Origin of the sequence: Agrobacterium sp. LY4, from assembly GCF_001526585.1 — a bacterium.
In the GTDB taxonomy this organism is placed as follows: domain Bacteria; phylum Pseudomonadota; class Alphaproteobacteria; order Rhizobiales; family Rhizobiaceae; genus Agrobacterium; species Agrobacterium leguminum.
Genome location: NZ_ASYA01000014.1, coordinates 1 through 57671 on the forward strand (window position 1 = coordinate 1; position 57671 = coordinate 57671).

The window sequence follows — 57671 nt, forward strand, 5'->3', positions numbered from 1 at the left end:
GATCGATCGTCACTCGAATCTGATCTCTGCTTCAATCAATTCCATCTCACTCATATAGTTTCCGCGCACAACCATTCTCCAGCAAGATCGACAATTTCAACATAAAAATCATATATTTACACGTTATCGTCCCGCAATCCGCAAATTGCAGGCCGTAAAAGCAAGATTCTGGTCACAGATTTTCATCCGCCCTCAAATATTCCTATAGAATTCAACGCAGCGTATATTTTATATGTATCTGCATATGTATCTATATAAATATATGTTTATGGAATCCTCCCAGGTCGAAGGGGTACTTCCCTCTTCATCTCGGTTTTCAAATCCAAATTCTTCTTCTGGTTGTGTAAATATTGCTTTTTGCGTCGACGATTCATAATCTTCGCCACCCTTCGCCTCATCAGGGCTGTATCTGCACGAGCTGCAAGAACGTACATTTCATAGAGACCCATTTGAACACGCCTTTCCTATCACGCGACGCAGTTGCGACCGTGTCTTGAGCTTCATCTCTTTTCCCATCAGCCTTTCAGCTCGATGGGCATTGCAACAGGGCACTGAAAATTGCCACCTGGGGAAATAAAGACACTTATCAGTGCCCCGCATCCACAATCCATCGCGGAATAGGGAGAGTATAGGGCAGGCAAACAGGCCGGGGATGAAACAAAGAAAACGAGGGTGTTCAATAACCACACAGCGGAAAAGCCGACGCATCGAAAAAAGATTAACTAATTGAAATTATTAAATTAAAAAAGACCCTCGAAAAATAAAAATTGAAAATAAAACTTCCCGTTCACGAAATCGGTCCCACGCATCTTTTTGACCGCTCTGCGTCCAAGAACACATCCAATGTCAGAAACATGTTTCTGCAATAAACCATTAGTCGTAAAAATTTTATTTTACAATCAATTCGATTAGTATACCATAGGTATTATTCTATTATATAAATCAATCATAAATTGAATAATGCGAAAGAATTTTTGCCTAGGGCAAAGCACTTGAACATCATTTTAACAAGTCGACGAGTGCCCAAGGAGAATTGACTATGCGACACGTATGGGTCGGATTCTGGGTGTTTTCCGGCATCATCAATTTGCTCGGTTTAGCGGGCCCGTTGTTTATGCTGGAAATCTATGACCGTGTGATTCCAAGCCGTAGCGTCCCAACAATGGTGGCGCTACTGATTTTGCTTGCTGGTTTGTATGCTTTCTCGGGCTGCCTCGATATTCTTCGTGCGCGCATGTTAGCCAGAATAGCCGCAACAATCGACTTGCAGATTTCAAACCGGGTGTTCGCGGCGATTGCAGGTTCACCCTTACTGATCAAGACGAACAATGACGTGCTTAAACCCGCGCAGGAGGCCGACCAGATCAAGGCCTTCTTAGCTGGACCGGGGGTGGCAGCATTGTTCGATCTGCCATGGACGCCGGTGTTCCTGGCTATCTGCTTCTTCCTTCATCCATTGATTGGCTGGCTAGTCGCAGGAACGATGGCCGTGCTCATCACGTTAACGCTGCTATCAAGCATGCTGACGAAACATCGCTCCGCAGAGAATGCCACAGCACTCACCCAGCGGAACCGTGTGGGTGAAGCCGCGCATCGAAATGCTGAGGCCATCGCAGCCATGGGCATGCTGGATCAGGCGACTGACCGCTGGAACGCCGCTCATGACAACGCCAGTTCCATTCAGCGTAAAACCGCCGATCTCTCCGCTCTTTTTGCCGGCATATCAAAAGCACTTCGGCAGATGGTGCAGTCGACAACTCTCGCGCTCGGTGCATGGCTGGTCATTCAGGGCGAGCTATCGGCAGGTGCAATCATCGCAAGCTCCGTTATCGCAGCCAGAGCCTTACAGCCGATCGAACAGATTATTGGTGTCTGGCGTCATATGATCTCGGCTCAGCAGGCGTGGCAGCGACTCAAGGCATTGTGGACAAATTTCCCCACCACCCCAACAGAACGAACAACACTGCCAGCACCTACGAAAACGCTGCGAGTAGAAGCCGTGTTCGCTGCACCTCCAGGCGAGCGACAGCGTATGACGATACAAAATGTAAGTTTCAGAGCAGAGGCTGGAAGCGTAGTAGGTATTATAGGGCCAAGTGCATCCGGCAAGTCTACCCTAGTTCGGGCCATCACCGGCGCATGGCCTATAGCACGCGGTCGCGTCTGCATTGACGGGGCAGCGCTCGATCAATGGCCCGCTCACGACCGTGGTCGCCATATTGGATATATGCCACAAAGCTCAGACCTCTTCCCGGGCACGATAGCGGAGAACATAGCCCGACTTGATCGCTTTGCCGATCATGCTGATATCATCGCCGCCGCCCAGGCCGCCGGTGTGCACGACATGATCGTATCCTTGCTTAACGGCTACGAGACGCAGGTAGGTGATGGTGGGGCAAACCTCTCAGCCGGTCAGCGCCAACGGATCGCTCTTGCTCGCGCCCTATTTGGCAAGCCTTTTCTGGTCGTCCTCGACGAGCCAAACTCCAATCTTGATGTCGACGGCGACCGGGCACTGACCGAGGCCATTGCCGGCGTTAAAGCCCGTGGCGGTATCGTCCTTGTGGTGGCACACCGTAACAGCGTCATGTCGCAAATCGATTTTCTGCTTGTCGTGGAACAGGGTACTGTCCGCGCCTTCGGGCCACGAGATTCAGTCCTGAAATCACTACAGCAACAAGCGCCAAGACAGCGTCTCGCGACCGCGCCAGCTCTAGCAGTTGTCGCAGGAGAGGATACGTAGCCATGGCAAACGAGACAAAATCTGACCTCGCACGCTCTCTGCACCGGCATCTTCTCGCCGGCACAGCCGGCATCATTCTCCTGTTCGGCGGTGTTGGCGGATGGGCAATGAACACCGAACTGTCTAGTGCGGTCATTGCCCCGGGAATCTTGATGGTGGATGGCAATGCCAAGAAGGTACAGCACCTGTCTGGAGGCGTCGTCTCTCAGATTCTCGTCAGGGAGGGGCAGACAGTTGAAACAGGTGACGTCTTGATACGGCTCGATGCAACCGTAGCACAGGCGAACCTGATCACCACTTCCCACAAGCTCAACCAACTTTACGCCCGTCACGCGCGACTGGAGGCAGAACGTGATGCAAAACTGCTCGTTGCTGTTCCCCCAGAACTTCTATCACGGCTATCGCTTTCCGATGCAGATGCATTGATGGCCAGCGAACGACGGCTGTTCGAGGATCGCCGTACCTCACGAGAAGGCCAGAAGACCCGGCTGCGTGAGCAAATCAAACAGCTTCAGCAGCAGATCGTCGGCGTTGAAGAACAACGGAATGCGAAAACCGAAGAAACAGACCTCATAGAACAGGAGCTCTCTGGCCTTCGCCGGCTGTATGCATTGGGCGCTATTCCGTTGAGCCGTGTGAACAATCTCGATCGCAATGTGGCACGTCTACGCGGCGAGTACGGGCAGCTCGTGGCATCGATAGCATCGGCACGGACCCGCATTTCCGAAACAGAGGTGCAATTGCTACAGATCGATCAGCAAATGCATGCTGAAGTAGCGACGGAACTTCGCGACGTTGAGAACCAGCAGGTCGAGCTCCGCGAAAAGGAGGTCACGGCTCTTAATGAACTGAAGCATCTCGATATCAAAGCGCCAATTGCGGGGGTGGTCCATCAGCTTATGGTTCATACCGTCGGTGGCGTGATCACCGCTGCTGAACCTCTAATGCAAATTGTCCCGCAAGAAAGCACGCTCACTGTGGAGGCACGCATCGCACCGCAGGATATTGACCAGCTGGCTGTCGGCCAATCAACAACGCTCCAGCTGACGGCGTTCAACCGTAATACGACGCCGGAGATCGCAGGCTCAGTTATCCGCATCTCCGCCGACTTGGAAACGGACCAAGTTACCGCCACAAGTTTTTATAAGGCAGGAATTGCCATACGCGACAGCGATATCCGGCGAAACGAAGGCATCGAGTTGGTTCCCGGCATGCCTGTCGATGTCTTCATACGAACGGGAGACCGCAAGGTCATTTCATACTTCACCAAGCCCATGCGCGATCATATGCAGCGTGCGTTTCGGGAAGAATGACAACGACATTCGCGACGGGTTTGTCGCGAGGCAGATACGGACGCAGCAGACTATGGCCTGGAAAGCAGAGCTGCCGCGCCCGTCCGAAACCGGCGAAATGGTTCGCCGGCAACCCAAGGAGTGTAACATGCCTACACGCAACGGAACCAATGTAGCAGAACTTATCGATCTAAGAAATGAACCGTCAACTCCTCCCGCCGACTGGCCAGAACATCAGGCTTGGTGGAGTGTCTATGCGCTCGGCGGCAACGATACGGTCTACGGTACGGCACACAATGACTGGATCGACGGCGGCGCCGGCAACGACCTTCTCCGTGGCTATAACGGCAATGACAATCTGGAGGGCGGTGCTGGAACCGACTATCTCTACGGTGGCTATGGCAACGATCGCCTCTCTGGTGGAGCAGACAACGACAATCTCTACGGTGAGGCCGGCGATGATTGGTTGGACGGAGGAGACGGCAACGACCGGTTGGAGGGCGGAGCAGACAATGACGTCCTCGTAGGCGGAAACGGGAACGACGTCATGCTGGGCGGATCAGGAGACGATCAATTTTTTGGTGACGCAGGCAACGACATCATGCTCGGTGAAACTGGAAACGATCGGCTCTGGGGCAATGCCGGTAACGATGAATATCGGTTTAACGGCCAAGGATTTGATACCATTAACGATGGCGTTACAAACGGCGGCACAGCGCGGACTGACGCAACGTATGATACCCAAGATGTTCTCGTCGTCAGCTATGCTGCTAACGATCTGGCGTTTCAGCAAAACGGAGATGATCTATGGTTCTATTCTATTGCCGATTCTGCCGATTCTACGCTCAATAGTGCCGCTATTATCGAGGATTTCTTCCTCGGCGGCCATTTCGTCGTGGAGTATATCGTTACAGCAAACGGTGCCGGACCGTCGTACGATCTGACGGGCCTTTTGGCAGCTTAACCAAAGCTACGCCGCGACAATCGAGGGGACCTGCGGTCCCCTCACCAAACAGCTCTCGACCACTGTAGGTATCGTCGGATTACTGAGAGGCCAGATATTCTGCACGCCTATGCTTCATTTCCTGAATAAGACCATATTTAGGATCAGCGCGCATGGCATCGTAGTCAATCCAAGGCTTCGGCTGTTCAATCTTGGGCAATGCAGAAAATTCTGCCTGTGTCAGCGCCGTCTCGGATTTGACGACACGGCCTCCCAAAAGTTCTGCAATCTGATCAGCACGAGCGTGTGCCAAGTTGGGGCCATTCGTTCCATCCACCTCGCCAGCAAGGATGCCGTGCAGCCTGCGGCCAAGAGCATCATCACTGGAGACGCCTCCCTGATTGTCGATTGTCGCCACAATTTGACCGCCGACAACTACGGTCGCATAGGGCTTGATCCCACCATAATCCGAGAGATCAGGCGCTTCTGGAAAGCGTGTATAATCCGCTTCCAACAGCATCTCACGACTGCTGACGATTCTCTGAAAGAAGTCTTCGGACATTTCCCAAACAGGCGTCCCTTTCAAGACGGAGGAAACCGCAGTAGGGCTTAGGGCTGAGAGCTTTTTCTGAAAATTGAGTGTCGCGGCTGAAGGCCTGCTGTCAATGATGGTATCAGGGTTATCAGAGCCAATCTGGCTTTTTTTATCCTGCCATACCGCAGAGGAAGCGTGAGCCTCACGACCCTTGGCGGTTGCTTTTTCCGTTCCGTTGTAACGAAGACCGGAGGTATAATCTTCTGTTGATCCAATCGTAGACATCGAAATAACTCCAAATGTATTTTTATCTTCGCTCAATCGAAACTGTAAAATCTATTGTATTATCTGCCTTAAATACTTAACGCGACCGTCCTCATACCGCGCATAATCTTGCTTCCAGCCTTGGATTTCCGCATAACGCAGGTCAGCCTTCATAGCCACATGATCAATCGTCACCTTGGTTTCTGGTATTGGCGGCAGCGAATTAAACTCCCTTTGTGTCAGGGCTGTGCGGGCTTTCTGTACTCGCCCCCCAACGAGATTGGCGATCCGCTCCGCAATTTTTTGGGCAAAATCAGGCCCAGATACGCCATCCAGACCCGACAACAGGTTACGGAGCCGGTTACCTAAAGCGTCGTCGCTTGTCACGACGCCTTGATTATCGATGGTCGCAACTACACTCCCACCGATAACCACGTTCGCATAGGGTTTAAGGCCGGCATAGTTGGAAAGATCAGGAGCTTCATGGGTGCTATACTCGCTTTCCAAACTGCTCATACTAGTCTCGATAAGCTGTTCTTTTGCTTGCATAAATTCATTGTATTGATCCTGCGGCAGAGCAGCGATATCTATCGGCTTAGCATTCGATAAATCGAACATGTACAAGCTGACCAGTTTTCCCTGGAGCTTAAGAGTGACCGTCGAAACGCCAGAAGAATTGTCTCCCCCGGCCACCGACTTTCTTCCACTTTCTTGCTGTGACGCCGTATATGTGCTGGCGGTGCTGTTATCCGTCTTTTCAGTCCCACCGTAGCGACCAGTGGAGCTATAATATGCTGTCGATCCAATAGTGGTCATGGCAATTCTCCTACATCTACGACCCAAATCTGGCAGATGAGGCTTGCGCCAACCTATCCGTGTCATATTTAAAAAACACAACCATAAAATCTAAAAAACAACATACTCATTTAGCATCACCTCATTCCTTCGCCCAACGCCTCCAAAATCTCATATGCCGCAGAAACCCGCTCCTCATTGGGATAGTTTTTATTGGCCAGAATGACGATGCCCAATTTCTGCTTGGGTATGAACGCCGCATAAGCGCCGAAACCATTGGTGGAGCCGGTCTTGTTGATGAAGACATCCTGCCCCGGCTTCATGGGTGGTGAGATTTCAGATACCGGAACAGTCTTGAGCAGGGCGCCGGAGTTCAACTCTCTCAATGTCTTCAGCGGTGCGGGATGGGCATATTGCTCCCAGACCATGTCCTGCGTCATGGCGCCGACGCTGAAATATCCCGTATGGGTGTTGGTGAGCGCCTGCTGGATTTTTCCGTCCAGCTTTTCCAGTCCCATATTCGCATTGACGAAACGGATCATGTCCTCCGCTGTCGATCTGACGCCGTAGGCTTCCGAGGAGAGAACGGCCGGTGTCATGCGGGCGGGTTCGCCGGTTCGCTTATAGCCCTGCGCGTAATCGGCCATCTTTGCCTCAGGTACCACGGTGAAGGTGTTCTTCAAGCCCAGCGCAGGGAACAGAGTATCTTTCATGGCGTCATCGAAGCTTTGGCCCATGGCCTTTGCGGTGATGTATCCGAGCATGCCGATGCTGGGATTGGCATAAGTTCTGTGTGTTCCGGACTTGTATGAGGGTTTCCAGGCCTTGAGATAGGCCAGCAACTGCTGTTCCGTCTTGACGTTATCCGGCACCTGCAACGGAAAGCCGCCGGCGGTGTGGGTACCGAGTTGCATCAGTGTGACATCACCGAAGGGCTTGCCCTTCATGGAGGGAAGATAATCTTCAACTTTGCCGGAGAGCGAAAGCTGGCCATTCATTTCGGCATAGGTGCTGAGGGTGACCGTGAAAGTCTTGGAGATAGAGCCGAGTTCGAAAAGCGTCTGCGCCGTCACCGGCTGGCCCGAGCTTTTGGACATGACGCCATAGGTGAAGACGTGGCTTTCACCGTCGACACTGATACCAACGGCAAGACCCGGAATGCCGTTTTTCTCCATGACCGGTTTGATCGCGGCATCCGTTATCGCTTTCAGCTTCGCATCATCGGCGGCGAGCGCCTGCGAAAACAGGCCCGTCGAAAGCAAAGTGGCCAGTGCGATATGTCTGCGATTAAGTTTCATCTTTCGCGTTCTCCAAAACCTTGGGTGGATTTTCAGCCCGTGGGCCGTTCCCAGCGAAAGACGTTTAACCGGCCTACATTGCACGAACAAATCATGATATCTCGGAGGAGACACAAGAAAATCTAGGTCTTGAATGGTTCGGCAATTTCTTCCCCTGAACGGCTTACGGGCTTTTGAAGCATCGGCGCGGCACCTGAGCTTCACCCGCGCGGCCATCGAATTGTGTGTGACGCAGGCGGCTGTGAGCCAGCAGGTGAAAGGGCTGGAAAAGCGGCTTGGCGTTTCGCTTTTCCAGCGGCTTCCGCGCGGGCTGAAGATTACCGCCGAAGGCGAGGCCCTGCTGCCGACGGTAACCAGCTCCTTCGACCAGATGGCGACGACGCTCGACCGGATCGAGGCCGGGCAGGTGCGCGAATTGCTGTTTCTGGGTGTTGTGGGAACCTTTGCCGTGGGCTGGCTGCTGCCCCGGCTGAAGGCGTTTCAGAAGCAGCATCCCTTCATCGATGTCAGGGTTTCCACCAACAATAACCGGGTGGATATGGCGGCTGAAGGGCTGGATTTTGCCATTCGTTTCGGCCAGGGCTCCTGGCATGGCACAGATGCCTTTCGGTTATTCGAGGCGCCGCTCTCCCCGCTCTGCACGCCGAAGCTGGCGGAGACGCTGAAAACGCCCGCTGATCTGATGGAAGCGACGCTGCTGCGCAGCTACAGGGCCGATGAATGGAGCAACTGGTTTGCGGCGGCAGGGGTGACGCCTGCGGCGCAGGTGAATGCCGGCATTGTTTTCGATACGTCTCTGGGCATGATGGAGGCGGCCCTGCAGGGGCTGGGCGTGGCGCTGGCGCCGCCATCGATGTTTTCGCGGCATCTGGCCTCCGGCGCGATCATCCAGCCTTTTCCGGTTACCATTTCGCTCGGGAGCTATTGGCTGACCCGGCTGCAATCGAAACCGCCGACACCCGCCATGCAGGCCTTTTCCGGCTGGATGTTCGAGAGCATCGGCGCTGCGGGATAAGGCTTATGCCAGGGCGAGCAGAACGCCGCCGGCCGCGCAGAGGACCACAACGGCCCATGGCGGGGTTTTCCAGATCGTCAACAGGATGAAGCCGGTGAGCGCCAGCGTGAAATCCTTCGGGGTGAAGATGGCGCTTGTCCAGACCGGATCATAAAGTGCGGCGCCCAGAATGCCGACGACGGCGGCATTTGCACCGCGCATGGCGGCCTGCGCCACAAGGTGCTTGCGGAACCCTTCCCAGAAGGGCAGTGCGCCGACGAGCAGCAACATGCCGGGCAGGAAGATCGCGACAAGGGCGATCGCCGCGCCTGTAACGCCGTTGGGCTGTGGCCCCACCACCGCACCGAGATAGGCGGCGAAGGTAAAGAGCGGGCCGGGCACGGCCTGGGTTGCGCCATAACCGGCGATGAAGGCACCTTCCGTGACCCAGCCCGTGGCGACGACTTCCGATTGCAGCAGCGGCAACACCACATGGCCACCGCCGAAGACGAGCGCGCCGGCGCGATAAAAGGCATCGAACAAGGAAAGGCCCTGTGACGCCGCGACCGCCGCAAGCAGCGGCAGGAGGCCAAGAAGCAGGGCGAAGGTGGCGAGTGCAATGTATCCCGCACTTTTCGGCACCCGGAAAGCGAGATGGGTGGCCTGACGCGCAGCATCGGCGCGACAGAAGACAAGCCCGGCGAGCGCTCCAACGGCAAGCGCCAGGATCTGCCCGAAGGCGCCGGCGACAAACACGACGCAGACGATGCCGGCAAGCGCGATGCTGGCCCGCTCACGATCCGGCGCAAGGCTTTTTGCCATGCCCCAGACCGCCTGCGCCACGACGGCGACGGCGACGATTTTCAGCCCATGCAGGAGGCCGGTGCCGACTGGCCCTTCGATGGAGGCGGCGACCATGGCGAAGAAAAAGAGGAGAATGGCGGATGGCAGGGTAAAGGCCGTCCAGGCCGCCAGCGCACCGAGTGGGCCTGCCCGCAGCAACCCGAGCGCAAACCCGACCTGGCTGGAGGCCGGGCCGGGAAGAAACTGGCAGAGCGCCACGAGATCGGCATAACCAGCTTCGTCGATCCATTTGCGCCGCACGACCAGCTCATCGCGAAAATAACCGAGATGGGCGATAGGGCCGCCGAAGGAGGTGACCCCGAGCTTCAGGAAAGCCGCAAAAACCTCACCGGGTGTGCCGTGTCTCTGGCTGTGCACTTCGGTCTCTATGCTTCGCGTTGACGATTTCACAAAAGAACTCCCTGCGTGCAACGGCTCGTCGTCAACACATATCAGCCTCAAAACGGTTTCGGTATCAGACACCATTATGACAGGGATATGAAGGGGCTGGCGGCACCGACGCCGGAACGTTGCGATAACGTTCCGGCGTCGTCTGGCGATTATCCGGCGAAGGACCTATCTCTCGGTCGGCAACAGGTCGGCGAAGTGCGAAATCCAGCCATTTTCATCGGTGCCGCCGGAAAAACCCGTTGCCTCCCAGATGATGTGATGCCTGTTGCTGCCGTTATGAATAGTCACCGCGGCGGCAATGGGGGTTGGGGATCGCCACGAAAAGTTGCGGTTCGCCCCGGGCTCGAGATGGCTGAGGGATTTGAGCTGGACATCGTCGAGGAAAAGCACCGTGCTCATCTGCGTCTCATAGAGGTTTTCCCATCGTGCCTGCGCCAGCGCATTCGCTGCCGCAACGAGAAGATTGCTCTCTCCGACGGGATCGGCCAGGGCCGCCAGGCGCCAGGCGGCGAAGATATTGGCGATATCCCCCGTGCTGAGCCCGAGGCTTGAGAGGAATTCGATGGTCTGCGCATTGCCGAAAGCATCATAGCCCGCTTCGCCGAAGGGGCGGATATGCTTGACGACGAAATTGCTGAGAAGTGGCATGTGTATCTCCTTTTTGGACATGGGCCACCTGTTCCCGAACGTTGACGTGCGGGATTGCATGGTGGGATCTGTGGGTTGATTGGGTGCCGGATATCTCCGGCAATCGAAGGGAATGCGGTCGGCTTGCCGGCCTAGCCGAAGGCAATGGCGACGCGGGCCGGCATTGCCAGAAACTCCTGCAGGCCGATGCGGGTTCTGGCGCCGCCCCGCCCGGCCGGCCATGGATCGAGGATATGAAGTTCGAGATCCTTGCCGTTCACGGTGTAGCCGTAGACGAGGTAATAGTGGTTCTCCGTTCCGATCACCAAGACGCGGTTGTTATCGATCTCGTGTCTGACGATATCGGCCGTCAGGCCATTGACGAAGTGGCCGCCCGTCGTGGTGTGATCGAAGGCATTCCACTGGCTGGAAACCAGCTTGACGACATTGCTGTTCGCATTGGCGCCGCCCTGTTCATCGATGCCGGCGGATTGATCCAGAACCTGCGCCAGCTCCCAGCGCTCCTGAACCTGCGGATCGACGGTGGCAAGCGCTTCGGTGTTGCGCCTTGCAATCTCGTATTGGGTGGCGGCAGGAAGCCGGTAATAGGCCCGCACCATCTGCTCAACGGCGGCAAAGCACCAGGCGGGGGTGTCCTGCGGCACCAAAACGGGAGGTTTGTTGACTGTCGGCATGGTCTTCTCCTTTCTGAAAATGACGCGGCATGGGGCGCTTCGAAGCGGCCGGATGCCTGTCGTTGATTTGGTGAATGTCAAAGTTTCGGCGGCCGTCCTGCCGGCACATGCGCCGGCAGGACATTGCCCATGATCCCATGCCCGAGGGGACGTGTTCGGCCGGGACCATGGAAACGCTTCCTGCCGGGCCGGGACAGGAGCGGCAGGCTCTCAGGGGATCAGGCGGTTTTGCTCAGATCCTGACGATAGGCCTGCAACGACGCGATTTTTGCGTCCGCAGCGGCCTCGCGTTCGGCGACGATGGCCGAGAGCTTTTCCGAGGCTTCCGCCATATAGTTCGTCAGTGCGGGGCCTGTGACATATGAGCCTTGCAACCGATTGAGCTTCGACCATCCGTGCGCAAAACTGCGGTTGAATCTGTCACTGACGATCACCACCGCGTGCCATTGGGCAGTCTGTCTGACGAAGAACTCGTCGACGGAGCGAACGAGCTGGGCAAAGCGGTTCCTGCGAATAGTCTCCTGCCCCGCGACATTTTCGATGCCATCGATCTGATGCTGGGCATCGTCGGCAACGGCCTGCATGAAATCGGCGAAACCTTTGAAGAAAAATGCGATCTCCTCAATGATTTCCTTCATGCGTTTCAGCGCCGAAATGCTGACGTTGAGCGACTGGACCGCAAGCTTGATCTTGTCATCCTCGGCCTGTTTGCCCTTGAGCAAAGCGTTGATCTTTATGAGTTCGGCGGCCTGGTTCCGGCGTTCTTTCTCATAGGTTTCCACCTTGTCGATCATCTTCATCTGCATTTCACGCAGGCTCGCCGCCTGCTGCTGCTGCTCGTCGGTAAGCTTGCCCAGTCCCTTGTCGAGCGCGTCGAGCGAAGCCTGCAGGCTGGAAATCAGGGTTTGCTGATTTGCAATCTTTTCCTCCTGCGCTTTCAGTTCGGCAGCACGCGCGGTCAGGCGTTTATCGAGCTCGGCAAGTTCCACGGCCTTGCTCGATTTAGGATCGGCGCCGTCGGCGTCCTTCGCCAACGCCGATCTGCTGTCCTCAAGCGATTTGATATCCGTCTTCAAGGCGTCGCGTTTTTCCTCGCTTTTGCGGAGTTCAGCCTTCTGCTCGGAAATCTTGCTCTGCGCTGCCGCCGCATCCGTCTTGCCGTCGCCGGTCGCCGGCGTGCGGCCGCCACCGCCTTGCCCCTGTCCGTCAACACTCTGCCCCCCTTTGGACTGCCCCGAGAGAGCACCACCAACCGACGATGCCAACATCGAGGCCGGTCCGCCCGCGACCATGGCGATGGCAGGAACGACGCCGGAAATCATCTGCGCGCCGACACGGACGATCGACATGACAAAAGCGCGCTGTTCTGCCGTATTCGCCCGCTTTTCGTACTCACGGGCTTTGTTTTCAAATTCCGCAACCTGCGCCTTGAGATCGTTCACAAGTGATTCAAGCTGTTGGCGCCGTGCATCGGCCTCGTGGATTTCCCGCTCCATCACCGCCTTGTCTTCGAGGCGCCTGCTCAAAGCCGTTTCGCTCATGCTCGTGGCTTGAGCCGTTTTCACAATGATGGCGTCATATGTGTCTGCAAGATTGAGAAGATCGTTGCGCACCGCCAGTGCTTTATCGCGGATATTCTTAGCCAGCTCGATCAGGTCGTTGGAGACAAACGCCTTGATTTCGGCCTGATCATTTCCCTCCCTGATATCGAGCCAGTCCGGAAAAAGATCGGCGATGGACAAGCCGATGCGGGTGGCCGTTGCTATCGCGGCTCTCATGACTACTTCGCTTTTCTGCTGCGAATCAATCAATCCGTCCATGATCGCAGTGATGCGCCCACGAATCTTGTCCTCCTCCTGAGGCGTGGTGTTATAGGCGATGTAAAGCAGATCGATCGCATTGTCGGTGTCGCGCTTGGCGCGCTCGACATCATAGGTTCCCTGGATTTTATCGACATAGGACCGGACAAGCGCCGTATCAGACTTGGGAAGGCTGAAATTCGGCTGCGAAACGATCGCATCGACGCCGGCGTCGATCGTGCTGTTGATCTGGGCGGTCCGGCTTTCAAAAGTCACGACATTGTTCATTTTCATGCTCCTGTTGATGGGTGGTTACGGAGAGTAATGGGGTTGATCGTTCACGATCCGCATTGTTTCTTCGCGTCGTCCGGCAGTCCGGCCTCGGTGGAGGAAATGAACTGCGGTACGTCTTTGGTCAGGCCGTCGATCTCGGTGGACAGCCGCGTAACCTGACGTATTTTCGCGTCGTCAGGATTGACCTCGCTCGCTTCCTTGAGAGCGCTGGTGAAGTTGCCGACCTGAATGTTGAAGTCCTGAACCTTGACGTTGATGGTGGAGATCGCCGCTTTGAGCCTGGTGATCTGCTCCTCCAGAGTTTTCACCGCCTTCTGGTTTTCCGCGTGGCTCTGCTGTGCCGCCGCAAGCTGGCGGCGATTGTTTTCGAGCTGGTTGCGAACGCCTTCAAGAGCCGCCCGGGCATTGTCCAGACGTGGCTGCGCGATGCGGTATTCCCTCTCCGCATCCTTCATCCAGCCGAACGCCTTGACGGCGGCGTCACCGATCTGGCAAATTCCCGGCAGGAAGAAGAGGACGCCGCTGCATATTTTTACTCTCTTGGCCTGCTCGTCCATTTCCCTGCGGGCTTTTTCGAAGGTGGCCTGACGCGCCCTGACGTTCTCGCTCTCGGACTGAACCAGCTCCTCATAGCCCTTCACGCTGGTTTCGGACTGCACCACCTGCCGCTCCAGCTCAATCTGCAGGTACATGGCCTGCCCCAGCGCCTTCTCGCGGTCGGCGCTGAGCTGCTGTTGCGCCGTCAGATGTTCCATCAGGCACACGGATCGGCGGCCGAGCAGTTCGCGGCTCGCTTCCGCCTGCTCCAGTTTCGACTGGAAAGCCGCCGTCTGCTCGGCGGTGAGGGTTGCCGCGTTCGCAATGGCCGGCTGGCCCATGGACGGGATATCGAATTGCATCGCGATGGCCGCAAGGCCGGCAAGAAAAACATGCTTAAGTTGCATCATTTCAACCTCCTCTGGAGAATTGGGGATGAATAAAAGGCATGACGGGCTCTACGCGCCGCCCGGCATCGCTGCCGACCGTGCCAGAGACATGGCAGTAACATTCGGGTGTCATGTGGTTTCGGATGCATCTTTCGCGACGCCGTCAATGCCTAAAAAGCAACCATCAAAGATTGTATTCACGGCAAATGGACGAAAGATTTCGCATCCATGGCTTCATTAAATTATGCAATAAAAACAGTAGATAATGTCATTGTCAGCGTCACCTTCACAAACCGTCTCAAAAGGGAACACATTTTAACGCGCCCCTTAACATTCAATTTATGAGAGTATTTTTTAATACCGCGCAACAGAGCCTCGGGGGAGTGCAACAAAATGCACGCATCTTCCGGAGCGGAACCTTTCGGCTGTCACGCCTGCCCCAAGCAGCCGTCGTCAGCGAGCAGAACTCACGTTTTCGAATTCGCCATAAAGTAGCGAAGAGCAAAAAACCACGGGAGAAAGGTATCCGGAAAAGCAGGCGCTCCAGTTTCAAAGACGCACCCCAAAAGGGACTTCGTCCGGTCTCAGCCGGACGTGCTTCGAGAGAGGCTGGGCTTACTTGCGAACCGCATCCTGAACGATGACGCCTTTGGTGATGCTGTCACCCATCTTTGCACCCACATATCGGCCGTCTTCAAACAGGAGCAGCGCCTCGTCCGCGCGTTCGGAGACTTCGGCGCTTTCGCCACCGTCATGTGCGCCGTCGGCCTCGGATCTGTTCATGGCGGGCAATTTACGCTGGCGGCGGTTCAGGCAGTTGTCGTTCCACCTGGCTGGGCATCCAGCCGCAGGACACGCGCATTGATCGACTGGCTGGAACTGGAAGATACAGCGCAGCGGCACCCGCCAGGCGGCGATAATCGCGAGCGGCCGTGGAGCCTGAATGGCTGGCTTATTGCGGCAATCGAGACGCTCGCCACGGCCTATCTCACCGCGGCTTCGCCATGGGAAATCTCCCCGGCAATGGAGGCATCAGGCGAAGAAGCTATCGGAACAGACGCCGTTATCGACGGTGTGAGCTGGTCACTGCGGCACGCGCAGGACTTGTCTTTTCTTTCGGAGGAGATGCGGATGTTCCTTGGGCATGCGCCCGGTTTCCCCATCCTGTTGGACTTGCTGTCGGCCGCGAAAACAGGCGCTTGCGATGCGACGGGTTGCGCGTTCTCCCGCAAGGCGGCGGCACGGGCCTATGGGATCAGCCGCGCTCACGTCACGGCCATGCTTGCCAGGGCCGAGCGGCTGAACATGCTGAAGAGAAATGGATCAAGAATAGTTCTGAGCGATCTGACATTGCACAACGTCCACCGCGATCTGGCCTATCAGCTGGCATTCGTCATTTTGTGGTCGGAGATAGTGAAAACCTCACGATCTCAATCTCCCGATACTCCGGAGAGCCTGTCCGGCCGGAATACCTCCAGCAACCCGTGATAGGGTTTGACAAGTGGCGTGGCATAAGCGCCGCGCTTTGCGGTTGACAGCCCCATGGACACCAGCGATTCCGCCTGTTTGACGGCCGCTGCAACGCCATCGACAACCGGCACGCCGAATTCATCGCGCAATTCGGCGGCAAGGTCGGCCATGCCGGCGCAACCGAGCACGATCGCCTCCGCCCTGTCCTCTTTCAGCGCGAGCGAGATTTCCTCCCGCAGCCTTTCACGGGCGTTCGAGCCGGGATCTTCCAGCGACAGGACAGGAATATCGGCAGCGCGCACGTTGCAGCGGGCGGACATGCCGTAACGGTGGACGAGATGTTCCAGAGGCAGCCGTGAGCGTTCCATCGTTGTGACGATGGTGAATTTCTGCGCGATGAAGGCGGTAGCGGAGACCGCCGCCTCGCAGATGCCGATAACGGGAATATCGGCCAGAGCGCGGGCCGCATCGAGCCCGGTATCGTCGAAACAGGCGATGACCGCCGCGTCGGCTCCCAGCGCCGGGGCCTTTGCAAGCTCCAGCAGGAGGCCAGGCACGGCGAAAACCTCGTCGTAATAACCTTCGATGGAGACGGGGCCCATGGAGGAGGTGACGGCCAGTATCTCCGTATCGCGGCCGGCTATCCGCGTCGCCGCGTCGGCGATGGTCGCGGTCATGGATTGCGTGGTGTTGGGATTGATGACGAGAATGCGCATTTTACGTTTCTTTATCCGCGTGAATGACGGCGATTGAGCGTAACGATCAGGCCAAGCGTGGCCGCAATCACCAGGAAGGAAAACAGGGTTGTAACAGCACCGAGCGCATAAAGCACCGGCGTCGTGACATTGGTGGTCATGCCGTAGATTTCCAGCGGCAGCGTGTTGTAGGTGCCTGACGTCATCAATGTACGGGCGAATTCGTCATAAGAAAGCGTGAAGCCGAACAGGCCGACGCCGATCAGGCTCGGCGCGATCATCGGCAGCACCACATGGGCGAAGGTCTGCCAGGAAGACGCGCCGAGATCGCGGGCAGCTTCTTCATAGGACGGCGAAAAGCGGTTGAAGACGGCGAGCATGATGAGTACGCCGAAGGGCAGCGTCCAGGTGAGATGTGCCCCGAAAGCTGATGTATACCATGAAGGTTCCAGTCCAAGCTGCTGGAAAAGAACACCAATTCCAAGAGAAATGATGATCGATGGCACCACGAGGCTGGCGACCGACAGGTAGAATAGCGGCGTCGCGCCGATGAACCTGCGCCGGAAGGCAAGGCCCGCCAGCAGCGACACGAGCACCGTGACGGCCATGACCATCAGCCCGAGGCCGAATGAGCGGCGGAAGGAGCCGCCGAAATCGCCGACCGCCTGCTGTTCGAAGAGATTGCCGAACCAGTGCAGCGAAACGCCGTTCAGCGGGAAGGTCAGGCCGCCATTCGGCCCCTGAAAGGCGAGGATGAGGATGGCCGACAGCGGGCCGTAAAGAAACAGCACGAAGAGGGCGAAAAAGAAGGCGAGGATGTAGAATTCGCGGCCGCGTTTTTCCTGATGCATGGGATTAGAGCTCCTTGCGGATATCAACGATGCGCAGGATGCCCGCGACCATCAGCAGAACGAGAATGAGCAGAATGACGGCGTTTGCGGCGGCCGCCGGATATTGCAGCAGCGACATCTGGTTCTTCATCATCAACGCCACGGAAGCGCTTTGCCCGCCGGACATGACCTGAACCGTCGAAAAATCCGCCATCACCAGCGTCACGACAAAGATGCTGCCGATGGCCATGCCGGGTTTGGCAAGGGGAATGATGACGTTCCAGAGTGTCTGCCAGCCCGTTGCACCGGCGTCACGCGCCGCCTCGATCAGCGATTTGTCGATGCGCATCAGCGTATTGAAGATCGGCGTGACCATGAACAGCGTATAAAGATGCACCATGGCCAGCACCACGGCGAAATCCGAATAAAGCAGCCACTCAATCGGCGCGGGCACGATGCCGGCGCTAACCAGCGTGCTGTTGACCAGCCCGTTGCGCCCGAGAACGGGTATCCAAGAGATCATGCGGATGATGTTCGATGTCAGGAACGGCACGGTGCAGATGAGGAAGAGCACCATCTGCATGGTGGTGGTACGAATGTGAAAAGCGAGGAAATAGGCGACCCAGAAACCGCAGAACAGCGTGATGGCCCAGACGACGGCGGCATATTTCAGCGTGTTGAGATAGGTCTGCCAGGTGACCCACGAGCCGAGCGTTTCCAGATAGTTGAAGGTCACGAAATCGGGATACATCTGGGCGAAGTCATAGTCCCAGAAGCTGACGACGGCGATCATGAGGATCGGCAGAGCCAGGAAAAAGCCGAGGATCAGCAAAAGCGGAGCGGCCTGCACATAGGATACGAGCTTTTGCGGCAGCGCGAAGCTGCGGGGCGGCCTGTCCTTTTTGTCGCTGACGCCGATGAGTCTGACCGTCACCATGGTGGAGCCTTTCGCTGGATTTAGAGATGCACCGGCATTGGCCGCCGATAAGACTATTTACGAGGCTCCCTCCACCCTCCCGTCATCCTCGGGCTTGACCCGAGGATCCACAACCCGGCGTGACCATGGATCCTCGGGACAAGCCCGAGGATGACGGCGGAGAGGTTTGAACGCTCTGTCGTTCTCAAAACCGGCGGCCTTCACCGCCGGCTTCGTCCTTCAAAAACATCAGGCCGCGATGAATTCGTTCCAGCGACGAACCATGTAGCGGTCCTCGTCCATGACGGAGTTCCAGCATGCGACCTTGCCCATGCGCTCCTCGAAGGAGCCGCCATCGCGCACCGCACCGGCCTTTTCCATGACCTTGCCGTCAGGCGCGATGATATCGCCCTGCGCCGGCTTGCCTTCGACCCAGTAACCCCATTCGTCGGCGGACATATGTTCCTTCGCCGTTTCCATGGCGGCAGAGTAATAGCCCTGGCGGTTGAGGTAAGCGCCGACCCAGCCGGAGGTGTACCAGTTGATATATTCGTAAGCCGCATCGAGCTTGGCGCCGGAGAGGTGCTTGGCAAGGCCAAGACCGCCACCCCAGGAGCGATAGCCTTCCTTCAGCGGCTGATATTTGCAGGCGATGCCCTTGGAACGGACCGCCGCGACGGCCGGCGACCACATGGACTGGATGATGACTTCGCCCGAGGCCATGAGGTTGACGCTTTCGTCGAAGCTCTTCCAGAAGGCGCGGAACTGGCCGTCCTTCTTGGCCTTGATGAGGAAGTCGATAGTCTTGTCGATCTCCTCCTTGGTCATGTTGCCCTTGTCGGCATATTTGATGTTGCCCATGGCTTCCATGATCATCGCCGCATCCATGATGCCGATGGAGGGGATGTTGAGAATGGAGGTCTTGCCCTTGAACTTCGGGTCCATGATATCGGCCCAGCTGGAGATATCGCGGCCGACGAGATCGGGGCGGATGCCGAGGGTGTCGGCATTGTAGATGGTCGGTACCATGGTGAAATAATCGGTCTCGCCCTTGGCAAATGTCTTGTCGCCGGGCTTTTCGACGAAACCGACGGTGTGCGGGGCCGTGCCCTGCGCCACGACGCTGTCCGGCTTCAGCTTGCCGTTTTTGAACAGCGGCACGATCTTGTCGTAATATTTCAGCTTCTTGATTTCCATCGGCTGGATGACGCCCGCCGGATAGACCTTCTTCAGGATCCAGTATTCGATATCGGCGATATCGTAGGAATTCGGCTGGGTGACGGCGCGCTGGGCGGCCGCATCCGAATCCGTCGCCGTCATTTCGAGCGTGATGCCGAGATCGGCCTTGCACTTTTCGGCAATGGCGTTGAGGTTCGACACACCGGTGCCGAACTGGCGGATGGTGATCGGGTTCTGCGCCCAGATGGTCGGGAAGCCGGTGATGAGGCCGGAGCCGATCGCCGCACCCGTGGCTGCAGCGCCCGCCTTCAGGAGGCCGCGGCGGGACAGGCCCTTTTTGCTGTTGGTGGTATCGGTCATTTCAAAGTTCTCCTCTGGTTATTTTTGGGGTCACTTCTCTACCCGGCCGAGCACGATGGCATCGGCCGCATTCCATGAAAGCGGTATGGCGTCGCCGGTCCTGACCGGGTTTTCGAAGAAGGCGGCATCGCTGAGGATGACGTTGAAATCCTCGATGCCCGCGCCGGTTACGGCGATCTTCACGCTTGCGCCGCGATATTCGACATTCGAGACGATGCCGGTAAAGCCGAGGCCCGGCTGGTCTGCTTCACCGACGCGGACGCGGTCGGTGCGCACGGCGATATCGACCGCGCCGTCATCCGGGGCGACGCCGCTTGCCGTAAAAGTGCCGCCGCCCGCCACTTCGAGCGTGACGAGATCGTCCGTTTTTTCCCGGTAACGCCCGGAAATGACATTGTGGTCGCCCATGAAGCGGGCAACGAAAGCGGTGGCGGGACGCTCGAACACCTCGCGCGGCGTGGCCGCCTGTTCGATGCGGCCGTCATTCATGACGACGATGATATCGGCCAGCGCCATGGCCTCTTCCTGACTGTGGGTGACGTGAACGAAGGTAATGCCGAGCGAGGTCTGCAGCTTCTTCAGCTCGGCGCGCATGCGGATCTTGAGGAACGGGTCGAGCGCCGAAAGCGGCTCATCCAGCAACAGCGCCTCGGGATCGGTAATCAGCGCACGCGCCAGCGCCACGCGCTGCTGCTGGCCGCCGGAAAGCTGGGCCGGCCGGCGGCTGGCATAGGGTTCGAGCTGCATCAGCCGCAGCATTTCGAGCGCCTTCGCCCGGCGGCTTTCCCTGTCCACGCCCTTCATCTTGAGGCTGAAGGCGACATTGTCGACGAGATCGAGGTGCGGAAACAGCGCATAGGACTGGAACATCATCGCCGTGCCGCGCCGGGCGGGCGGCAGATCGGTGACGACTGTATTGCCTAGCCGGACATCGCCGCTGGAGATGCTTTCGTGGCCGGCAATCATCCGCAATGTCGAGGTCTTGCCGCAGCCCGACGGGCCAAGCAGGCAGCAATAGCTCCCGGCCGGAATCTTCAGGCTTATCGCATGCACGGCGGTGGTGTTGCCGTAAATCTTGGATACGGACGCGATGTCGATTGCTGCGGCTTTGCTCATAAACACTCTCCTGCGACGTCTTTGTCATGCAGGAGGCGTGCCAATCCGCTTAGCCATTGATGTAAAATGATATTTTTCTGCGCTTTGGAGACCCTTGCGCGGACCTGCCCAATTTTACAGCGATTGTTTTCGATTCATTGCAGAAATTGTATGCAATCTGAAACCCGGAATGTCCCGCGCTTCACCCGGCCTTGAACCGGTCGAAAGCGGTGAGATATTTGACGGTGGGATCGGCGTCCCAGCGGTAGATTTCGGTCCGCAGGAAATGCAGTTCCTCTTCGAGCTTTTCCTCCGGCAACTCCACCCACCAGGATTTCGGCCGGCCATCGGAACCGTCCGACCAGCGATAGCCCCGCTTTTTCAGATGATCCTTCATGTCGAACGGGCTGTTTTCCGCGTAGAGGCGCACCCTTGAGCGCCGGCTTGCCTCATCAAGTTCGGCAAAGGGCGTGCTGCTCTGGCCAGGGCGCGTCTGCTCCAGCACCTCCAGCAGGGCGAAACAATCGTCCACCGCGCGATGGCCATCGTGGAAATAGCCGGATTGCCCGATCAGATAACCGAGCTTGTTGCCCTCGAAACCACGCGTGCGCCAGTCTATTTCCGAAACGGAGCAGGCCCATGCCTTGTCCCTGAAGATCGTCGAGAAGGCCTCGCAAAAGGGGCGGTCGAAACCGGCATTGTGGGCGATGATCAGATCGACATGGGCAATAAGAGAGGTCAGCCGATCCATGTCTATCGACTGTCCCGCGACCATCTCGTCGGTAATACCGGTCAGGCGGGTGATTTCTTCGGGAATGGCGATACCCGGCTGCCGCAACCCGCCATAGATGCCGGTGACATCGCCGATTGTGCCGTTATCGTCGAATGTGAAGGCGATGACGCCGATTTCGATGATCTCGTCGGTGCGATGGTCGAGACCCGTCGTTTCCGTATCGAGGATCACACCCTGACGGGCGAATTCCGGCCTTGGCCGATCGACGACCGCGCGCGGCTGCAGCCGGCGCAGGACACGATAATTGCCGGTGGATTCAAGATGTGCCGCAAGGGCTTCATCGTCCATACCGGTCTTTGCGGTCGTTTCGCGACCACCGGCTTTTCGCCCTCTTTCAGCCTGCGGAAGCCGCGCTGCCGCGGGTGCGAAAAAATCCAACTGGGAGGTCATTATGCGCCTGTCCGCCTTGCCCGGAAATCAAGATTGAGTATTCCAACATATGCGCACAGACTCACAGTAACAACAGCGGTCGCTCTCATCCACAGAAACGGCATATCTCACGGGGTACAGTTAAGGGTTGCGGCTTCAATTTACGATGGTAAAAAAAGCGCACCGTTCCCGTGTTTCAGGAGAGAAGAAGAATGCCGCTTCCATCGCCTTCCAACCCGAAAACGCTCGCTGACCAGAGCCGGCTGAAACTGTTTCCGCTGCAAAGCGGGCCGCATTTCGCCAATGCAGGCCTCACCAACGGGGCGAGCGGCATTGTCTTTACGGGCTATACGCGCGATGCGAGCCTCGACAATGAAGCCTTCTCCTGCTGCGGCAGCTACACCCTGCGCAATTCCGTCCACGCCGCGATTGCCGGCACGACAAGCGACAATTGCACGGTCTTTGCCCTGAAGAGCATCATCAACCAGCGCCCGTGCCTGGCGGTCGGGAAGTTCGACCCGGATGGCAAGCCGCTGGCATTGTCGAAGTCGGAATTCGAAGAGGTCACCAAACCCCTGTTCCAGTTCGCGGACAAGGTTTCGCCGATCCTCGGCAGCGAACCGGCGCCGGGTATCCAGGTCCGCAGCGGCAACGCCTCCTATAATTATCAGGTGGACGCACGCAGCGGCCGCTTCCGCTTCACCTACAAGGACGCCATGAACGGCGGTCGTTTCGGACCTTCGGCCGACGGCAATTTTTCCCTTGAACATGACGGCCATCGCCTCGCCAGAATAAGCGCCGGCGGCAGCTATAGCAGCTCGGACAATTCAATTGCCGCCTCGGCCTATCGCGACATCGAATCCCGCGGCTTCGAAACGACGGTGCGCAGCGGCCAGGCTTCCGCCATGTTCGGAAGAACCTACACGGAAAGTGCCATTACCCGCAAAATCGGCGTCGGTTACGGCGACACCTCGTTCCGGCGCGAGGATACGCCGGGAGGAACGATCAAGGAAACCCTTGGGCACAAGCTGGACAAGGTCACGCTTGAAGTCTCCCGCACGCGTGACCGGGCGAAGGGCACCGAATATATGCTGACCATCAAGATGGAGCTTTGAGGCTTCGGCAAGCGGAGCGGCCGCGACAGCGGTTCCTCAGGAGGCCTGCCTGTCGAGAAGGTTTTCGCAATTGGCCGGATTGCCGATGATCTCGCTCGTCCTGACGATGGAGGCGGCATCAGCGGTTATCTTGATGATGCAGTCGCGGCGATGTTCCTTGATCTTCATGCCCTCGGTTTCCGAGACCTGCGCCTGCCCGTCGACGGTCTTGATTTCGCGCCTGTTGCTGAGGCCGGCATAGGTCTCCCTATCGACTTTCAGCCAGTAGGATTCGGTTTCGCCGTTTTCGATGATGACCTTGTTCGGGCGGCCGAGTCGGGCGATTGCGGCCTCGCGCGGTTGCCCCACGAAACCTGCGACAGTGCGGGAAATCTCCGTCTCGCCGGCGCTGGTGCACGCCGCAACGACGACCAGCACGGCCGCCAGACATCCCCTTTCAAGCCATCTCATTTCCACATCATTCCCTACAAAACGTCACCGGCCCCGGTTGTCGGCCAGCGTCCGGGGGCAAATCTAGGCACGATCATTTTGCACGGAAAGATGGAACGGCCGCAAAGCCGATCAACTTCTTATGATCAGCCCTGTCGCGGGAAGCCGATTTACCGGTCCGGCGCGCGCCGCTTTTACCTGTTGCGGAACACGGTGCAGGGAACGCCCGCCCGCCGGATATCGCCACAAAGCGCATTGGCTTCGGCTCTGGTTTCCCGGCCGATGCGAGCGGCGTAACGCGGCCGCGAACCGAAATTGCCGCCCCGCTGCCGCACGATCAAAGCCCGCTCGGCATTTAGCGGCTCCGAAAGCTGCAGGATCGCCCGGGTGAAAAGCCGGTTCGCCACGGCCGGATTATAATGCGCCGCAAGCTGCACGCCCCAGGGCGCCCAGTCGGCCGATGCAATGAGAACGGGATCGTTCATGGTGCGGGTGTCGGCGAGACGCACGCAGGCATCGAGAAAGGAACGGTTGTCATCCAGCGCCGGCGCCGCCTTTTCCGGCGGATTGTCCTTCCATGTCTCCACCGGATAACCGGTGATCGCGAACACATAATCGCGGGTTTCGGTGGGCAGGCGACCGTTGGCGATGAAGTTTCGCAAGCCCGCCTCCCCCGCATTGTAAGCTGCGGCGGCAAGGCCGAAATTGCCAAACTGCACGTTCAATTCGGAGAGATATCGGGAAGACGCCTCAAGCGCGGCGATGATGTTGAAACTGTCTTCGAGACCGCGCAACCGCGCCGTTCCCGGCATGAACTGGGCAATGCCCTCCGCCCCCTTCGGACTGACCGCATTGGGCCGGAACAGGCTTTCCCGCCAGATCAGCCGGGCGAAATAATCCGGCGGAACGGCATGGCGGGCGGCGAGAACCTCGATGGCATGGCAAAGATCGTTATTGTAACTGCCGGCATTGATGCACAGGTCCGGCGCGACATCATGAGTATAGGCGCAAGCGGCTTTTTCCCCGGCAGGCTCTTCGGCTCGCGCCGCGCCGAAGGCTGCGGTCAGCAGACACAGGGCAAGAGCCATGCGGCTTGTCGATATCCCTGCCAAGCGAAAGCCCCCGAAAATTCCAGACGCGATGTGCCGATTATCGGCCAATCCGGAAGATATGCCCAGCTTTCCGGCTTGTCATCACGTATCGAACATCGAATGGACTGGCGTGACCGGATGGGGCGGGGACGGCGGGCAGCCCCTTTCAAGTCAGTAATGGAGGGCCAACATTCTCTCGACGTCATCCTCGGCCCTGTGCCGAGGATCTAATCACGTCGAATAAAATCAATACGTTGCAGATCCTCGGGACAGGCCCGAGGATGACGTCGGCGTGATTGGCTCGGCTTGCTGAGGCCTCACTCTAGAAGTCCTGCCACTCCTCATGCTTGACGGCAACCGCAGCGGAACCGCGCGCCGCAAGCGAGCGGGATGCGCTGCGATGCGAGCTCACCGGCGCGGATTGCTGCTCGAAGCCGCTGCGCGCAGAGGCGGAGGAGCGCGGAGCGTCCTCGAACCGGAATTGCCCGAGAAGTTCGAACAGGGCCGCCGCTTCCCGCGCAAGGCTGTGGCTTGCGGCGGTCTGCTCCTCGACCATGGCGGCGTTCTGCTGGGTGCCCTGATCGACGGTGTTGACCGCCTGATTGATTTCCGCAAGCGCCGTGGACTGTTCGCGCGCGGCATCGACAATCGCCACGACATTGCTGTTGATATCCCGCACCTGCTCGGCGATTTCCTGCAGGGCCGAACCGGCCCGGGTGACGAGGCCGACGCCGTTTTCCACCTGCGCGCCGGAGGCATTGATCAGGCTCTTGATTTCCTTGGCGGCCGTTGCGGAACGCTGCGCGAGTTCGCGAACCTCCTGCGCAACCACGGCAAAACCCTTGCCCGCCTCACCCGCGCGGGCGGCTTCCACGCCTGCATTCAATGCCAGAAGATTGGTCTGGAAGGCGATTTCGTCGATCACGCCGATAATGTTGGAAATCTCGCGCGATGATTTTTCGATCTGGTCCATGGCGCCGATCGCATCGCGCACCACCTGCCCAGAATGTTCCGCATGGTCACGGGCACGGGCGACGATCTTGCCGGCCTCTTCGGCGCGGCGGCTCGAATCGTTGACGGCGGTGGTGATTTCTTCGAGCGCGGCTGCCGTTTCCTCGATGGAGGCGGCCTGCTGCTCCGTGCGTCTGGCGAGATCGTCGGCAGCGGACCTGATCTCGTTGGAACCGGAAGAAATGGCGCCGGCATTTTCAGACACCAGCGTCATGGCCCTTTTCAGCTTTTCCGAAGCCGCGTTGAAATCCGTGCGCAATCTTTCAAGCGAAGGGATGAAGGGTTTGTCGATGCTCTGGGCAAGATCGCCCTCGGCCAGATCGGTGAGGCACTGCGCCAGCTTTTCGACGTTTTCGACGCGGCCGGTCACGTCGGTCGCGAATTTGACGACCTTGAACACCTTGCCGTTAAGATCGAAGATCGGGTTATAGGACGCCTGAATGAAGACCTTGCGGCCGCCCTTGCCGAGCCGCATGAACTCATCCGCCACGAGATCGCCGCCGGCCAGCCTTTCCCAGAACTGCTTATATTGCGGCGACTGCGTATAAGCCGGTTCGCAGAACATGGAATGGTGCCTGCCCTGCACTTCCGCCAGCGAATAACCGAGAGCGGCGAGAAAATTCTCGTTTGCGGTCAAAACCTCGCCGTTCGGGGAGAATTCGATGATGGCCTGCGCTCGTGACAGGGCGTCGATCTTGCCCGCATCTTCCGCCGCCTTCAGCTTGCGGTCGGTAATATCGGTGGCGATCTTGACCACCTTCACCGGCTTGCCGCGACGAAACACCGGATTGTACGACGCCTCGATCCAGACTTCCCGGCCGCCCTTGCCGATACGCTTATATTGCCGCTGATCGAACTGGCCGGCCGAAAGCTTGGACCAGAAGGCCTTGTAATCCTGCGAGGACACGACCGCAGGTTCCACGAACATGCTGTGGTGCCTGCCGACGATTTCCGAAAGCTCATAACCGAGCGCCCGGCAGAAATTCTCGTTGGCGTTGAGAATTTTTCCCGAAAGATCGAATTCGATTATGGCCTGGGATTTGGAAAGCGCGGCGAGAACCGCAAAAGCATTGGCACCACGATCAAGAATACTCACGCGCGTTTCTCCGATGGAAAGGGATGATTCCTATTCAAAATCATTCGTGAATATTATGATTACATTATTAAATAATATTTAAGGATAAAGTTGATGTTCGTCATCTGAAGTTGCAGATACCGTGACAGTGTGTTGCCTGCCGGTTTTTCTCGCCGCCGTTTTTTTGGGAACGTTCGGCGCATGGTCGCATTCTATACCGAATGGGGAACCGGCAATGGCCGGCGAATTTCCGCGCCGGCTCGATGACGATTTCAATTTGGGAGGAACACACAAATGGAAAAGAACACGATCTGTATCTGGTACGACAAGGATGCCGAGGCCGCGGCCAGATTTTATGCCGAAACCTTTCCGGATAGCGCGGTAACCGGCGTTCACCATGCGCCGAGCGACTATCCCTCCGGCAAGAAGGGAGACGTGCTGACGGTGCAGTTCACCGTGGCGGGCGTTTCCTGCATCGGCCTCAATGGCGGGCCGGTCTTCAAGCAGAGCGAGGCTTTCTCGTTCCAGATATCGACCGAAGATCAGGAAGAAACCGACCGTTACTGGAACGCCATCGTCGGCAATGGCGGTGAGGAAAGCGCCTGCGGCTGGTGCAAGGACAAGTGGGGCGTTTCCTGGCAGATCACGCCGCGCGTGCTGATGGACGCCATGGCCGCCGGCGGCGCGGAGGCCAAACGCGCCTTCGACGCGATGATGGACATGAAGAAAATCGATGTCGCCGCCATCGAGGCTGCACGTCGCGGTTGACTGGCGAAAGCTGTTCAGCAGCAGGTAGCGAGGCGGGCCAAAAACAGGAAGATACTGATAAATAATTCTAAATTCCGATTTTCCGTATTTATCGCACTTTTTTCGCCGCGCAGAATGGGCTGCGCGGCCAGTCATCATAAAACGTTCAACAAACTGTAAGCCATCCGTCAAAGACGGCTGTTAGCAGAGCCTCCGTGGCTTCGTGCCGGGGACTTGGAGTCCTTGCCGAGCAGGCCATCATTCCATCAACGGGGCTCAACTCATGAAATCTTCCGCTCTGACTTCCTTCGTGGCCGGCGTCGCCATCGCCGCCGCCTTCGGCGCCACCGCCGCCCAGGCAGAAAAGACCAAGTTCGAATTCTGGTACGGCCTTTCCGGCGATCTCGGCGACCGCGTCCAGGAAACCTGCAAGAAGTTCAACGACTCCCAGGCCGAATTCGAGATCGTCTGCACCTCGCAGAACGATTACGAATCCACCCTGCAGAACACCATTGCCGCCTATCGCGCCAAGAAGCAGCCCGCCATCACCCAGATTTATGACGCCGGCACGCTGGACATGATGCTGTCCAAGGCTTTCGTTCCCGCCAAGAAGCTGATGGCCGACAATGGCTACAAGATCGACTGGAACAATTATTTCCCCGGCATCGCCAATTATTACGCCACGGCCGCCGGTGAGCTGAACTCGTTCCCCTACAACTCCTCCACCGCTGTCTTCTATTACAATGTCGACGCTTTCGAAAAAGCCGGCATCACCTTCAAGCCCGACACCTGGGAACAGGTTGAAGAAGCTTCCAAGAAGCTGAAGGCCGCCGGTTTCGAATGCCCGCTCGCCTTCAACTTCGACACCTGGATGCTGATGGAGCAGTTCTCCGCCATCCACAACCAGCCCATCGCCACCAAGGCCAACGGCTATCAGGGTCTGGACGCGGAACTGACGATCAACAAGACCAAGTTCGTCGATCAGGTCAAGTTCTTCAAGAAGATGCAGGACGAGAAGCTGTTCGTCGTCAAGACCAAGCAGCTCGGCATGGACATCCTGCCCGCCTTCACCTCGCAGACCTGCCAGATGTTCATGTCCTCGATCGCCAGCCACGGCACCGTCGGCAAGTCCATGCCGGAAGGCGTCAAGTGGGACGTCGCCATGCTCCCGGTCTGGAAGGGCACGGAGCGTCACAACTCGCTGGTCGGCGGCGCTTCGCTGTGGGTCATGGCCGGTCGTCCGGACGCCGAATACAAGGGTGCTGCCGCATTCCTGAACTTCATCGCCCAGCCTGACATGGTTGAGTGGTGGTCGACCGTTACCGGCTACATCCCGGTTACCAAGACCGGCTTCGACGCCATGAAGGCCAACGGTTTTTACGACAAGGCCCCCTATAAGGGCCGCGAAAAGGCCATCGAAAGCCTGACCTTTACGCCGCCTTCCGAATATACCCGCGGCATTCGCCTCGGCGGTTTCACGCAGATCCGCAAGGAAGTCGCCACCTCGCTCGAAGCCATCTTCATGCAGAACGCCGATATCCAGGCTGAACTCGACAAGGCCGTCGAGCGCGCCAATACCGGCCTGCGCCGCTTCGAAAAGACCTATGAAGGCGCCAAGCTGAACTAAGCGTTTTTTCATCGCCGTCAAAGGCCTGTCCGGACAGTCGTTCGGGCAGGCCCGCCGAAATCTCGAACCCTGCCGGACTCCAATGGAAAAGCGTACCGTCTTCAAAAGCACGTGGCTGCCTGTGCTCTTCGCCCTGCCGCAGTTCCTGCTTATCCTTCTGTTCTTCTATTGGCCGGTCGCGGCGGTGCTGAACTGGGCATTCACCCTGGAGCCGCCCTTCGGCGGCCAGGCGGAATTCGTCGGTTTAGCCAATTTCATCGAAACCTTCGGCGATCCGCTCTATTGGCAGTCGATCCTCACCAGCCTGATCTTTGCGGTCGCCGGTCCGTTTTTCGCGATCCTCATCGGCCTTGTGCTCGCCCTTGCGGTCGATCGCCAGCTTCCCGGCTCCGGCTTTTTCCGGGTGCTTTATATCCTGCCCTATGCGATTGCCGGTCCCGCCGCCGGCATGGCCTTCCGCTTCATCCTGTCGCCGGAACGCGGCATCGCCGCATCGCTGAATTCCTGGTGGCCCGATATCTGGAACCCGGCCAAATACGGCGAGCACGCGCTCATCCTCGTCATCGTCATCTTCATCTGGAAATGGGCGGGCTACACCTTCATCTTCCTGTTCGCCGGCCTGCAATCCGTACCGCGTTCGCTGACCGAGGCCGCCGCCATGGACGGTTCCGGGCCCATTCGCCGCGCCATCGACATTCAGGTGCCGCTGCTGGCCCCGACCCTGTTCTTCCTCACCGTCATCATGATGACCGAGGGTTTCGTCGGCGCCGATACGTTCGGCATCGTCGCCTCCACCACGGAGGGCGGCCCCAACCACGCCACCGAAGTGATGGTGTACCGCATCGTCAGCGAGGCCTTCGAGGGGCTGAACTATTCCGGCGCCTCGGCGCAGAGCCTCGTCCTCATCGGCCTCATCATGGTCTTCACCTTCATCCAGTTCCGCTTCGTCGAGCGGCAAGTCCATTACAAGTGAGGCGGCGATGATCCAGCGCACACCCTATGCCGACGCCCTGACCTATGCGATCATGGTGGCCGGCTTCTTCCTGCTCATCGGCCCCTTCATCGTCGTCATTTCCGGCGCCAGCCAGTCGGTCCAGCAGGTCAACAGCGTCCCTTTCAACTTCATGCCGCAGGGCGAATTCTTCACCAATGCGCAAGCGGCCTGGCAACGCGCCAATCTCGGCAACGCCCTCCTCAACAGCATGATCATGGCGACGCTGGTGACCATCGGCAAGGTGGCCCTTTCGGCCTTCACCGCCTTCGCCATCGTATTCTTCCGCTCGCCGCTCAGGCACCTGTTCTTCTGGACGGTGTTCATCACCCTGATGCTGCCGCTCGAAGTGCGCGTGGTGCCGACCTATTCGGTCGCCGCCGATCTTTTCCAGCCGTTCCGCTCCATCCTCGGCCTGTTCGGCATCGAGGTCACCTTGGAATGGAACCTGCTGAACTCCTATGCCGGCCTTACCCTGCCGCTGATCGCCACCGCCACCGGCACCTTTCTCTACCGGCAGTTCTTCATGACGATCCCCGACGAGTTGGCGGAGGCCGCGCGCATGGACGGTTCGGGTGCGGCGCGTTTCTTCGTGGACATGCTGCTGCCGCTGTCACGCACCAACATGCTGGCGCTCACCACCATCATGTTCGTTTATGCCTGGAACCAGTATCTGTGGCCGCTGCTGATGGTCACCGACCCGTCCTACAAGACGGTGATGATGTCGCTGCGCGCGCTTCTGCCCGCCGATGACGGCACGCCGGACTGGAACGTCACGCTGGCCGGTTCCCTCATCATCATCCTGCCGCCGCTTCTCGTCGTGGCCTTCCTGCAACGCTGGTTCGTCCGCGGCCTCGTCTCGTCCGACAAGTAACAGCGCGGCTTTCAACAACAAGGTTTCCCATCATGGCTCAGATCGATATTCGTCAGGTCCGCAAATCCTATGGCAAGACGCCCACCCTGCACGGCGTGGACCTCACTTTCGACTCCGGCGAATTCGTCGTCATCCTCGGCCCGTCGGGCTGCGGCAAATCCACGCTTCTGCGCATGATCGCCGGTCTGGAGGACATCACCTCCGGCGAGATCGCCATTGGCGGGCGGGTGGTCAACACGCTGGAACCGCGCGAACGCGGCTGCGCCATGGTGTTCCAGAACTACGCGCTTTATCCGCATATGTCGGTCGCCGGCAATATCGGCTATGCGCTGAAAGTCGCCGGCGTTCCCAAGGCCGAACGCCAGCGCCGCATCGAGGAAACCGCAAAAATCGTCGGCCTTTCCGATTATCTGGAGCGCAAGCCCGCGGCCCTTTCCGGCGGCCAGCGCCAGCGCGTCGCCATGGCCCGCGCCATCATCCGCGAACCTGCGGTGTTTCTCTTCGACGAGCCTCTCTCCAACCTCGACGCCAAGCTGCGCGTAACCATGCGCGCGGAAATCCGCAAGCTGCACCAACGCCTCTCCGCCACATCCATCTTCGTCACCCACGATCAGGTGGAGGCCATGACGCTGGCCGACCGGCTGGTGGTGATGAACAAGGGTAATGTCGAGCAGGTCGGCCATCCGCTGGATATCTATCACCGCCCGGCCAGCACCTTCGTTGCCTCTTTCATCGGCTCGCCTGCCATGAACCTGTTCAACACGAGGGTGGAGGTGGAATCCCCCGCCGTGATGCTGCATGGCACGCCCGTAAAGCTCTTCCCCGAAACCGCGCTGGAACTGCGCGGCCGCGACGTGACCGTCGGCATCCGCCCGGAACAGTGCGTGGTCAGCACGGATGGCGCCGGCGTGCCGGCAGTCGTGGATTTCGTCGAAGAACTGGGCTCGGGCCGCATCGTCCATGCCGATATCGCCGGCGAGACCTTCTCCGCCGCCATCGGTGAGGACCTCTCGGTAAAACCCGGCCAGCGCATCCACCTCGATCTCCCCGCCGCTCACCTTCATTTCTTCGATCCGGCCACGGGAAAACGGATCGAAACCGAGGGCGCCGTCGAAACCACCCGCATCGGCAACGAGAAATTGCTGGCGGTCTAGAAGATTTCCCGTGAACGGGGGTTCGCGGGGGAGTGCACTGGCCTTCTGTTTTAACGCATTGTCCGGACGTGAAAGCGATTTCGCTTTTTACTCAAAAATGCTCCAGCGGCCGCGCAAGGCGCGTCCGCTGGAGCCTCGGATATAGTCCGCCGCACGGGATCGGATTGGGCCGGGCCGAGTCCGGCCGGATTTGGGAACATTATACTACTGGCGGCTTGCGGCTTGCGGCTTGCGGCTTGCGGCTTGCGGCTTGCGGCTTGCGGAACGCACAAATTACATCAGGAAATTCAATCAAAATTCTGAATTTGCGATATTTTATCGTAAACAATCGCCTGGGGAATATCCGACACCAGCCGTCTTGCCGTGGCCACGAGCTGCTCCACCTCGAAGATGACCGGCCGGCCGGCCGCCGTCACGAGGCCCCACTGGAACGGGATGTGGAACGAGAGCGGTATGACGCGAACACCCTCCACCGGCAGCCCCAGAGGGTAATCGATTCGACGATTGCGACACCGAGACCCATGCGTGCCAGCGAAAGCGAAACATAGGTCGCATTGCTGTCGATCACGGAGGAAAGGTCGACGCCGAGGCTGGAAAGCACATCGTTGATCCGCATGCGCAGGCGAAAGGGGTTTGCCGAAGCGATGAGCCGGTTTCCGGCAAGGTCTTCGGCGGAGATAACCGTTTTCCCGGCGAGCGGATGATCTTCCGCCACCACGGCCACGCACGGCACCTCCCCCAGCCAGTGAATGTCGACGCCGGGATTGTCGAGCGGAAGGCTGACGGCGCCGAGATCCGCCGTGCCCGCCATCACCGCCTGCACGACATTTTCCGAAGAAATGCTCTGGAGATGCACATGATCGGGAAACCGGTCGGCCGGCAGGGCGGCGAGCGCCCGTGGCAGGAGGCTTGCGGCAATCGCCGGAATGGAAGCGACCTCGATGGCCGTGCGGCGCGCGGCGTGAATGCGCCTTGCGCTTTCGCCGATCGTTCTGAGACCGCCGAGGAACAGTTCCGCCTGCGCGAAAAAGGCCACCCCCTTTTCGGTGGGCGTGATGCGGGGGCCGTTGCGGTGCAGCAGCGCGAAGCCGATTTCACCCTCAAGGTCCTGAATGAGGCGCGTCACGACGGGTTGAGACTTGCCCAGCGCCTTGGCCGCGCCGGTGATGCTGCCGATCGACACCACGGCCACGAAAGCCTCGAGCTGCCGCGTATCGAGATAGTCAGACGCCATTTTCCACTCCGCCCCAAGACCTGTATTCAAGGCCTGTGTTCAAGACCTGTGTTTCTGCCTCATCGTCACCAAGCGCTATACCGGCCCGCGATCCTCATGGCCAGCCGGCAGCCAAAGCGCCTCGCGCCCGTCGAAAGGATCGGGAGTAGCGCCAAACCCGGCGGGGCCCGCCCGCAGAACCATTGGTTTTTCGGCACGATATTGCGGCCACTCACCATTCGGGGCACGGGGCCGTTCGTCCTTTATGAAGGAGGCCCACAGATCGTGGATCGCTCTTGCAAAGCCCGCATCCGCCACCCGCTGGCGCTCGGGCAGTTCGCGGCCATTCGAACCATCGCGATACCAGACCGAGCCGACCTCCGCCCCGTGCGGCGCACCCAGCTCATCGGCCTCCAGCGGGCCGTAGAGATATTTATAGACCGGATTGAAACGGGCATGCAGCCCGGCGAAACGCATCGCCGGAAGCTGGAAGACGAGATCGCCGGCAACCGCGCGCCAGATGCCGCGCGGGCTGTGGCCTGGCAGCGCCCTGCGATAACGCTCGACAATAAGGGAGCCGGTGAGGCCACGCGGCAGAACCCGCTCATGCAGCAATTCCGCGCAAAGCGCGAAATCCATTTTCGGCTGCGCCGTCGCATGGGTCACATATTCGCCCGTCGTGCAGCCGATCATCATCGGCACGGCGGCGGTGCGGCCTTCGCGTGCGGCAATTTCCGAATGCTCCGGCAGGCTTACCCTATCGATAACCGGAACGAAGGGCACGCCGAGCATCGAGGCTGCGCCGTCGCGGGCGAAATCATGCTGCTCATAGGACTGGTTGCAGAGATCGCGCTGAATTTCGAGCAGCCGGTGCATGGGCAGGGCTGCAAGCGAAGCCTCATCGGCATTTGCAGCCGCCAGAAACCGGCGCGTCAGTCTGGCGGCATCCCCCATCGAGGCGATTCCCGTGCTTGCACCGCTCTGCGGCATGGCCCGGTGGAAAAGCCCCTGCGCGCCCGGCATGGCCATCAGCGCCGCGACGGCAAAGCCACCCGCCGAGCGCCCGGCCAGCGTCACCCGGTCCGGGTCGCCACCGAAGGCGGCAATATTGTCGCGCACCCATTCCAGTGCGGCGACAAGATCGAGCAGACCGCGATTGTCGGGCCTGCCTTCAAGATGGAGGAAACCGAGCGCGCCAAGGCGATAATTGACCGTGACCTCAACGATGCCGCTTGCCGCGAAAGCGCCGCTCTGCAGCACCGGTTCATTGGCGGAACCGACCGCGTAACCGCCGCCATGGATCCAGAACAGCACCGGCGCCCTGCCCGCCGGATCGGGCGTGCGGATATTGACGGTGAGGAAATCCTCGCCGAAGGCCAGTTTCGAGGTCGCGGCGGTGCCCACCGGGCCGTAAGTGGGAATTTGCGGGCAGACGGGGCCAAGCCGGGTGGCGTCCCGCGCGCCCTGCCATGGCGACACGGGCTGGGGCGCTTCAAAGCGGCGTTCGAGCGTGACGGGCGCGGCATAGGGCACACCGAGAAAGGCGTGAATTCCGTTCTCCAACCTGCCCTGCAATGTACCGGCTGCCACTTTCAGCATCGTCATGTCACAGCACCTTGCGCAGCCCGATCAACCGCTCGACCGCCACCACGACGATGACCGAAATCAGGATGAGGATAACGGAAAGAGCGGCAATCTGCGGATCGGTGGAATATTCCAGATAATGATAAATTTCCGTCGGCAGCGTCGAGGATTTGACCGAGACGATGAAGAGCGAGATCGTCGCTTCGTCGAAAGAAATCAGGAAGGCGATGACGGCACCGGCGATGAGGCCGGGGCGGACCAGCGGCAACGTAATGCGCCACAGCACCATGGCCGGCGATGCGCCGTGAACGCGCGCCGCCTCCTCGACACGGCGATCCACCGCCATCAGGCTCATGGTGATGGTGCGCACCGTATAGGGCGTGGTGATGCCGAGATGCGCGAGGAAAATGCCGGTATAACTATCCAGCAGGCCAAGCGGCCCGAGCACCAGCATCACGCCGACGGCGAGCACGATATGCGGCACGAGGAAGGGTGCGAGGATGAGGAAGTTGATCGCGCTCTTGCCGCGGAATTCGTGCCGTGAGAGCGCCAGCGACAGAAGCAGCCCCGCGAAGATCGAGACGAAACCGACGAGCAGGCCGATGCCGAGGCTGCGCCAGAAAGCGGAGATGAATTTGGCATTGGCGAAAACCTTGGCATAGGAGCCGAAGGACAGGCTTTCCGGCGGAAAAGCCAGATATTGCCGTGTATCGAAAGAAATGATCAGGACGACGATGATCGGCGCCAGAAGAAACAGGTAAAGCAGTGTCAGCAGAAGCGCGTGGGCGAGACGTCCGAATTTCGCATCCATGGCCGGCCTCACGTCTCAAGCGCGCGCATGGCGCGCTGGTAAATCACGATCACGCTGCCGAACAGCACGAGCAGCAGCACCGAAAGGGCAGCCGCCAGCGGCCAGTTCAGCGTCACCGTCGCTTCGTTATAAACCTCCGTGCCGATGACGAAGACGCGGCCGCCGCCCATCAGGCGCGGGGTGACGAAGGAGGAAATCGCCAGCACGAAGACGAGAAGCGCTGCGGTGAGAACGCCTGGCAACGAAAGCGGCAGCACGATGCGGGTGAACACGCGCAGGCGGTTCGCGCCGAGCATGGCGGCGGCTTCCTCCAGCTGCGTGTTCAGCCGGCCGAAACCGCTCAGCATCGCCAGGATCGCATAGGGCATCAGGATTTCGATCAGCGCGACGGTCGCGCCGAAATAATTATTGGTGAGCCGTATGACACCATCCGTCAGCCCGGAAGATTGCAGCGCGGTATTGATGACGCCCCTGTCCCCCAGAATGACCATCCAGCCATAGGTACGCACCACCGAGGAGGTGAGAAGCGGCGCGACGGCAAGCGCTGTCAGCACCCCGCGCCAGCGGCTTTGGGTGCGGGCAAGGAAAAGCGCGATTGGATAGGAAAGAACGACCGCGAAAATGGCGACATTCACCCCGAGATAAAGCGTGTTCCAGGCGATCTTCCAGTAAAACGGGTCGAACAGCACGGTCCTGTAGGATTCAAGCGTCCAGTCGCCGCCGCGAAGGGCGGCCATGGATGAGGAGGCAAAGGAGGCGCGCACCAGCCAGATGAGCGGCAACAGAAACGTCGTCAGCAGTGCGATGAGGCCCGGCAGAAGCAGGAGAAGCAAAACGCCGCGATGCGACGTGCCGCCGCCGGAAGCATGGCTTGCCGCCGCCATCAAGCCGCCTCCCCGATCAGCGTCACATCCTCCGGCGCAACAGAAAGCGTCACGCGCTCGCCCTTTGCCGGCAGAGCGGCGGCATGGGTGGGCAAATCGGCCTGCAGGCGATGATCGCCGGCGCGCACGCCAAGCGTCAGCATCTGCCCGCGATAGGTGACGTGCTCGACAATGCCGGAGAAAGCATTGACGCCATCGCCAAGCAGAAAGCGATGCGGGCGGACCAGAAACCGCGCTTTCTGGCCGACCGGGACAGCGCCTGCGAAATGCAGGAAGCCGAGACCGGGAATCTCAGCCCGGCCCGGCGCAACCACGGTGCCCGTAAGGAACGAGCCGGCGCCGATGAAGGAAGCGACGAAATCGGTTTTCGGCCGGTCGAAAATCTCACGCGGCGTGCCGATCTGCTCCAGCCGGCCTTCGGACATGACCGCGAGCCGGTCGGCCATGGACAGGGCTTCGTCCTGATCGTGGGTGACGAAAATGCTGGTGACGCCGGTGCGGTTCTGGATATCGCGGATTTCATCGCGCATCTCGTCGCGCAGCTTGGCATCGAGATTGGAAAGCGGCTCATCGAACAGCAGCAGAGCGGGTTCGATGACGAGAGAGCGGGCAATCGCCGCCCGCTGCTGCTGGCCGCCGGAAAGCTGGGAGACGCGCCTTTCGCCGAAGCCGGAAAGCTTGACCAGATCGAGCGCCTTCGCCACCCGCTCCTTGCGCTCGGATTTTGGAACGCCGCGCATTTCCAGCCCGAAAGCGATGTTTTCGGCGACATTCATATGCGGAAACAGGGCATAGGCCTGAAAGACCATGCCCATATTGCGCCGGTGGACCGGGGTTGCGGAAATATCGCGACCGTCCAGCCGGATTTCGCCCGAGGTTACCGGGATGAGGCCGGCGATCATGCGCAGGATCGTCGTCTTGCCGCAGCCGGAAGGCCCTAGCAGCGCCAGCATTTCCCCGCGCGGCAGGGAAAGGCTGACGTGATCCACGGAGGGCTTGAGGGCGCCCGGATAGGTCTTCACGAGATTGTCGATCTCGACATGATGATCGGCCATGGCGTCCTCTGCTTCCTGTCTCAATTCGCCGCGATGACCTCGCGGTTGATCCGCTGTATCCACGCCGAATATTTATCCGCCACGAAGTTCCAGTCGAGGGAAGACTGCGCGGCCTGGGCTTCCTTGCTGCCATAGATGCGGGCGGCAACGGGTTCGCTGAGCGCGACCTTGCTGTTGACCGGACCGTAGAAGCTCTTTTCGGCGAAGGTCGCCTGCGCCTCGGCGCTCAGCGCATAATTGACGAAGAGTTCGGCGGCCTCTTTGTTGGCGGAGCCTTCGACCAGACCGATGGTGTTGGTCTGGCCGATGGAGCCTTCCTTCGGCAGGGCGATCCCGATCTTGCCGCCCTGCGTGTCGTGCAGATATTGCGCGCGGCCGTTCCAGCAGATGGAGAGATCGACTTCGCCGCTCTGCACCACCGCATAACAATCCGGTGCGGGCTCGAAGGTTGAGACGCTCGGCGCAACCTCCTTCAGGAAATCGATGGCCGGATCGATGGAGGTCTTGTAGTCGCCGCCCTTCAGCTTGGTGAGGATCGGCAGCAGAATGACGCCGCGCGTATCGGAAAGCTTGGCGGCGATCTTTCCCTTGTATTTCGGATCGGCGAGATCGGCCCAGCTTGTCGGCGGCTCCTTCACCGTGTCGGTATTGTAGAGGATGGCGAGATTGTCCTGCGAGAAGGCGACGGCGCGGTCGCCATCGATGCGCGCCCATTCCGGCTGTTCGGCGAGGTTCGGCACCTTGGCGGCATCAAGCTTGGTGAACAGCTCTTCCTTATTCGCCTTGATCGCCACCGAAACGTCGATCAGGGCGACATCGACCTTCGGCTCGGCGCGCTGAAGGGTGAGGAGCGCCAGCGTTTCGGCCGAATTCTTGCTCTGCTGATAATTCACCTCGATGCCCGGATGTTGGGCCTTGAAGGCGTCGATGATGAATTTCTGGTAGTTATCCGCAAAGACGCCGGAGAAGCCGACGATGTTGACGGTGCCCTTCGTCGCATCCTGTGCGAAGACGATGCCCGAGAGCGATGCGATTCCGGCGGCAACGATGCCGACGACGAGAGCGGCCCTGCGGCGCTGATGAGCATTTTTCATTTCAGTTGCCTCCGTTTGTTTTCGATATTGTCAGTTTACGGGCCGCCAGGCGGCATCCAGCACACGCAGCCAGTTCTGGCCGAGAAGTTTGAGAACGAGCGTTTCGCTCCAGCCGCGCGCCAGCATGCGGGCGGTGATATTGGGCACCTCGCCGATGCGCTCGATGCCCTTCGGCTTGGAAATCTTGACCGTCGCGAATTCCGTCAGCGTGCGGGCCGTGCCCTTGTCGCGGTTGGCCCAGAGCTGCCAGGGGCCGGGACGCGGTCGCTCCTGCGAAAAATCCGTGCCGATGCCGACATGATCCTCGCCGACGAGATCGATGACATAGGCCATGGCGTCGAGATAATCCTCGACCGTGGCGTCGTTTCCAGCGGCAAGTCCCGGCGCGAAAAGGCTGATGCCGACGATGCCGCCCTTCTCCGCGCAGGCCTTGAAGAGTTCATCCGGCTTGTTGCGCTTCACATCGCGCAGCGCCCGCGGCAGCACATGCGAGATACAGACCGGCGCTTGCGAGCGGGCGATGACATCGGCCGTCGTTCTGTCGCCGACATGGCTCAAATCGCAGAGCACGCCGACGCGGTTCATCTCCGCCAGCACCTCGCGGCCGAAGCCGGTCAGGCCGCTGTCGTTTTCTTCGAGATATCCGGCGCCGGAATAGTTCTGGGTATTGTAGGTCAGCTGCATGATGCCGACGCCGAGATCCTTGAAGATTTCGACGTAATCCAGCTTGTCCTCGAGCGGCGAGGTGTTCTGCCAGCCGATGATGATGCCGGTTCTGTTCTCGGCCTTGGCCGCATGAATATCGGCGACCGTCCGCACCGGACGGATCAGGTCGTCGTTTTCCCGCAGGAAGCGCTTCCATTCGCTGACATAACCGATGCCCTCGCGGAAATTTTCCCAGATCACGCTGGAGACATTGACGGCGGTGAGGCCGCCGGCGCGCATGTCCTCGAATATCGACCTGCTCCACTGGCAGGTTTGCAGACCGTCGATGACGATGGCGTCATTATGGAGTTTTGCGGCATCGGTCATGCGGATGTCCTCACTGCGGATTGTGAAAGCTGCTCTTTGAGCGCCCCAAGGGCGCGGCTGACGAATTCCAGACGGTCCTGCCCCCAGAAGAGTTCGCCGTTCACCACATAGGTCGGCGTTCCGAAAATCCCGAGACGTTCGGCCTCTGCCAGATTTCCCTGCCATTCCGCCACGATGTCTTCCGGCTGCGGATCGCGAACGAGTGCTGCACCTTCCGAGCCGAGGACGGCCTGCGCGATGGTGCGCAGTGTGTCGAGATCGGCAATGTCGCGCTCTTCGCTCCACAAGGCGCGCTGGATGGCGAAGGACAGGCTGATTGCATCGAGCCCGGCCTTCTGCGCGGCGATGACGAGCTGGGCGGCCCGTTCGATGGTGGCGCAGGGGTAAAATTTCGGCGTCAGGTTGAGCGGCATGTCGAGATAACGCCGCCACCGGTCCAGCTCCACGGCATGATAGCTTTGCCGCGCATCCGGGCGGCTGCGCAGCGGAATGCCGCCATTGGCCTCGATGATACGGATGGGGCGCAGCACGATTGCGGCACCATGCGTGCGCGCGACTTCCACGGCCCGTGGCGCGCCGAAATAGGCCCATGGCGAAGAAATGCCGTAAAATATCTCCAGTTTCAGCGCCGCTTCAGCCATTGGCATGCTCCTTGATCCTGTCCTGCGCGTCCGCATCGCGCCATTCTTCACCGGTGATTTCAGCGGCGTCGTGGTTCATGAAAGTCTCGAAATGACGGGCACGGTCTTCGACGAAGAGAGACCTGGCGATGCCCTGCGCCAGCCGCTCCGCGCCCGGGCTGACGGCCGGAATGCCGCTGGTGATTTTCCCGTGGGAGGGAACAGCCGGATAGGCGAAGCAATGGATGCGGGAAATCGCCTCCGCCTCGGCGACCGGCAGACCCGGTTTTGGCAGAAACTCGAAAGCCGGCCCGAGATAGGGATAGGACCCCAGCGCGTCATTCTCCTCACCGGCCGGCGGCTGATAGGCGTCACGCCAGAGCAGAACGCCGTCGCTCAAGGCCGCAAATTCCGGCCGCCGGGCGAAATCGACATCGAATCCGGTGGCGAAAATGATGAGATCGGCCGGATAGCGCCCCTTCGGGGTCTCGATTTCCACCGCATCGCCCGCTTCCGTCAGGCTGAGAACGGGGCTGCCCAGATGGAAGAACGCATTGTCATGGCGCGAGACCCGGAGGACGCTGTGGCGCGGCGGCGGAATCTGTGTGCGCTCCGCCTCGACCATAAAGGCCCAGCGGTCGGCATCGGGCAGACCGATATAACCGTGGGTCATGCCGAGGCTGGCGATACCGCCGACTTTTTCAACCCGGGGGATATCGGGCCTGCGAATGAAAAGATCGACGCGGGCCGCCCCCGCCTCCAGTGCTGCGGCTGCATTGTCCATCGCCGAAGCACCGGCGCCGACCACCGCGACACGTTTGCCGCGCCATGCACCCACATCGAATACGTCGCCGCTATGGCGCACGAAGCGGGCGGGAACCATTTTCGCCACATCCGGCAGGCGCGGCGCACCGAGACCATCGAGCCCCGTCGCGAGGATCACCCGACGCGCCAGAACCCTGGCCGGACCTTCCGGCCCCAGAAAATCGAGAGCGAGCAGGCCATCCTCGCGCAGAACGAGATCGGCAAGTTCGGTTTCGTTGCTCACCGGCAGCGCCAGCACATTGCGATACCAGACCATGTAAGCCATCCAGGCTTCACGCGGTATGAGCACCATCTCCTCATAGGCGCGCGCACCGAACTGCGCCTCGAACCATGCGCGGAATGTCAGGGAGGGTACGCCGAGCGCCGGCCCGGCCAGCTCCTTGCGGGTGCGCAATGTCTCCATGCGCGCACTGGTCACCCACGGGCCTTCCCGCCCGCTGGGCGCCCTGTCGAAAGCGCGGATATTGTCGATCCCGGCAAATGAAAGAGCCGCAAGCGCGGTCAGCCCGCAGAGCCCGGCGCCGATGACGGCGACATCCAGCACCTCGGAACCGTTGCGAGAGGTGCGCGGCACCCACGGCTTTGCCGGTCGCTCAAGCAGGGCGAGTTCCTGCGCAAGCCTCGCCTCCAGCGCCGGCAAGCCGCCCGCATTCACAGACACTGCGTCGGTTTTGCGATCTTCCATCATGTTATTTCTGAATTAATGAGCGTTAAAAATTCTATTTAAGCATCATAAGAAACACAGAAGCGGAAATCCGGAAAGCAAAAATCTTCTAATCATTCGCAGTTTTCGGCAAATTTTCGCGCAAGCGGCAGGGAGTGAAGCTCGGCCCGCCGATTCTTGCGCTCGACGGGATGGAAACAAGACCGGCGCGGGTGACCGGATCATCGCCAAATGCAGAATTTCAGCAAAAATCTTTCGGTTCGGAAATCATAATCGGAATAGTCTTTGCCGCGCCAATCCCCCGGCGGGGATATCGTCGCGACGAGCAAAGACCTGCCTGCGGCTGCAGCCCTCCGCAACGCGCCGCGCGACCCAAAACATCGACGAAAGTGAAGCCCAATGGCAAATGATCGCAAACTGCATCTCGGCGCCTTCATGCGGCCCGTCAGTCTCCACACGGGTGCATGGCGTTATCCGAGCGCCTTTCCGGATGCGAATTTCAATTTCGCCCATCTGGCGCGCTTCGCACAGCAGCTCGAGGCCGCGAAGTTCGATGCATTCTTCATGGCCGATCACCTGGCGGTGCTGAACATGCCCACCGAGGCGCTGCGCCGCAGCCATACCGTCACCTCCTTCGAGCCTTTCACCCTGCTTTCGGCCCTCGCCGCCGTCACCTCCCGCATCGGGCTGGTCGCCACCGCCTCCACCACCTTCGATGAGCCCTATCACGTCGCCCGGCGTTTCGCCTCGCTCGATCACCTCAGCAACGGTCGCGCCGGCTGGAACATCGTCACCACGTCAAATCCCGACGCGGCCCGGAACTTCGGCCGCGCGGAACAGCCGGATCATGCCGAGCGCTATGGCCGCGCGCGGGAATTTTACGATGTCGTCACTGGTCTCTGGGATTCCTTTTCCGACGACGCCTTTATCCGGGATGTCGATAGCGGGCTGTTCTTCGATCCCGAAAAGATGCATGTGCTGGACCACAAGGGACCTGAATTTTCCGTGCGCGGACCGCTCAACATCGCGCGCCCGGTGCAGGGTTGGCCCGTCATCGTGCAGGCCGGAGCTTCCGAGCCGGGACGCCAGCTTGCCGCCGAGACGGCAGAGGTGGTTTTTGCCGCAACCCCCACGCTTGCGGCGGGCAAGGCTTTTTATAAGGACGTCAAGGACAGGACCGTCGCGGCGGGCCGTTCGCGCGACGGAATTGTCATCCTGCCGGGCGCTTTCGTTCTCGTCGGCGACAGCGTGGAAGAGGCGAAGGTCAAACGCGCCAGGCTCGACAGTCTCGTCCATTATGACAGCGCAATCGCCTCGCTCTCGATTGCGCTCGGCCACGATGTTTCCGGCTTCGATCCGGATGGTCCCCTGCCTGATATTCCGGAAACGAACGCCAGCAAATCCAGCCGTGAAAGGGTGATCGAGCTTGCCCGAAGCGAGGGCCTGACGGTGCGCCAGCTTGCGCAGCGGCTGGGCGGTTATGCGGGTCTTGCCTTCGTCGGCACGCCTAAGACCATCGCCGACGAGATGGAACAATGGCTCCATGAGGAGGGTTCGGACGGTTTTAATGTCACCTTCCCTTTCCTGCCTGCCGGCCTGGACGACTTCACGACGCAGGTGGTGCCGGAACTGCAAAGGCGCGGGCTGTTCCGCAAGGACTATGAGGGGCCGACATTGCGCGACCATCTCGGCCTGCAACGACCAGCCAATCGTTTTTTCAGCTGAATAAAGCGCCATCGCGCCGATCGCGCTCCCGGTAGGGAGATTTTCCACGCGGCTCGCAAAGTTTGGCATGAGGTTCCAGAAGGGCGGATTGACCTCAAAAACACCCGCCCATACCCTTTAAGTACACAAAATACATAAATTAGGTGAATTAATATGAAGGCTGAACATTCCCGCCGCCAGATCCTCAAACTCGGCATTGCCGGCGCTTTTGCCGCGCCGCTTGCCACGGGCAAGGCGCTGGCCCAGAGTTCCCCGGAATTTCCTGCCGAGCTGAAGCTGGACTGGGGATTTTACTCCTCCCATACGCTGCTGATAAAGAACAAGGGCTGGCTTGAGGAGGCTTTCAAGGATGTCGGCACGAAGATCACCTGGGTGCAGTCCCGCGGCAGCAACAATTCGCTCGAATTCCTGAAGGTCGGCTCGACGGATTTTGCCGGCTCGGCCGCCCTTTCCGCCTTTCTCGCCCGAGCCAACGGCGTGCCGCTGAAGGTGATCTATGTGGCGAGCTGGGGCGGTTCCTCCATCATTCAGGTGCGCCCGGATTCGCCCGTCAAAACCGTCGCCGATCTCAAGGGCAAGACCATTGCAGTCACAAAGGGCACCGCGCCCTATTTCACCCTCGTCCGCGCGCTTGACCAGAACAAGCTGTCCATCGACGACCTCAAGGTCGTGAACCTGCAGCATCCGGAAGGGTTCAACGCGCTACAGCAGGGTCAGGTGGACGCCTGGGTCGGCATCGATCCGCACACATCCCAGGCCGAGCTTGCCGGCGACCGGGCGATTTTCGACGAGCGCAGCTGGCGCGACGGCAGCGTCTTCAGCGTCTCCGAGGAGTTTCTGGCCAAATACCCGAAAGCGATCGACAGACTTCTCGGCGTCTGGGTGCAGACGCAGAAATGGATTCGTGAAAACAAAAGCGAATTCATCGATTTCGTCACGCAGGTCACCGGCAACGATCCCAAGATCACCCGGCTGACAATCGAGAAGCGCGACTGGAACAATCCCGTTCCGGGCGAGGAACTGCTGAACTCGATCCGCATCGTCACGCCGCTTCTGGGTGACGACGTCCTGCGCCCCGGCGTCAATGTCGACAATGTCCTGTCCTCGCTGAGCGATCCGGCACCGGCGAAAAAGGCGCTTGGCGCATGAATTCCCATCCGCGCGAATTCCAGCGCGTGAAACAGACTGCGGGACAATTCCCTTCCCGATTGCCGCTTGTGCAAAGGGTGGGGAATTTCCTTGGCCGTTTCGACCTGCGCGGCGCAATCGTGCCCGTCGGGTCGTTGCTGCTGCTTGAGCTTTTCGTTCGCCTCGGCTGGGTCAGCCCCTATGTGCTGCCGCCGCCTTCCGAACTTTACGACACATTCCTGCGGCTTGCGGAAGGTCCGCTGTGGACGAATGTTGCGGCCAGTACCGCCCGCGTCTTCGTCGGCTTCGTCATAGGTTCCCTGCTCGCCATCGTCGTCGGTTCGCTTGTCGGTCTGGTGATTGCCGCCGAACGTTATCTCGAGCCGACGTTTCAGGCGCTGCGGGCGGTTCCCAGCCTTGCATGGGTGCCGCTGCTGATGATCTGGTTCGGCATCGGCGAAACCTCGAAAATCGTGCTGATCGCCAAAAGCGCATTCTTCCCGGTCTACCTCAACCTCTTTTCCGGCATCAGGAATGTCGACCGCAAGCTGGTGGAGGTGGGCGAGATGTATCGCCAGCCGCTGCCCGTGCTGGTGTGGCGGATTTTCATTCCCGCCTCGCTGCCGCATCTCTTCACGGGCCTGCGTTACGGGCTGTCGCTTGCCTGGCTGAGCGTCGTCGCCGCCGAACTTCTGGCCGCCTCGGAAGGTATCGGCTACATGCTCTCCGACGGGCGGGAGCTTTCCCGGCCCGATCTCGTCATGATCGCCATCATCTGCCTTGCGGTGCTGGGCAAGATTTCCGACAGCCTCTTCAAGATCGTCGAAGACCGATGCCTGCGCTGGCGCGACACCTATCCGCTTCAGCAGGGAGGACGCCTGCGATGAGTTTGCTGAATGTCGATGTGCACGAAAAGGCTTTCGGCGACACGGTGATCCTTCAGGATATCCAGCTCACGCTGGGGGATGGCGAGGCGGCGGTTCTTCTCGGCCCCAGCGGCTGCGGCAAGAGCACGCTGCTGCGCATAGCCGCCGGCCTCGACCGGCGTTTTTCAGGCGCGGTCAGGGTTCAGCAGGACGAGGAGCAGGCATCCAACTCACCGCCCATCGCCTTCGTCTTTCAGGAACCCCGCCTGATGCCCTGGCTGACGGTTGCGGAAAACATCGGTTATGCGGCGGGGAGGAAATATGATGTCGGGCGCGTGGAAAGGCTGATCGACGATGTCGGTTTGAGCGGCCATGGCGGGGCGCTGCCGAAGGCCCTTTCGGGCGGCATGGCGCAACGTGTGGCAATCGCAAGGGCGCTCTATACCGAGCCGCGCATTCTGCTGCTCGATGAACCCTTCAGCGCGGTCGATGCTTTCACACGGATGAAGTTGCAGGACCTGGTGCTGAAGCTCGTCGAACAGCGCGGCATCTCCTTCCTGCTCGTCACCCACGATATCGACGAAGCGCTCTATCTCGGCGACCGGATTTACATGATGGGCGCCCATGACGGCCGTATCCAGCAGCGGATAGAGGTGGACGTGCCGCGCCCGCGCGACCGGCGGTCTCCGCAGCTCGCAAACCTCAAGAACGAGGTGCTGACCGCCCTGCACAATGCCCACGTCATCTGAGGAACATCTCAGCCCTTCACACCCGACGAAATCATGATCGCCTCCGTCACGCGCCGCTGGAAGATGACATAGGCGATGATGACCGGCAGGGCCGCCAGCATGGCGACGGCCATCAGCCGCGCATAGGCGACGCCGAAAGCGTCGTTGACCTGGGTGATCCCGACCGGGATCGTCATCATGTTTTCGGAAGTGACCACGAGGAAGGGCCAGAAGAAGGCGTTCCATACCGTAATGAAGGTCACGATTGCCATGGCGGTCGTGATGCCCCAGTTGAGCGGCAGATAGACCCGGAACAGGATCGTGTATTCGCCACCGCCATCCAGCACCACCGCTTCGCGCATCTCTTTCGGCACGCTGTCGAAAAACTGCTTGTAGACGATGATGACGATGGGCGTGATCAACTGCGGCAGGATGATGCCCGCCCAGGTGTTGATGAGGTTGAGGTTCTTCATCAGGATGAACTGGGTGACGACCAGCGTTTGCGCCGGCACCATGAAGCTTGCCAGCACGATGCCATAAAGCAGCCGCCTGCCCGGAAAGCGTATCTGCGACAGCGCATAGGCGCAGAGCATGGAAATGAACAGTACCGAGATCGTGACGATGACGGCCGTGCCGATGGAGTTCACATACCAGGTCATCAGCCGGGTATTGAATATCGCATTGAAATAAGCGCCGAGGCGGAACTCGTCCGGCAAGAGCGACATGTTGCCCGCAACGTTCTCATCGGCGCGAAGCGAGGTGACGAAGCTCCAGTAGAGCGGAAAAATCCAGACGAGGGCCGCCGAGAAAGTCAGCAGCGTCAGAACGAGGTTCTCGAGTTTTCTCATCGGGCTCATGAATTCCTCCGGATGCGCAGCAGCTGGAACTGGAAAACGGAAACGATGACGATCAGCAGGAAAAGCACCGTCGCCACGGCAGACGCATAACCGCCATTGTTCATCTGAAAGGCCTCGCGATAGACCTTGAGGAGCAGCACGAAGCTGGAATTGAACGGCCCGCCGCCGCTTAAGAGATAGATCTGATCGAATATCTTCAGTTGCAGGATCAGTTGCAGCGTCAGCACCAGCGCCGTGACCGGCCACAGAAGCGGCCAGGTGACGCGGCGGAAGCGCTGCCAGGTCGTCGCGCCATCCAGAGCCGCAGCCTCATAAAGCTCGGCCGGTATATTCCGCAATCCGGCGATGAAGAGCAGCACATTGAAGCCGTTCGTCCACCAGATGGTGACGACGGCGACCATCGGCATGACCCAATAGGGGTTCTTGAAAACGGCGACGGGTTTGCCCGCCAGCAGCGATATGACCGGCTGGAGAATGCCGAACTGCAGATCGAGCATCCACGCCCAGATTTCCGTGACGACCGAAACCGGAAGCACATAGGGCAGGAAAAACAGGCTCATCGCAATCGTCTGCTTCACGCCCGAGAGGCGGCTGACGGCGAGCGCGATCATCAGGGCGATGACGGTCGTGGGCACGACGGTCAGAAGCACGAAATAGCCGTTGTTCTTGAGCGAGGTGACGAACAGGCGGTCGCCCAGCAGCTTCGCGTAATTCTCCAGGCCGACCCAGTTTCCCTCACCGATCAGCGGCGCATCGGTAAAGCTGATGCGCACCATCTCTATCAGCGGATAAAGAAAGAAGGTGGTGAAGACCAGAACGAACGGCGTCACCATCGACAGCGCGATTAGCGATTTCTTGCGCCGGTTTTCAATCATAGCCATGGAATGTCTCCGCGAACTTGCGCATTGCACTCTGCCCTCCGGCCTCAAACCGGAGGGCAGGCTGCCGATTACTTGAGCTTGCCCTGCAGCTCATCCTTGATCTGTTCCACGGCGTCGGTGCTGCTCATGAAGCCCTGAATGGCAGGGGCGATGACGTTGAGAGCGGCGTCATAGGCGGGCGAAGCGACCCCGGTTATGGTGGTCTTCGGATCGAACACCGCCGCTTCCGCCAGGGAGGCATAGGTGGCATTCGGCTGCATCGCCTTGTATTCGCTGCTTTCGGTGATGGACTTGTAAGCCGGAATATGCCCGGCATCGGCCCAGCTGATGGCGTGTTTCTCCATCCAGCCGATCACCTTCATCACCGCAGCGCGTTTTTCGCCGGAGACCGTTTTGTCACCTTCATTCGGAATGGCGAAAGCATGGGAATCCGCCCAGGTGGCGCGCTTGCCCATCAGGGGCGGCACTTCCACCGCACTCCATTTGAAGCCGAGCTTGCCGTTCTTTTCCAGATCCTTGTAGGTCGGAACTTCCCAGACGCCGTTTAGCTGGAACGCGGATTTGCCGGCGGAGAAGAGCGCCACCGAGGCTTCATATTCCGCCTGTTCCGGGGCCCAGCCGTTTTCCCGCCATCTGGACAGGGTCTCGATGGCTTTTGCCGCTTTTTCGGCATTGTCGCCGGCGAGAACCTCCTTTTCGGTGACGAGTTCGCCGCCCTGTTGCGACAGCAGCGTATAAAAGACGCGCCACACCCCGCCTTCGCCACCCGATTGATAGGTGATCGGCGTCTGGACGCCATTGTCCTTCGCCCAGGCCAGCGCCTTCTCGAAATCCTCGATCGTCTTGATGCCGGTCAGCTTGCCCTCGGCATCGAGATAGGGCGAGCCTTTGAGAAGATCGGCATTGTAATAAAGGACAAGCGCATGGATATCGAAAGGCACGGCGTAGAGTTTGCCGTTCTGGGTGGCCGCATCCACGGGTGCGCTGAAGAAGTCTCCGGTCTTCAGCCCCGCATCCTCGAGATCCTTTTCGGTGATTTCGCTCAGCACTTTTTCTTCAAGGCCAAGCGGCGCGCGTGACAGGTGATACGTCATGATATCCGGCCCCTCACCCACCGCGGAGGCCGTGCGCACCTTGGTATAAAAGGGCACGCCCCATTCGAGCGTCGTTCCCTTGACCTGGATGTCGGGGTGTTCCTTGTTAAAGGCATCGATCAACGCCTTCATGCGCACGCCGTCACCGCCCGACAGAAAGTCCCACCAGACGATATCCTGCTTCGCGAGAGCCGGCAGGGCGCTGAGACCCAGAGCCGCACCAACAAGCAATGTCTTGATCAGTCGCATCGTTCACTCCTCCCGTTTGATAGAACATCCCGTTGAGGGATGGTTTGCTGTTTCGAAAGACGCCTCCTCGCGCCTATCGCAACCGTCTGCCGTCATCGTCGAAGACAAGGACATGGTCGGGCGAGGCGGTAAGCGATACCGACCGGCCATCCAGCCTTTCCCGCGTGCCCTGCCGCTGCACGATGATTTCCTTCCCGGATCCGGTGCGGGTATAGAGGTAGGAAAGATCGCCAAGCTCCTCCGCGACCTCGACGACGACCGGCAGGGCGCCCTCTTCCGCAATCTTCAGATGCTCCGGCCGAATTCCGATCTCGACCCGCTGGCCGGGGGAAACGGACTGGGCAAGCCAGGCCCTGAGATGCCCTGCCCCGCCCTCGGGCGCGAGCGTCACGATGCCATCCGCCTGGGAGACGATATCGGCCCGCAGGAAATTCATCGCGGGCGATCCGATAAAACCGGCCACGAAGCGGTTGTCCGGATCGTCGTAAAGGGTGAGCGGCGCCCCCGCCTGCTGCACGATGCCGCCCTTCAGCACGAAAATCCTGTCCGCAAGCGTCATGGCTTCCACCTGGTCATGCGTGACATAGATCATCGTCGCGCCCAGCTTGCGATGAAGCCGGGTCAGTTCCAGCCGCATCTGCACACGCAGTTCGGCGTCCAGATTGGACAGCGGCTCATCGAACAGGAAGACCTTTGGCTGCCGCACGATGGCGCGGCCGATGGCCACGCGTTGCCTCTGGCCGCCGGAAAGCTGCGAGGGCCGTTTGTGCAGATGCTCCTCAAGCTGGAGGATGCGCGCGGCCTCGCCCACCCTTTCCGTCACCTCCGCCTTCGGCCGGCGGGCAAGACGCAGGCTGAACGCCATGTTCTCGAACACCGTCAGATGCGGATAGAGCGCATAGTTCTGGAACACCATCGCAACGCCGCGATCCGCCGGTTCGACCGCGGTGACATCACGCTCATCGATGGCGATGCGCCCGCCGCTGGTTTCCTCAAGGCCGGCGATCATGCGCAACAGGGTGGATTTTCCGCAGCCGGAAGGCCCCACGAAGACCGCGAAGCTGCCGGCTGGAATTTCCATAGAAACATCCCGGATCGCCGCGAAAGATCCGAAGGACTTGGCGACATTGTTGAGACGGACACCCATGGCCGCCTCACTGAACCTTCAGCCGCAGCACATGATAGGACAGCGCAGGCACCGAACCCTTCAGCGCTCCGTCCTCCACGGCGACGCCGCTGCCCGGCACCGGCACGACGCGATCCGGCTGATCCGGGCCGTTGCCGAGGCGCAGATCATATCCCGCCATGGCAAGATGCAGGCTGAGAGTGGCGGATGAATAGCCGGTGAGGCTGACATCGATCTCCGCCGCTTCTGTCAGATGACGGTTGAGCACGAACAGTGTCACGACGCCTTCCGCTTCGTCATAAACACCGGCAACATCGAGATATTTGACGTCGTCCGCCGCGTTGCAATCGTAAGTCGGGCAATCGACGGCGACGTTCAGCGCGACGCCACGGCCATAAAGCGAAGCGAACTGATAGGGATAATAGATCGTCTGCCGCCAGGCCGGCCCGTTCTTTTCCGCCCGGATGGGGGCGATGACATTGACGAGCTGGGCGATGCAGGCAATGCGCACGCGGTCCGAACGGCGGATGAACTCGTTGAGCAGACCGGCGACAAAAAGCGCATCTTCGAAGTTGTATGTCTCTTCCAGAAGTGCAGGCGCTTCCGGCCAGTCCCAGCTCTTGATGCGTTTGCCGTCTTCTTCGCGGATGTGATACCAGACGTTCCATTCGTCGAAGCAGATGGAAACCTCGTTTTTGGCGCGCTTTTTGGCCTTCACGTAATCGATGACCCCGGCAATCGTCTGGATATAGCGCCCGGTTTCCTCGATCTTGCCGAAATAATTCAGCGTGTCGCGGCTGTTATTGCCGAAATATTTGTGCAGCGAGATGTGATCGACATTCTCATAGCACTCCTCCAGCACCTCGCGCTCCCATTCGGGATAGGTCGGCATGCCGTCATTGGAACTGCCGCAGACAATCGCTTCAATCGTCGGATCGAAACCCTTGAAGGCCTTGGCGGTTTCATTGGCCAGGCGGCCATATTCCACCGCCGTCTTGTGACCGATCTGCCAGGGACCGTCCATTTCGTTGCCGAGGCACCACATTTTCACACCGTGGGGCTTTTCCGCGCCGTGGCTGCGGCGCAGATCGCTGAGCGTGGTGCCGCCCGGAAAATTCACATATTCGAGGAAATTGCGGGCATCATCCAGACCACGGGAACCGAGATTGACGGCGAGCATCATCTCGATGCCGGCCATCTGCGCCCAGTCGGCGAATTCGTTGACGCCGATCTGGTTGGTTTCCTTGGAGCGCCATGCGAGATCGAGACGAATGGGGCGCTGGTCGCGCGGCCCGATGCCGTCTTCCCAGCGATAGGCGGAAACGAAGTTGCCGCCGGGATAACGGATGGCGGGAATTTTCAGGTCCTGCACGAATTTCAGAACGTCCCTGCGGAAGCCGTTCGCGTCCGCCTGCGGATGGCCGGGCTCATAGATGCCGCCATAGATGGCACGCCCCATATGTTCGATGAAGGCGGAATAAAGACGATCGTCGATACGCCCAATCCGGAAGTCCCGGTGGACTGAAACCCGCGCTTTCATAAGGCTCTCCTCCCCTGCGCATTTATATCTTAAAATATGATATAAACCATATTTGATAATATAGTTGCCGAGGGAATCCGCGCCTGTCAACCGCGAAAATCATACTTTTGAAAATTGGCTGGATCAGCCCGCGGTGCGCAGGCGCAGAACGATGTCCTGATCGTAATTCCCGAAGCCGCGGCCAAAGATATTCAGCCCGCCCGGATGTTTTGCATCGGCCTTGACCTCGATGCGCAAGCGGATGGAACGGTGGCTGGTCAGATCGATATCCGCCAGCGTCACGTCCGAAATCCGGGTTCCGTCGACATAGGTTCCCTGCGCGGTGATGCGCCAGGTCTTGAGCATGCCATATTGGGAACCGGAGAGCTTCCACCAGTCCGGCGTAAACGCACCGCGCTTGTCGCCGAAGTCGCCGGGCGAGGTCCAGACCCCGATTTCCCGGCCGTTGACGGATAGCGTAATATCGGACGGCCAGTTGCTGTGCGTTCCCGGCACTTCGGAGCTGACCTCCATCGAAAACTCGATTTCCTCGACTTCCCGCCCTTGAATCTTGGCATTATTGGGAAATTGATATTCCACGAAGCCGGAGGTCAACCACAGCAGCGCCGCCTTCATGCGGTCCGGATCCATGAATGTATCCGGCACATCGAGAAGGCCGATGATGCCCTCCGGCGAGCAGATGCCGCAGGGCGCGGTTACCGAACTTTGGGTGTAAAGACCGAGCGGCATGGCGACCGCGATGTAATTTGATGCGACCGGCGCCTCGGGTTTTCGGAAGGAAACAATGAGTTCGTCGCAGGTGGCGAAGCAGATTTTCTGATTGCCCTTGCGCGCCTTGCGCGTTTCGGTTCGCAGCAGCCCTGCTTCCTCGAGAACGGCCACGCCGGCGGAAACGGTGGACTGGGGGAGCTCCAGTCTCTGCGCAATTTCGTTGACGTTGAGGCCGCTCGCCTCATGCAGCAGCTTCAATATCTGCACGCGGATCAACGAGGCCGCCGCTTTCAGGACATCGAATTCTTTTTCAGCATCAACGAGGAGGAAATTGGGCGCCATATTCTAATCTTCAGATTTATCGATCCAGATCAGAATTTCTGGCTTAAATGCCATGCACTTGTCCAGTGCTGTTTGTCATGCAGGCGCTTTTGAAAGGCGTGAAGCGCCATTCACCCCAGTCACTTCACAAAAAAGAGCACCGCCACACGGTCTCGACGCCGCGTGGCGGTGCCCGTTTCGTCGTCAGCCGCGCTTGCGCAGGGTCCGCGTGCCGGTGTCGACGAGGTTTTGCGCCGCTTCATCCACGCTGGCGCGGCCGAAGGCGAGCGAATCGGCAATGGGGCGCATCACGCCACGGTCGAACTCGTTGGCGCCGATCGGCGCGGGTTCCGGATAGGTATCGAGCTTGCCCGACAGGCTTTCGATATAATCCACCGTCTTGCGCTCGGTCTCGTTGAGACTTGGCAACAGGGCCTCGCGCACGACCTTGGCCGGCGGCACGCCACGCTCGACGCCGAGCACCTTGCCGGCTTCCAGATCGTTGACGAAGAAGTTGATGAATTTCGCCGCCGCTTCCGCATTGGTCGAGGTGGACGAAATGGACCAGATGAGGCCCGGCCGGTAATAATGCCCGGTCGGCTTGCCCGGCCCCTCGCCCGGCAACATGCCGATGGACAGCGTTTGTTTATTGAGCTTCTGATAACCGACAAGCTGGTTGGAATAAGCAAAGCCGATAGCCGAATTGCCGAGCGTCAGGGCGTTGGATTCGATGGTATTGTCGTCACGCGTCTGGATATCGGCGGAAACGCAGAGCTTGTTCTCGCGCAGATCCTCCCAATAGGCGAACCATTCCTTCGCATCTTCCTTGTTGAAGCCAATGGTGCCGTCCTGAAACAGCAGCTTGCCGCGCTGGCGCAGCCAGACATCGAAAACATAATGATAACGCGCGCCATAGGGCACCGCCCAATAGTTCCGTTTTGCCGGGCCGTTCTTCTTGAAATCGCGCGCCAGTTCCGAGAGCGCCTTCCAGGTGATCTGGTCCTGCGGCACGGAAACGCCGGCTTCCTTCAGCGTATCGGCATCGTACATCATGCAGAAGGAATTCAGCCCGAGGCCGACGCCGTAAAGCTTGCCGTCGATGCGGCAGAGATCGACCTCGCTTTTGCCGAAGGTGGAAAGATCGAGCGACTTGCCGACGAACTGGTCCAGCTCCATGCAGGCGCCACGGCCGGAATAATCGGCAATGGTGGAAGGTTCGAGCTGGAAGATATCGGCGACGTTGCGCCCCGCCATCGATGTCGCAAGCTTGGTCCAGTAATCGGAACCGGCGATCATTTCTCCGCTGATTTCCGTTTGCGGGTTAGCCTTCTGGTAAAGGGCGATCACGTCGTTGGTGCGCTTGCTGCGGTCGGCCGATCCCCACCATACGCAGCGAAGCCGGGTCTCAGCCGCGGCCGCACGAAAACCTCCCGCCGCCACGCCGAGACCGGCCAGCGCCGCCGTCACCAAAAATCCACGTCTGTCGATAGTTTGCATCTGCTCCTCCCGCGTTTTGCAAATTTTTCACTGACTACTTAAATTCTTGCAAATTTTCTTTGTTTGCAATATTTGCATCATATTAGATTTTTTTGCAAGCGCAGGAGACGATATGAACGATACGCCCGACATCAGCCGCCCGCGCCAGTCGGATATCGCCCAGCGCGCCGGCGTTTCCATCAGCACCGTCTCGCGCGTTCTTGCGGGAGAGAAAGGTATCAGCGCGTCGATCCAGACCAAGGTTCTGGGGGTGGCGGCGGAGCTTGGCTATCCGTTGCGGCCGGTCACAACCCAGACCGGCGGCGTGCCGCTGGAGGGCAAGAAAATCCTCGCACTCATGTCCGCCGAAAGGGCGACCGGCGATATCGGCGCTTTTTATCACGATATTTTCGACATGCTGCGCAGCCTTGCCCAGATGGATGGTTTCGAACTCGATATCCGGCTTTTGCACCAGAAACAGGTGGATGACGCGCTGACCCAGCGGGTCTGCGAGGTGGACGGCCTTCTCGCCATCGGCCTCGACCCCGAGGACGAGATCATCCACCGCATCACGCAGGGTGTGCTGCAACCGGTTCTGGTCAACAGCGCCGATCCTTCGATGATGCTGGACTGCGTCTCGCCCTCCAATTTTTACGGCGGCGCGCTGGCGGCGCGGCGGCTGCTGGAACTGGGTCACCGCAAGGTCGCCTATATCGGCCCGCATCATCGCCACACCATAAGGGAGCGTATGCGCGGCTTCCGCCACACGATTCTTGAGGAAGAGGGAACGACCTATGAGGAGTTCCTGCTTTCGACGGCGGATAGCGGCTTCGGACAGGCGGGCGATGCGGTTCGCCAGCTATTGGCCAAAAACCCTGAACTCACCGGCATTTTCTGCATGAATGACGCGATTGCGCTCGGTGCGCTGGGGGCGGCGCAGGAGCTTGGCCTCGCCGTGCCGGACGATCTTTCCATTATCGGCTTCGATGACCTGCCCTTTGCCGAACTCTCCACCCCCCGTCTCAGCACGATCCGCGTCGACCGTCGCGAAATCGCCCGCGAGGCGGTGGAGCTGCTGCGCCGCCGGCTGACGGAACCTTCCGCCAATGCCCGCCAGGTGCAGCTTGGCGTGCAGCTGGTGGAAGGACAGACGGCCGGCAAGGCGAAAAAGACGAGAAAGGCGGCACGCGATGCATGACACCATGACCAGACCCAATATGGCCAGATTCAATCCGCTGCACGGCAATCCGCTCAAAAGCCGCGCCGATGTCCGACGAGCACTGGATGACAGTTTCGCGCCGCTTCTTGCCCATTTTTCGCCGGGCGGCGCAAGAGTGACGCTGAGCGGCACCGCCGCGCATTTCGACCGGGCGGCGGCCGATCTGGAGGGTTTCGCCCGGCCGCTCTGGGGCATCGCACCGCTTGCGCTGAGCGGCGATCATTTCGACCACTGGCCGCTTCTGGCACGGGGAATAGCCAACGGCACCGATCCTTCCCATCCCGAATATTGGGGCGACGTGCGCCAAAGGGATCAGCGGCTTGTGGAACTGGCCGCCCTCGGTTTCGCGCTGCGGCTTGCGCCTCAGCACCTGTGGGAACCGCTGTCCGACGCGCAGAAAGACAATGTGCGCCGTTATCTGCTGACGGCGCGCGAGCGCAATTACGCCGATAATAACTGGAAGTTTTTCCGGGTGATGGTCGATATGGCGCTGGATCATCTCGGCATCGATTTCGACCGCAGCCTGACCCAGACATTCCAGAAGGAACTGGACGAATTCTATATCGCCGACGGCTGGTATCGCGATGGCAATTACCGCCGCATCGACCATTACATCGCCTTCGCCATGCATTTTTACGGCCTGATCTACGCGAAACTCAGCAAGCCTGACGATGCCTACGCCGCACGCTACCGGGAACGAGCGCGCCTCTTCGCCAGCGATTTCGCCAGCTGGTTCGATGAGGATGGCGGCACGCTCGCCTTCGGCCGCTCCATGACCTACCGCTTCGCCTGCGGCGGCTTCTGGGCGGGTCTCGCTTTTGCCGATGAGGAGGCGTTGCCCTGGGGCGAGATCAAGGGGCTTTATCTGCAACATCTGCGCTGGTGGGCGAAAAAGCCGATTGCCGACCGCGACGGCGTGCTTTCCATCGGCTACGCCTATCCGCAGCTCACCATGTCGGAAAGCTATAATTCGGCGGGCTCGCCCTATTGGGCCTTCAAGGCCTTCCTGCCGCTCGCCCTGCCGGAACGCCACCCCTTCTGGCAGGCGGAGGAAAAGCAGCCCGAAACATCGGCAAAACCGAAGCCACTCATTCATCCCGGCATGGTGATGATGCGGACCAGCGGCAATGTCACGGCGCTTTCCAGCGGGCAGGAGAACCTTTCCATGCGCGGCGGGCCGGAGAAATATGCCAAATTCGCCTATTCCTCCCGTTACGGTTTCGGCGTCGAAGTGGATGAGCGCGGTTTCAGGACCAACGGTTTCGACAATATGCTGGCCTTCTCCGAAGACGGCCTCCATTACCGCGTGCGCGAAACCAACGAAAAGGTTCTGCTGGCCGGGGAAAGCCTGCGGGCGACATGGAAGCCGTTCCCGGATGTGGCGGTTGAAACGACGCTGGTTGCGGCTGGCGGCTGGCATATCAGGCTGCACCGGATCACCTCCGCCCGCCCCCTTTCGGTGACCGAAGGCGGCTTCGCAATCAACCGCAACGACGGCGACCGCGATGCCGTGCGCGAAGAGACCAACCGGGCGACCGCCGATTGCGGCGCAGACATATCCGCCATTGTCGATCTCGGCTCCAGCATAATCCGCCACGGCGTGGCACTGAAGGCTCTGCCCAACACCAATCTCATCAACGCCAAGACCACGGTGCCGCAACTGCGGGGCGAGATTCCGGCGGGCGAAA

At 59.5% G+C, this 57671-nt stretch carries 51 protein-coding genes (1 of these 51 running past the window's edge); 17 read left to right on the forward strand and 34 right to left on the reverse strand.

The features are described from left to right. The first annotated feature begins 1039 nt into the window (after positions 1 to 1039). The 3 genes from L904_RS14290 (at position 1040) to L904_RS14300 (ending at position 4999) form a co-directional block, all read left to right on the forward strand. Entirely contained in the window at positions 1040 to 2743 is a 1704-nt protein-coding gene (locus L904_RS14290) for a type I secretion system permease/ATPase (protein WP_051671871.1), read from the forward strand. A gap of 2 nt (positions 2744 to 2745) precedes the next feature. Next, positions 2746 to 4056 carry an HlyD family type I secretion periplasmic adaptor subunit gene (locus L904_RS14295; RefSeq protein ID WP_035261875.1) on the forward strand — a complete coding sequence of 437 codons (1311 nt, stop codon included), beginning with the start codon at positions 2746 to 2748 and terminating at the stop codon, positions 4054 to 4056. A 127-nt stretch (positions 4057 to 4183) separates the two neighbouring features. Continuing rightward, entirely contained in the window at positions 4184 to 4999 is an 816-nt protein-coding gene (locus tag L904_RS14300; RefSeq protein ID WP_197416753.1) for a calcium-binding protein, read from the forward strand. Between the two features lie 79 nt (positions 5000 to 5078). Here the strand turns inward: L904_RS14300 and L904_RS27775 are convergent, their stop codons facing one another. The 3 genes from L904_RS27775 to ampC form a co-directional block, all read right to left on the reverse strand. Next, positions 5079 to 5798, reverse strand: a complete 720-nt coding sequence (locus L904_RS27775; RefSeq protein WP_155272864.1) for a hypothetical protein — start codon at positions 5796 to 5798, stop codon at positions 5079 to 5081. A 51-nt stretch (positions 5799 to 5849) separates the two neighbouring features. Further along, positions 5850 to 6593: a hypothetical protein gene (locus tag L904_RS14310; protein ID WP_051671874.1), complete on the reverse strand. Its 744-nt coding sequence runs from the start codon at positions 6591 to 6593 to the stop codon at positions 5850 to 5852. A 116-nt stretch (positions 6594 to 6709) separates the two neighbouring features. Then, positions 6710 to 7870 (reverse strand): class C beta-lactamase, encoded by a 1161-nt coding sequence (gene ampC, locus L904_RS14315; RefSeq protein ID WP_035261877.1) that lies wholly within the window; start codon positions 7868 to 7870, stop codon positions 6710 to 6712. 133 nt (positions 7871 to 8003) lie between these two features. Here ampC and L904_RS14320 point away from each other — a divergent pair, with 133 nt between their 5' ends. After that, a complete protein-coding gene (locus L904_RS14320) occupies positions 8004 to 8885 on the forward strand; it encodes a LysR substrate-binding domain-containing protein (protein WP_035261879.1) in 882 nt (293 codons plus the stop codon). A gap of 3 nt (positions 8886 to 8888) precedes the next feature. On the opposite strand, the gene chrA is transcribed toward L904_RS14320, so the two are convergent. The 6 genes from chrA to L904_RS27780 all read right to left on the reverse strand — a co-directional run bounded on the left by chrA (position 8889) and on the right by L904_RS27780 (position 15242). Next, entirely contained in the window at positions 8889 to 10118 is a 1230-nt protein-coding gene (gene chrA, locus L904_RS14325) for a chromate efflux transporter (protein ID WP_035261881.1), read from the reverse strand. Positions 10119 to 10283: 165 nt separating this feature from the next. Continuing rightward, positions 10284 to 10766: a hypothetical protein gene (locus L904_RS14330; protein ID WP_035261898.1), complete on the reverse strand. Its 483-nt coding sequence runs from the start codon at positions 10764 to 10766 to the stop codon at positions 10284 to 10286. Between the two features lie 131 nt (positions 10767 to 10897). Beyond that, the gene (locus tag L904_RS14335) at positions 10898 to 11440 is read right to left on the reverse strand and encodes a papain-like cysteine protease family protein (protein ID WP_035261884.1); all 543 of its coding nucleotides are present in this window, start codon (positions 11438 to 11440) and stop codon (positions 10898 to 10900) included. 218 nt (positions 11441 to 11658) lie between these two features. After that, on the reverse strand, positions 11659 to 13527 hold the full coding sequence (locus L904_RS14340) for a hypothetical protein (protein ID WP_035261886.1): 1869 nt from the start codon (positions 13525 to 13527) through the stop codon (positions 11659 to 11661). A gap of 50 nt (positions 13528 to 13577) precedes the next feature. Continuing rightward, positions 13578 to 14480: a hypothetical protein gene (locus tag L904_RS14345; RefSeq protein ID WP_035261888.1), complete on the reverse strand. Its 903-nt coding sequence runs from the start codon at positions 14478 to 14480 to the stop codon at positions 13578 to 13580. 594 nt (positions 14481 to 15074) lie between these two features. Further along, positions 15075 to 15242 (reverse strand): hypothetical protein, encoded by a 168-nt coding sequence (locus L904_RS27780; protein ID WP_155272865.1) that lies wholly within the window; start codon positions 15240 to 15242, stop codon positions 15075 to 15077. Positions 15243 to 15320: 78 nt separating this feature from the next. Here L904_RS27780 and L904_RS14350 point away from each other — a divergent pair, with 78 nt between their 5' ends. Beyond that, on the forward strand, positions 15321 to 15947 hold the full coding sequence (locus L904_RS14350; RefSeq protein ID WP_059775504.1) for a hypothetical protein: 627 nt from the start codon (positions 15321 to 15323) through the stop codon (positions 15945 to 15947). On the opposite strand, the gene L904_RS14355 is transcribed toward L904_RS14350, so the two are convergent. From L904_RS14355 to L904_RS14380, 6 genes are all read right to left on the reverse strand, one after another. Then, positions 15890 to 16645: an aspartate/glutamate racemase family protein gene (locus L904_RS14355; RefSeq protein WP_035261960.1), complete on the reverse strand. Its 756-nt coding sequence runs from the start codon at positions 16643 to 16645 to the stop codon at positions 15890 to 15892. The two genes, L904_RS14350 and L904_RS14355, sit on opposite strands and share 58 nt — an antisense overlap. Positions 16646 to 16656: 11 nt before the next feature. Continuing rightward, positions 16657 to 17475 carry an ABC transporter permease gene (locus L904_RS14360; RefSeq protein WP_026372407.1) on the reverse strand — a complete coding sequence of 273 codons (819 nt, stop codon included), beginning with the start codon at positions 17473 to 17475 and terminating at the stop codon, positions 16657 to 16659. 4 nt (positions 17476 to 17479) lie between these two features. Then, a complete protein-coding gene (locus L904_RS14365) occupies positions 17480 to 18391 on the reverse strand; it encodes an ABC transporter permease (RefSeq protein ID WP_020811720.1) in 912 nt (303 codons plus the stop codon). Positions 18392 to 18619: 228 nt separating this feature from the next. Next, positions 18620 to 19909 (reverse strand): PotD/PotF family extracellular solute-binding protein, encoded by a 1290-nt coding sequence (locus tag L904_RS14370; RefSeq protein ID WP_020811719.1) that lies wholly within the window; start codon positions 19907 to 19909, stop codon positions 18620 to 18622. A 30-nt stretch (positions 19910 to 19939) separates the two neighbouring features. Continuing rightward, on the reverse strand, positions 19940 to 21025 hold the full coding sequence (locus L904_RS14375) for an ABC transporter ATP-binding protein (RefSeq protein ID WP_020811718.1): 1086 nt from the start codon (positions 21023 to 21025) through the stop codon (positions 19940 to 19942). Between the two features lie 181 nt (positions 21026 to 21206). After that, on the reverse strand, positions 21207 to 22187 hold the full coding sequence (locus L904_RS14380) for a 3'-5' exonuclease (RefSeq protein WP_035261963.1): 981 nt from the start codon (positions 22185 to 22187) through the stop codon (positions 21207 to 21209). 191 nt (positions 22188 to 22378) lie between these two features. Between L904_RS14380 and L904_RS14385 the strand changes: the two genes are divergently transcribed. Next, complete coding sequence (locus L904_RS14385) at positions 22379 to 23281, forward strand: hypothetical protein (RefSeq protein WP_020811717.1); 903 nt, start codon at positions 22379 to 22381, stop codon at positions 23279 to 23281. Between the two features lie 36 nt (positions 23282 to 23317). Here L904_RS14385 and L904_RS14390 read toward each other — a convergent pair whose 3' ends face one another. The 3 genes from L904_RS14390 to L904_RS14400 all read right to left on the reverse strand — a co-directional run bounded on the left by L904_RS14390 (position 23318) and on the right by L904_RS14400 (position 26908). Next, positions 23318 to 23731, reverse strand: a complete 414-nt coding sequence (locus L904_RS14390; RefSeq protein ID WP_020811716.1) for a hypothetical protein — start codon at positions 23729 to 23731, stop codon at positions 23318 to 23320. A 173-nt stretch (positions 23732 to 23904) separates the two neighbouring features. Then, positions 23905 to 24798: a transglycosylase SLT domain-containing protein gene (locus L904_RS14395; RefSeq protein ID WP_031234163.1), complete on the reverse strand. Its 894-nt coding sequence runs from the start codon at positions 24796 to 24798 to the stop codon at positions 23905 to 23907. Between the two features lie 325 nt (positions 24799 to 25123). Then, positions 25124 to 26908, reverse strand: coding sequence for a PAS domain-containing methyl-accepting chemotaxis protein (locus L904_RS14400; RefSeq protein ID WP_020811714.1), 1785 nt, complete (start codon positions 26906 to 26908; stop codon positions 25124 to 25126). Positions 26909 to 27181: 273 nt separating this feature from the next. Here L904_RS14400 and L904_RS14405 point away from each other — a divergent pair, with 273 nt between their 5' ends. The 5 genes from L904_RS14405 to L904_RS14425 all read left to right on the forward strand — a co-directional run bounded on the left by L904_RS14405 (position 27182) and on the right by L904_RS14425 (position 32280). Beyond that, positions 27182 to 27655: a VOC family protein gene (locus tag L904_RS14405; protein ID WP_004432877.1), complete on the forward strand. Its 474-nt coding sequence runs from the start codon at positions 27182 to 27184 to the stop codon at positions 27653 to 27655. 262 nt (positions 27656 to 27917) lie between these two features. Continuing rightward, a complete protein-coding gene (locus tag L904_RS14410) occupies positions 27918 to 29261 on the forward strand; it encodes an extracellular solute-binding protein (RefSeq protein ID WP_020811713.1) in 1344 nt (447 codons plus the stop codon). 82 nt (positions 29262 to 29343) lie between these two features. Further along, positions 29344 to 30234, forward strand: a complete 891-nt coding sequence (locus L904_RS14415) for a carbohydrate ABC transporter permease (protein ID WP_020811712.1) — start codon at positions 29344 to 29346, stop codon at positions 30232 to 30234. A gap of 7 nt (positions 30235 to 30241) precedes the next feature. After that, a complete protein-coding gene (locus L904_RS14420) occupies positions 30242 to 31126 on the forward strand; it encodes an ABC transporter permease subunit (RefSeq protein ID WP_020811711.1) in 885 nt (294 codons plus the stop codon). A gap of 32 nt (positions 31127 to 31158) precedes the next feature. Continuing rightward, the gene (locus L904_RS14425; RefSeq protein ID WP_003520204.1) at positions 31159 to 32280 is read left to right on the forward strand and encodes a sn-glycerol-3-phosphate import ATP-binding protein UgpC; all 1122 of its coding nucleotides are present in this window, start codon (positions 31159 to 31161) and stop codon (positions 32278 to 32280) included. Between the two features lie 412 nt (positions 32281 to 32692). Here L904_RS14425 and L904_RS14430 read toward each other — a convergent pair whose 3' ends face one another. The 9 genes from L904_RS14430 to L904_RS14470 form a co-directional block, all read right to left on the reverse strand. Further along, positions 32693 to 33514, reverse strand: a complete 822-nt coding sequence (locus L904_RS14430) for a LysR family transcriptional regulator (RefSeq protein ID WP_245303285.1) — start codon at positions 33512 to 33514, stop codon at positions 32693 to 32695. Between the two features lie 75 nt (positions 33515 to 33589). Continuing rightward, positions 33590 to 35098: a carboxylesterase/lipase family protein gene (locus L904_RS14435; protein ID WP_020811709.1), complete on the reverse strand. Its 1509-nt coding sequence runs from the start codon at positions 35096 to 35098 to the stop codon at positions 33590 to 33592. A 1-nt stretch (position 35099) separates the two neighbouring features. Beyond that, positions 35100 to 35888 (reverse strand): ABC transporter permease, encoded by a 789-nt coding sequence (locus tag L904_RS14440; RefSeq protein ID WP_020811708.1) that lies wholly within the window; start codon positions 35886 to 35888, stop codon positions 35100 to 35102. 8 nt (positions 35889 to 35896) lie between these two features. Next, positions 35897 to 36772 carry an ABC transporter permease gene (locus L904_RS14445; protein ID WP_020811707.1) on the reverse strand — a complete coding sequence of 292 codons (876 nt, stop codon included), beginning with the start codon at positions 36770 to 36772 and terminating at the stop codon, positions 35897 to 35899. Next, positions 36772 to 37827 (reverse strand): ABC transporter ATP-binding protein, encoded by a 1056-nt coding sequence (locus L904_RS14450; RefSeq protein ID WP_020811706.1) that lies wholly within the window; start codon positions 37825 to 37827, stop codon positions 36772 to 36774. The genes L904_RS14445 and L904_RS14450 overlap by 1 nt, the downstream gene beginning before the upstream one ends. A gap of 20 nt (positions 37828 to 37847) precedes the next feature. Continuing rightward, positions 37848 to 38921 (reverse strand): ABC transporter substrate-binding protein, encoded by a 1074-nt coding sequence (locus L904_RS14455; RefSeq protein ID WP_020811705.1) that lies wholly within the window; start codon positions 38919 to 38921, stop codon positions 37848 to 37850. 30 nt (positions 38922 to 38951) lie between these two features. After that, positions 38952 to 39953 carry a dipeptidase gene (locus L904_RS14460; protein WP_020811704.1) on the reverse strand — a complete coding sequence of 334 codons (1002 nt, stop codon included), beginning with the start codon at positions 39951 to 39953 and terminating at the stop codon, positions 38952 to 38954. Continuing rightward, positions 39950 to 40594, reverse strand: coding sequence for a 2-hydroxychromene-2-carboxylate isomerase (locus L904_RS14465; RefSeq protein ID WP_020811703.1), 645 nt, complete (start codon positions 40592 to 40594; stop codon positions 39950 to 39952). Before L904_RS14465 ends, L904_RS14460 begins: the two co-directional genes overlap by 4 nt. Beyond that, positions 40587 to 42086 (reverse strand): FAD-dependent oxidoreductase, encoded by a 1500-nt coding sequence (locus L904_RS14470; protein ID WP_020811702.1) that lies wholly within the window; start codon positions 42084 to 42086, stop codon positions 40587 to 40589. The genes L904_RS14465 and L904_RS14470 overlap by 8 nt, the downstream gene beginning before the upstream one ends. A gap of 375 nt (positions 42087 to 42461) precedes the next feature. Here L904_RS14470 and L904_RS14475 point away from each other — a divergent pair, with 375 nt between their 5' ends. The 4 genes from L904_RS14475 (at position 42462) to L904_RS14490 (ending at position 46530) form a co-directional block, all read left to right on the forward strand. Further along, complete coding sequence (locus L904_RS14475; protein ID WP_020811701.1) at positions 42462 to 43787, forward strand: LLM class flavin-dependent oxidoreductase; 1326 nt, start codon at positions 42462 to 42464, stop codon at positions 43785 to 43787. Between the two features lie 153 nt (positions 43788 to 43940). Beyond that, positions 43941 to 44936 (forward strand): aliphatic sulfonate ABC transporter substrate-binding protein, encoded by a 996-nt coding sequence (locus L904_RS14480; RefSeq protein WP_020811700.1) that lies wholly within the window; start codon positions 43941 to 43943, stop codon positions 44934 to 44936. Then, positions 44933 to 45802: an ABC transporter permease gene (locus L904_RS14485; protein ID WP_020811699.1), complete on the forward strand. Its 870-nt coding sequence runs from the start codon at positions 44933 to 44935 to the stop codon at positions 45800 to 45802. The genes L904_RS14480 and L904_RS14485 overlap by 4 nt, the downstream gene beginning before the upstream one ends. Further along, positions 45799 to 46530 (forward strand): ABC transporter ATP-binding protein, encoded by a 732-nt coding sequence (locus L904_RS14490; RefSeq protein ID WP_020811698.1) that lies wholly within the window; start codon positions 45799 to 45801, stop codon positions 46528 to 46530. Before L904_RS14485 ends, L904_RS14490 begins: the two co-directional genes overlap by 4 nt. An 8-nt stretch (positions 46531 to 46538) precedes the next feature. Here the strand turns inward: L904_RS14490 and L904_RS14495 are convergent, their stop codons facing one another. The 7 genes from L904_RS14495 to L904_RS14525 form a co-directional block, all read right to left on the reverse strand. Beyond that, positions 46539 to 47366, reverse strand: coding sequence for a carbohydrate ABC transporter permease (locus L904_RS14495; protein WP_020811697.1), 828 nt, complete (start codon positions 47364 to 47366; stop codon positions 46539 to 46541). Beyond that, positions 47363 to 48247, reverse strand: coding sequence for a carbohydrate ABC transporter permease (locus L904_RS14500; RefSeq protein ID WP_020811696.1), 885 nt, complete (start codon positions 48245 to 48247; stop codon positions 47363 to 47365). Before L904_RS14500 ends, L904_RS14495 begins: the two co-directional genes overlap by 4 nt. Before the next feature lie 68 nt (positions 48248 to 48315). After that, on the reverse strand, positions 48316 to 49590 hold the full coding sequence (locus L904_RS14505) for an extracellular solute-binding protein (RefSeq protein ID WP_020811695.1): 1275 nt from the start codon (positions 49588 to 49590) through the stop codon (positions 48316 to 48318). Between the two features lie 73 nt (positions 49591 to 49663). Continuing rightward, positions 49664 to 50737: an ABC transporter ATP-binding protein gene (locus L904_RS14510; protein ID WP_020811694.1), complete on the reverse strand. Its 1074-nt coding sequence runs from the start codon at positions 50735 to 50737 to the stop codon at positions 49664 to 49666. A 7-nt stretch (positions 50738 to 50744) separates the two neighbouring features. Beyond that, positions 50745 to 52256, reverse strand: coding sequence for an alpha-N-arabinofuranosidase (locus tag L904_RS14515; RefSeq protein WP_020811693.1), 1512 nt, complete (start codon positions 52254 to 52256; stop codon positions 50745 to 50747). 123 nt (positions 52257 to 52379) lie between these two features. Beyond that, the gene (locus L904_RS14520; RefSeq protein WP_003520170.1) at positions 52380 to 53309 is read right to left on the reverse strand and encodes a transcriptional regulator; all 930 of its coding nucleotides are present in this window, start codon (positions 53307 to 53309) and stop codon (positions 52380 to 52382) included. Positions 53310 to 53492: 183 nt separating this feature from the next. Then, positions 53493 to 54785, reverse strand: coding sequence for an ABC transporter substrate-binding protein (locus L904_RS14525; RefSeq protein WP_035264369.1), 1293 nt, complete (start codon positions 54783 to 54785; stop codon positions 53493 to 53495). A 112-nt stretch (positions 54786 to 54897) separates the two neighbouring features. Between L904_RS14525 and L904_RS14530 the strand changes: the two genes are divergently transcribed. Beyond that, on the forward strand, positions 54898 to 55962 hold the full coding sequence (locus tag L904_RS14530; protein ID WP_035264371.1) for a LacI family DNA-binding transcriptional regulator: 1065 nt from the start codon (positions 54898 to 54900) through the stop codon (positions 55960 to 55962). Further along, positions 55955 to 57671 carry the 5' portion of a DUF2264 domain-containing protein gene (locus L904_RS14535; RefSeq protein WP_020809238.1) on the forward strand. Its footprint extends 161 nt past the window's final position, so 1717 of the gene's 1878 nt are visible here — the first part of the coding sequence; the start codon lies at positions 55955 to 55957; its stop codon lies beyond the right edge, outside the window. Before L904_RS14530 ends, L904_RS14535 begins: the two co-directional genes overlap by 8 nt.

Excerpts from the sequence above, each read along its gene's own strand:
- L904_RS14300 (WP_197416753.1), top strand. The coding sequence starts at position 4,184 with ATGCCTACACGCAACGGAACCAATGTAGCAGAACTTATCGATCTAAGA.
- L904_RS14440 (WP_020811708.1), bottom strand. The coding sequence starts at position 35,888 with ATGGATGCGAAATTCGGACGTCTCGCCCACGCGCTTCTGCTGACACTG.
- L904_RS14465 (WP_020811703.1), bottom strand. The coding sequence starts at position 40,594 with ATGGCTGAAGCGGCGCTGAAACTGGAGATATTTTACGGCATTTCTTCG.
- L904_RS14340 (WP_035261886.1), bottom strand. The coding sequence starts at position 13,527 with ATGAACAATGTCGTGACTTTTGAAAGCCGGACCGCCCAGATCAACAGC.
- L904_RS14290 (WP_051671871.1), top strand. The coding sequence starts at position 1,040 with ATGCGACACGTATGGGTCGGATTCTGGGTGTTTTCCGGCATCATCAAT.
- L904_RS14525 (WP_035264369.1), bottom strand. The coding sequence starts at position 54,785 with ATGCAAACTATCGACAGACGTGGATTTTTGGTGACGGCGGCGCTGGCC.
- L904_RS14405 (WP_004432877.1), top strand. The coding sequence starts at position 27,182 with ATGGAAAAGAACACGATCTGTATCTGGTACGACAAGGATGCCGAGGCC.
- L904_RS14390 (WP_020811716.1), bottom strand. The coding sequence starts at position 23,731 with ATGAGATGGCTTGAAAGGGGATGTCTGGCGGCCGTGCTGGTCGTCGTT.
- L904_RS14515 (WP_020811693.1), bottom strand. The coding sequence starts at position 52,256 with ATGAAAGCGCGGGTTTCAGTCCACCGGGACTTCCGGATTGGGCGTATC.
- L904_RS14415 (WP_020811712.1), top strand. The coding sequence starts at position 29,344 with ATGGAAAAGCGTACCGTCTTCAAAAGCACGTGGCTGCCTGTGCTCTTC.
- L904_RS14485 (WP_020811699.1), top strand. The coding sequence starts at position 44,933 with ATGAATTCCCATCCGCGCGAATTCCAGCGCGTGAAACAGACTGCGGGA.
- L904_RS14460 (WP_020811704.1), bottom strand. The coding sequence starts at position 39,953 with ATGACCGATGCCGCAAAACTCCATAATGACGCCATCGTCATCGACGGT.
- L904_RS14345 (WP_035261888.1), bottom strand. The coding sequence starts at position 14,480 with ATGATGCAACTTAAGCATGTTTTTCTTGCCGGCCTTGCGGCCATCGCG.
- L904_RS14480 (WP_020811700.1), top strand. The coding sequence starts at position 43,941 with ATGAAGGCTGAACATTCCCGCCGCCAGATCCTCAAACTCGGCATTGCC.
- L904_RS14410 (WP_020811713.1), top strand. The coding sequence starts at position 27,918 with ATGAAATCTTCCGCTCTGACTTCCTTCGTGGCCGGCGTCGCCATCGCC.
- L904_RS14365 (WP_020811720.1), bottom strand. The coding sequence starts at position 18,391 with ATGGTGACGGTCAGACTCATCGGCGTCAGCGACAAAAAGGACAGGCCG.
- L904_RS14360 (WP_026372407.1), bottom strand. The coding sequence starts at position 17,475 with ATGCATCAGGAAAAACGCGGCCGCGAATTCTACATCCTCGCCTTCTTT.
- L904_RS14500 (WP_020811696.1), bottom strand. The coding sequence starts at position 48,247 with ATGGCTATGATTGAAAACCGGCGCAAGAAATCGCTAATCGCGCTGTCG.
- L904_RS14425 (WP_003520204.1), top strand. The coding sequence starts at position 31,159 with ATGGCTCAGATCGATATTCGTCAGGTCCGCAAATCCTATGGCAAGACG.
- L904_RS27775 (WP_155272864.1), bottom strand. The coding sequence starts at position 5,798 with ATGTCTACGATTGGATCAACAGAAGATTATACCTCCGGTCTTCGTTAC.
- L904_RS14330 (WP_035261898.1), bottom strand. The coding sequence starts at position 10,766 with ATGCCACTTCTCAGCAATTTCGTCGTCAAGCATATCCGCCCCTTCGGC.
- L904_RS14395 (WP_031234163.1), bottom strand. The coding sequence starts at position 24,798 with ATGGCTCTTGCCCTGTGTCTGCTGACCGCAGCCTTCGGCGCGGCGCGA.
- L904_RS27780 (WP_155272865.1), bottom strand. The coding sequence starts at position 15,242 with ATGAACAGATCCGAGGCCGACGGCGCACATGACGGTGGCGAAAGCGCC.
- L904_RS14375 (WP_020811718.1), bottom strand. The coding sequence starts at position 21,025 with ATGAGCAAAGCCGCAGCAATCGACATCGCGTCCGTATCCAAGATTTAC.
- L904_RS14320 (WP_035261879.1), top strand. The coding sequence starts at position 8,004 with ATGGTTCGGCAATTTCTTCCCCTGAACGGCTTACGGGCTTTTGAAGCA.
- L904_RS14530 (WP_035264371.1), top strand. The coding sequence starts at position 54,898 with ATGAACGATACGCCCGACATCAGCCGCCCGCGCCAGTCGGATATCGCC.
- L904_RS14335 (WP_035261884.1), bottom strand. The coding sequence starts at position 11,440 with ATGCCGACAGTCAACAAACCTCCCGTTTTGGTGCCGCAGGACACCCCC.
- L904_RS14510 (WP_020811694.1), bottom strand. The coding sequence starts at position 50,737 with ATGGGTGTCCGTCTCAACAATGTCGCCAAGTCCTTCGGATCTTTCGCG.
- L904_RS14490 (WP_020811698.1), top strand. The coding sequence starts at position 45,799 with ATGAGTTTGCTGAATGTCGATGTGCACGAAAAGGCTTTCGGCGACACG.
- L904_RS14385 (WP_020811717.1), top strand. The coding sequence starts at position 22,379 with ATGCCGCTTCCATCGCCTTCCAACCCGAAAACGCTCGCTGACCAGAGC.
- L904_RS14370 (WP_020811719.1), bottom strand. The coding sequence starts at position 19,909 with ATGACCGATACCACCAACAGCAAAAAGGGCCTGTCCCGCCGCGGCCTC.
- L904_RS14355 (WP_035261960.1), bottom strand. The coding sequence starts at position 16,645 with ATGCGCATTCTCGTCATCAATCCCAACACCACGCAATCCATGACCGCG.
- L904_RS14310 (WP_051671874.1), bottom strand. The coding sequence starts at position 6,593 with ATGACCACTATTGGATCGACAGCATATTATAGCTCCACTGGTCGCTAC.
- L904_RS14475 (WP_020811701.1), top strand. The coding sequence starts at position 42,462 with ATGGCAAATGATCGCAAACTGCATCTCGGCGCCTTCATGCGGCCCGTC.
- L904_RS14495 (WP_020811697.1), bottom strand. The coding sequence starts at position 47,366 with ATGAGCCCGATGAGAAAACTCGAGAACCTCGTTCTGACGCTGCTGACT.
- L904_RS14470 (WP_020811702.1), bottom strand. The coding sequence starts at position 42,086 with ATGATGGAAGATCGCAAAACCGACGCAGTGTCTGTGAATGCGGGCGGC.
- L904_RS14520 (WP_003520170.1), bottom strand. The coding sequence starts at position 53,309 with ATGGCGCCCAATTTCCTCCTCGTTGATGCTGAAAAAGAATTCGATGTC.
- L904_RS14430 (WP_245303285.1), bottom strand. The coding sequence starts at position 33,514 with ATGGCGTCTGACTATCTCGATACGCGGCAGCTCGAGGCTTTCGTGGCC.
- L904_RS14295 (WP_035261875.1), top strand. The coding sequence starts at position 2,746 with ATGGCAAACGAGACAAAATCTGACCTCGCACGCTCTCTGCACCGGCAT.
- L904_RS14445 (WP_020811707.1), bottom strand. The coding sequence starts at position 36,772 with ATGGCGGCGGCAAGCCATGCTTCCGGCGGCGGCACGTCGCATCGCGGC.
- L904_RS14455 (WP_020811705.1), bottom strand. The coding sequence starts at position 38,921 with ATGAAAAATGCTCATCAGCGCCGCAGGGCCGCTCTCGTCGTCGGCATC.
- ampC (WP_035261877.1), bottom strand. The coding sequence starts at position 7,870 with ATGAAACTTAATCGCAGACATATCGCACTGGCCACTTTGCTTTCGACG.
- L904_RS14505 (WP_020811695.1), bottom strand. The coding sequence starts at position 49,590 with ATGCGACTGATCAAGACATTGCTTGTTGGTGCGGCTCTGGGTCTCAGC.
- L904_RS14420 (WP_020811711.1), top strand. The coding sequence starts at position 30,242 with ATGATCCAGCGCACACCCTATGCCGACGCCCTGACCTATGCGATCATG.
- L904_RS14435 (WP_020811709.1), bottom strand. The coding sequence starts at position 35,098 with ATGACGATGCTGAAAGTGGCAGCCGGTACATTGCAGGGCAGGTTGGAG.
- L904_RS14380 (WP_035261963.1), bottom strand. The coding sequence starts at position 22,187 with ATGACCTCCCAGTTGGATTTTTTCGCACCCGCGGCAGCGCGGCTTCCG.
- L904_RS14450 (WP_020811706.1), bottom strand. The coding sequence starts at position 37,827 with ATGGCCGATCATCATGTCGAGATCGACAATCTCGTGAAGACCTATCCG.